Source organism: Dactylosporangium sp. NPDC051087, assembly GCF_055586325.1.
The window spans coordinates 29,661-71,004 of the sequence record NZ_JBVJIJ010000044.1 but is presented as its reverse complement, the minus strand read 5'-3'; the positions used below and the strand labels follow the sequence as shown (position 1 = coordinate 71,004).

The following is a 41,344-nucleotide window of genomic DNA, read 5'->3' as shown; positions in this document are numbered from 1 at the left end:
ACACCAAGCCCGCGCCCGCACCAGCCACTACCGCCGCCGCGGCCACACCATCCATCAACCAGCATCTACATAACGAACCTGGGCTGTCGTACTAGTGAGGCCTTGGAATCGTCGTTCCATGCGGTAGCTCAATGGATTGAGGCAAATGTGTTGCCTGCCCCGGTTGAGGATCGACTCCTTGACCGTGTTCAAGTGGGACTTGGCAGAATCAGCACGCCGTGGCTGATTGTATTCGACAATGCGGCCGATGCTCGTCAAACCAAACGCTGGCTGCCGGGTACTGGTCTCGGGCATGTCCTGGTTACCACAACCGATCCGCTGTCCTGGCACGGTGCGCACATGTCAACAATGGAAGTGCCGGCGATGACAGAAAGTCAGGCCATCATTTTGTTGTCGCGACGGCTTGCCGCCAACGGTGATCGCGCAACTGCCGCCGCCGAAGATCGGATCGCTGCCCTCGCCGAGCGACTGCACCGATGGCCGCTGGCACTTGAACTGGCGTCGGCGTACTTGATGGACACACACGAAGGGCTGTCCGGCGCCGCGAACTATGAGCTTCTCGTCCGGCGGGCACTAGGTGACGAGGACTCGGTACCGCCCGGCTATCCGCGGACGCTAGTGGGAGCGGTCTTGCTCGCTGTTCGCAGGATTGAGCAGCGCGGTGAAACGAACGCAGCAGCGAAGGTTGCCCGCATGGCCTTGCGGTTTGGTGCATTCATGCACTCGCGTCAGATTCCCCTACATATCCTTCTGGCCTGCGTCTTCATCGAGCCCCATCAGGATATGCGCCAGGTGGTCGATTCGTTTGCGCCCTACCGTGGCACGGACCCGCCTGTTGGTGAGATTCTTCGGGAGATGTTGAAAGGTTCTCTGGTAGCCGTCGACATCCCAATTTTTGGCGGAGCCGACGAAAGTGAAACCGCCAGCTCGTTCGATTTCTCCATCAGTATGAACGAAATTGTTCAGGATGTGATTCGAGCGGATGTAGCTCGGGAAGATGCAACCGAGGTTGTCGTCACTCATGCAGGCTACTTCTCGCAGCGCTGGTTGCAACGGCTGATTGATGCTGACCGGCAGGACCTGGCCATGGTGCTCATCGGGCATTGCCGGCAGGTGTCGGTTGCTGCACTGGGTCACGGCGTCCGGAATTACGCGATCGCGCTCCTTTGGGGAAATTTGGCGGTGGCGCTCGGCTTTGCCGAGTGTTGGCTTGAGTCGGAGATCTATCTGCGTGCCGAGGTTGACTATCTCCGGACTACCGTAGATCGCCCTTCGCCGACGATGGCGATCGGCACCTATACCCAGCTCGCGGTCGCTCTAGTTAGACAGGCAGGGCGATCGGGGGATGTTGTCGAGGAAGTTTGCGACCTGCTGGACGAGGTCGTCGCCTGGCACGTGTGTGAGGGAGGGGCAACACTCGATCGTGCGAGTACGTCCACCTTCGGTGCGTTTCAGCTGGCATACGAACTGGCAAGCGAGCTACCGGGTCACCGCCGGATCGGCGAGCTGGCAGATCGCCTGCGGGCGCTGGTCGTGGACGACGATGCCGATGATCCGCAGACGACGATTGCGAAGGATGTTCATCGCCTGGGTGAGTGTCTGGTGGAGACGGACGACCTGGATACGTTCGTTGCTGAGTTGGACGGCCGACTCGGCGATCCGGCGTATGCGTTCCATCGGGTGACCTTGCGACGGCTCATGGTCGAGGCGAAGATTGAACAGCGGCGGTGGGATGAGGCGCTGAGCCTAGTTCGAGACTTCCATCAGCTCGTCGCGCTTCAGTCTTTGAGCTACGTGGATGTGGACGCCCTCGTTACCAACGTTGTCCATCATTGTCTAGGATTCTCTGATGCTTCGTCGCATGCTTTGCCAGTTGTTGAAGAGGTGCTGCGTCTGGCCGCTTCTTATCAGACCCGAGGTAATTCGTTCCGACCAGGTGATAGAGCGAGACTGGAAGTGGTGCAGGCATATCTGGCGATGCATCGAGGCAACTTCAGGACAATGCTCGAGATTCTCGACCGCGTGGACCGACCCGAACTTGAGGCTGTGGAGATCAAGAGGCCCGGTGGTGTAACTGCCGTCCATTGGATTATGACGAGGTGGGCGGAGTCCTCGGCAGGACAGATCCATCGGCTTGTCGAGATGTCCAATGAGTAAGGAGCGGAAGAAGCCGATTCGGCGCCCGATTCCAGTTCGGCGGCCGGTCGCTCCGCATGTTATGACGTACCCCCACATTGACGTGTCGGATCTGAATGGCTTTTTGTCTCCTAAGGTTTCGCCTGTGCTGCGGCCCCTGTACATAACTCTCCGCGCGCACCGCCTGGCCGTGAACGGCAAGAAGTTCTATTCTCCGCTCGCGACATGCTACGAGGTGGGCCGTATTCTGATGCTCCTTGGGTATCACGCCGACCTTAAGCAGGCAGCAGTGACTGTCACGGATCTGAATCGAAATGGTAGACCGATTGTGACGGTTGAAGATCATGTCGTGCTCGACGCAACGTCTTTTGGTCGATATGTCGACCCTGCCTTGTTCCTTCGACGAGAAGTTCGACGAATTGCGGGAGCCCGGCCGTCGACGGTGCCCGTCGCCTTTCCGTCCCCACCGGACGGAAGTCGTGTGCAGTTCGAAATTATTCGCATGCCCCATTCACTGATTTATGCTTTTCCTCTCGCCCGACCCATCGCGAATCCGGCCCAGCATGTAGAAGACCTTCTCGACGCTGAGCGCAACGTTGTGGTCGCGGCATGTAAAGCAGTTTCTGCCATTCTGACGATATGGCGCCATGATTCGAGCGAAATTGTCCTGAGTTCCGCATTGCTGGAGTATGTCAATGGTGAGACTGGAACGTGAGGTAAACGATTGACCTGCCGGAAATCGCCTACGTCGCGGCCCATGGCGGCGGCGTGGTTCCCGCACCGCGCATTCGGTGCGGCCTGCGAGGCGGCGGGAAGGATGCTGCGATGGGAGGTCGGGTAGCGTTTCGGGGATGTTCGGCAAGACGGCGGCGCCGGCGTTCAGGTGTGGGTTCGGCGGAGTGCACAGTGCGACCACCGCGCGGCTGGAGCTCGGTGTCCCGCGGCGCAAGGAGCTCCTCGACGTGTGGCGGCAGCTCGCGGACCGGGAGGTCAGGTTCCGGCTCGGCTGGGGCGAGGACGGGCCGTGGGTCGAGCAGGACGACACCGACCCGGTGGTGATCGCCGACACGGGAGCCGAGTTCGTGGGCCGGGACCCGCAGACCGGGGCGGTCGTCGTCAGCGCCGGGTTCGGGCGGGGCGAGGACGGGTTCATGGAGGTCGCCGGGCTCGTGCATCCGGCGTTCCGGCGGCTCGGGTTCGGGCGGGAAGCCCTCCAGGTGGTCTGCGCGTTCGCCCATCACCACTTCGGCATCGTGGAGCTGCGGGCGACGTGCGAGACCGACAACGAGGCGGGCAAGCGGTGGCTCGCGTCGGCCGGGTTCCTGCCCGTCGACGGGATCGGGTCGAAGACCCTGCCCGACGGCCGGACGATGGCGACGATCCGGTGGCGGCGCCTCGAACCGACCGCCCAGCGCCGCTGCAAGCGCCCGTTCATGCCGATCGCCTGACCCGGCCGGCGCCGCGAAACAAGCCCTGACCCGGCGGGCGCCGCGAAACAAGCCCTGACCCGGCGGGCGCCGCGGAACGGCCCTGGCCCGGCCGGCATCGCGAAGAGGCTGACCCCGGCCGGCGCCGCGAAAAGGGCAGCGACGCCGGCCGGGGTGCTCACGCGGCGGGCGGTTACGGCTTCTTGAGCGTCGCCTGGAGGGCGCCGACGACGCCGGCGAGTTCGGCGAGCAGGCCGCTGACCGTCGAGGTGTCGTTGCCGCCGATGGTGACGGCCCGCAGCTCGGCGGGTTTCGGCAGCTTGGACACGATCTCCGGCAGGGCGTCGATCAGGCGGGCCTGGATGCTCTCCGGCGACTGCGTGTTGTCGATGTCGGCGCGCAGCCGGGTCCGGTCCAGCTCCAGCAGCCCCTGCTCGTGGACGGCCTGCGCCCGGATCGTCTCGACGGCCAGTTCGCCGTCGACGGTGAGGCGGCGCAGTTCCGCTTCGCGGGCGATGCGCAGCCGGCCGATCTCGGCCTCCTCGGCGGCGCGGTCGCGTTCGAGGGCCATCGTGTGCCGGGCCGTCGCGTCCTGCAGGTCGGCGAGCGCGCGGCTGTCCTCCTCCTGCCGCTGCGACCGGCGCAGCCGCTCGCCCGACTCCTGGTCGAACTGCAGCGCCGCGTTGCGGGCCCGCAGGTCGGCGAGCTCCCGGTCGCTTTCGATCTGCTGCGTCTGCCGCAGCCGCGACGCGGCGAGCTCCCGCGTGCCGATGGCCTCGTCGGCGGCGAGTTCCGCGAGGCGCGCGATGCGTCCCTGTTCGCTGCGGTACGGCTTCTGCAGGTTCTCCCACAGCCGCGACGAGCTGACCACGGCCTCCTTGATCTGCACGGTGACGATCCGCAGGCCGAGACCCGCGGAGCCGGAGCTGCCCTCGGCGACGGCGCGGAGCCGGGCGGTGAGCTCCTCGATGATCGGCTGTTTGTCGCTGAGGACGTCGCTGACGCCGAGGGTGGCGACCTTGTCCTTGATGGCCGCCTCGGCCTGCTCTTTGAGCTGCAGGTTGACCAGGCGCATCGGGTCCTCGGCGTCGCCGAAGTCGAGCTTGCGGTACGCGGTGGAGAAGTCCTCGATGATCCACTGCACGTACGCCTGGACGAGGACGCCCTGCAGTTCGCGGCAGATGCAGAAGGCGTTGATCAGGATGGTCTGCATCGCGCCCGGCACGACGAGATACGAGTCGGTGGCCGGGTTGTAGCGGAACGAGACGCCGAGACCGACGTGCAGCGGCTCGCCACGGCCGCGGCGGGTGTGCACGACGAACGCGTTCGGCGGGACGATGACGGTCTTCCACCGGCCGAACCCGGTGACCCTGACCTCGACGGCGTTGGGCGCGGGCTGGCTGGCCTGCTGGCGGCCACCGCCGCGGCTCGGCCCGCCCGCCGACGCGGCGGCCTGCGCGACCGGCACGGGCGCGCTGCGCTTGGAACGCAGGTCGTTCTCGAGGCGCTCCTGCTGTGCGACAACCTGCTCTAGGTAGGTGTTCCCGCTCGACATGCGCCCATCTTCATCGACCCCGTCAAGAGGCCGAGAACAGGTCCGCGATCTGTTTCATCCGCGCGTCGGTGGTCAGGTCCTCCAGGGACAGCGGCAACGGGATCCGCCAGTTCGGGTACTGGGTCGTCGTCCCGGGCAGGTTCGGCTGGCGGGCCTCGCCGAGCACGTCGTACGGCGACGCGAGCACGATCCGGCACGGGGTCCGCACCAGCAGCTGGTGCATCGCGAGGACGATCTCCTCGTCGGTGCTGTCCGGCCCGGTGAGCCCCTCGGCGTCGAGCAGGTCGAGCAGCGCGGTCCGGTCGGCGGTCGCCGCGGCCCATTCGAGTTTCACGTCACGGGTGAGGACACCGGCCTCCGCGCGGGACAGGACGTGCTCCCCGGACAGGAACCCGGCGGCGGTCGGCAGGTCGTGGGTGGAGACGCTGGCGAGGGCGTTCTCGGGCCAGTCGCCGGGCGGCAGGAAGCGGCCGTCGTCGTCGCGGGTGAACCACAGCACGGCGGAGCCGAGGATGTTGCGGTCCTGCAGGGTGGTGGTGACGACGTCCTCGACGGTGCCGAGGTCCTCGCCGACGACGACGGCGCCGGCGAGTTTCGCCTCCTCGACGAGGATGCCGAGCATCGCCTCGTCGTCGTAGTAGACGTAGGTGCCCTGCGCCGGGGTCTGGCCCGGCGGTACCCACCACAGCCGCCACAACCCGGCGACGTGGTCGACGCGGAGCCCGCCGGCATGCTTGAAGATCTCCCGGAGCAGGGTCCGCCAGGCGGTGTACCCCGTGCCGGCGAGCCGGTCGGGGCTCCACGTCGCGAGCCCCCAGTCCTGCCCCTGCTGGTTGAACGCGTCCGGGGGCGCGCCGACCTTCGCGCCGGCGGCGATGACGTCCTGCATCGTCCACGCGTCGGCGCCGCCGGGGTCGATGCCGACGGCGAGGTCGTGGATGATGCCGACGGCCATCCCGGCGGCGGCGTCGTTCGCGGCGGCCAGCTGCGCCTCGCAGCGGCGTTGCAGCCAGGTGTGGAACGCGACCGCGGCCGGGTCGGCGGCGGCGTACGCGGCGGGACCCGGCCGGCGCAGCTCCTCGGGCCACGCCCGCCAGTCGGGGCCGTGGTCGGCGACGAGCGCGCAGTACACGGCGAAGTCGGTGAGCTCGGACCGCTCGGCGACAGGGCCCTCGCCCGGCGGGCAGAGCAGCGTCAGCGCGGCGCGTTTCGCCCGCCACACCCCGTCGTAGTCGATGAGCCCGTCGGCGGCGTCGGCGGGCCGCAACGCGTCGACGGCCTCGCGGACCGAAACGTCGGCGGCCCGGTACTCGGGCAGGTCGGTGATCCGCAGGTACAGCGGGTTCACGAACCGCCGCGACGACGGCGAGTACGGCGACGCCGGCAGCGGGTCGACGGGCGCGACGGCGTGCAAGGGGTTGACGAGGACCGCCCCGGCGCCGGTCGACGCCGCCCACCGGGTGAAGGCCGCCAGGTCGGCGAAGTCTCCGACCCCCCACGAGCCGGCCGAGCGCAGCCCGTACAGCTGGAGCATCCACCCCCAGGTCCGCGGCACCTCGTGCAACGGCCCCGACGGCACCACGGGCGCCGGCGCACCTGCCGCGGAGGGCGGCCCGAGCAGCGACAGCACCGTGTCGACGACGTCGGGCGCGATGTCGACACGGACACCGTCGGAGGTCTCGTAGTAGGTCGCGACACCGCGGGGGAAGGCTGGCACGCGGCTGTCATACCCCGCTGATCTGGTCGCGAAGCACGAGGCCGGGCACGGCGTCGGCGCCGACCAGGCTCAGCGCCTGCCGGACCCCGCGGGTGCAGCGCACGACCGTGTGCCGGTTGGGCCGCGACTCGGCGAACCGGACGATGGCCCGCGCCCCGGCGGCGTCGACGAACCGCAGGTCGCTGGCGTCGAGCAGGACGGTGCTGTCGACCTCGGTGACCAGGCCGAGGATCGACGGCAGCGCCCCGGTGTTGGACGCGTCGAGCTCACCGGACAGCCGCAGGTGGGCACCCCAGCCGCCGATGGTGAACCGCAGCAGCGGCCCGGAGTGCACGGCCCCGATCGCGGTGAGGGCGTCCTTTTCGAAGCGGCGCCGGTCGTACAGGCAGAACACGGCGACCCGCCCGTCACCGAAGAACCGGTTGACCGCCGCCTCGTAGGCGACCAGGTCGCCCGTGTCGAACCCGGCCCGCAACGCCCACGTCATCTGCGCGGCGACGCAGACCGCCTCGTACCCGTCGGCGAACGCCTCGTCGCGCACCGTGGTGAGCCCGTCCAGCATCTGCTCGACCCGCCCCGCCCCGGACGCCTCGAACCCGACCCCGTGAACGGCGACGACGAGCTGCCCGGCGACGGCGTCGGGCGCTGCGGCCACGACCTGCCTGGCGAGGTCGGCGTCGCCGGCATCGAGGAGGACCACCACCCGCTGCCCGGGGCGGACACTGTCCTTCACGAACGCGGTGAGCAGGTCACGGCACTCGTCGTCGCCGGCATAGGTGACACACACGTGCTCACCCAGCCGCCACGACGGCACCGTGCGCCCCTCCGACACCTCCCAAGACTATGGACAAACCACCGCGCGGGCTAGAGCGCCGCTGCCGAACCTGGCAGAGCGCTACCTGGCCGACACGCGGTGTCCCGCCTGCGCCGGGTTCCTCACCGCCGCGGCGGCCGTACACGTGAAGCACATGAAAGGCCGCTAGATGATGGCCGCGGATTCCGGGGGGAGGGTCAGGGACGAGGCTTGGAGGACGGCGGCGTCGTCGGTGGTGAAGAGGAGGCAGTCGGCGGACAGGGGGACGGTGCGGGGGTCCGCGGTGAGGTTGGCGATGACCACGTGCGGGCCGCGGCGGATCAGCAGGAGCCCGTCGTCGTGGGTCACCTCGACGAGGTTCAGGCGCGGGTCCGACAGGGCGGGGTGGCGTTTGCGGAGGGCGATCAGCGACCGGTACACCGCGAGCATCGCCTGGTCCTGCGCGGACCAGTCCAGGTGTGAGCGTTCGAACGTGGCGGGGTCCTGCGGGTCGGGGACGTCGCCCGGTGGCCAGCCGTGCTCGGCGAACTCCTCGCGGCGGCCTTCCCGGACGGCGGTGGCCAGGGACGCCTCGGGGTGGCTGGTGAAGAACTGCCAGGGGGTGCGGGCCGCGAACTCCTCGCCCATGAACAGCATCGGTGTGAACGGGGACGTGAGCAGCAGGGTCGCGCCGACCTTCAGCAGGCCCGGGGACAGCGAGGCGGTCAGCCGGTCGCCGGTGGCGCGGTTGCCGATCTGGTCGTGGTTCTGCAGGCAGACCACGAAGCGGTGGCCGGGGATCTTCGCGACGTCGACCGGGCGGCCGTGCCGGCGGCGGCGGAACGACGACCAGGTGCCGGCGTGGAAGAACGCCTCGGTCCAGACCTTGGTGAAGCAGGCGGGGGAGCCGAAGTCGCCGTAGTAGCCCTGCCGTTCGCCGGTGAGCATGGCGTGCAGCGCGTGGTGGACGTCGTCGTCCCATTGGGCGTGCAGGCCGTATCCGCCGCCTTCGCGGGCGGTGACCAGGCGGGCGTCGTTGAGGTCGGACTCCGCGATCAGCGACAGCGGCCGGCCGACCGCGGTGGACAGCGCGTCGACGGCGACGGCGAGTTCCTCGAGGAGGTGGGTGGCGCCGCGGTCGACGAGGGCGTGGACGGCGTCGAGGCGCAGGCCGTCGGCATGGTAGTCGCGCAGCCACTGCAGGGCGCTGTCGATGATGAACGAGCGGACCTCGCCGGAGTCGGCCTCGTCGAGGTTCAGCGACCGGCCCCACGTGTTCGCGCCCGCCGACAGGTACGGGCCGAACGACGGCGTGTACGCGCCGGATGGGCCGAAGTGGTTGTAGACCGCGTCGATGATCACGCCCAAACCAAAACCGTGGGCGGCGTCGATGAAGCGTTTGAGGCCGTCGGGGCCGCCGTAGGACTCCTGGACGGCGTGCCAGCCGACGCCGTCGTAGCCCCAGTTCCATTCGCCGTTGAAGGTGTTCACGGGCAGCAGCTCGACCAGGTCGACGCCGAGGTCCCGCAGGTAGGGGAGTTTCTCGATGGCGGTGTCGAAGGTGCCGCCGGGGGTGAACGTGCCGACGTGCAGCTCGTAGACGACGCTTCCGGGCAGCTGGCGGCCCGTCCAGTTCCGGTCGTTCCAGGTGTACGTGTCGTGCTCGTACACCTGGCTGAGTCCGTGCACACCGGCTGGTTGCCGGCGGGACCGCGGGTCGGGCAGGGGGTCGCCGTCGTCGATGACGAACCCGTAGTCGGTGCCGTGGCCGGCGTCGGGGAGGGTCAGGGTCCACCAGCCGCCGTCGCCGGCGGTCATGGGCCGGGCGGCGCCGGACGACAGGGCGAGGCCGACGGTGCGGGCCTGCGGGGCCCAGACGCGGAACTCGTGCACGGGCTATCCCCTCACCAGGAGCGCGACCGGGTACGCCGACAGGATGTCGCCGACCCGGGTGGAGCCGACCTCGCGGCCGGTCAGGACGTCGGTCCAGGTGCCGCCGGGCAGTTTCAGGTCCTCGCCGTTCCAGCCGCCGGACGCGGCGAGCCGCAGCGGCAGCCGGGTCGCGACGGTCAGGGCGCCGCCCCGGTCGAACGCGACGGTGTGGCCGGCGGCGTCGCCGGTGACGGTCACCGGCTGGTACCGCTGGAACAGTTCCGGCCGGTCCCGCCGCAGGCGCAGCGCCCGGCTGACGACGAGGAGCTTCGCGACGCCGGAGTCGTCGACGGGTGGTGGTGCCGCGGCGGCGTCGAGCGCGGCGAGCAGGTCGCGGCGTTCGGCGAAGTCGACGGGGCGCCGGTTGTCGGGGTCGACGAGGGAGTCCTCCCACAGTTCGGTGCCCTGGTAGACGTCGGGGACGCCGGGCATGGTGAGCTGCACGAGCTTCTGGCCGAGGGCGTTGGACCAGCCGAACGGCCGGATCCTCGCCACGGCCGTCTCCACGTCGGCGCGCAGCTGGGCGTCGTCGTGCAGGAGCCGGACGGCGGCGGCGAACGTCGCCTCGAACGTCTCGTCGGGGGTGTCCCACGACGTGGAGCGGTTCGCTTCGCGGGCCGCCTTCGTCAGGTACGCCTGCAGCCGTTCGGCGGTGACCGGCCACGCGCCGACGACGGTCTGCCAGAACAGGGACTCGAACGACGGGTCGGGGATGCCGACCCGGCCGAGCAGCGGTGTCAGCAGGTCCGGGTCCTCGGACAGGACGGCGAGCCGGGCGCGGACGTCCTCGCCGCGTTTCGTGTCGTGCGTCGACAGGGTCGTCATCCCCGCCGGCCAGTCCTGGAGGCGGCGGGCGGCGGCGGCGTGGAACTCCTCCGGCGGCACCCCGAACCTGGACGGGTCCCCGCCGACCTCGTTCAGCGCGAGGAACCGGTTCCAGCGGTACATGGCGGTGTCCTCGACACCTTTCGCCATGACGGCGCCGGTCAGCTGCTGGAAGCGGGCGCACAGCTCGTCGGCCGGGTCGGTCAGCCGGGGGGTCAGCGCGTCGAGGGCTTCGGCGAGGTCGGGGCGGCGGCGTTTCGTCTCCTCGGCGGCCGCGTCGAAGTCGGGCCGCCCGTACGGCAGGTACGTGCGGTACACGTGGAAGTTCGCGGCCAGCTCGGCGAGCAGCTCCTTCGAACCCGGTGCGAGGGCGTCGAGGCGGCGCAGCTCGGCGGGGAACAGCCGGCGGGTCACGTCGAGCTTCTGGTCGTGCGCTTCCTCGGCCCAGTCCGGGCCGTCGAACGGCGGGGCGCCGGCCGGGTCGATGAAGAGGCCGCAGACGTCGCCGAGGGCGTCGTAGCCGGTGGTGCCGTCGACCGGCCAGTGCGGCGGCAGCGGCTCGCCGCGCTCCAGGATCTTCTCCACGACCAGCCACGCGTCCGGGGCCCGCTCGCGCAGCGCGGTGAGGTAGCCGCCGGGGTCGCGCAGCCCGTCGGGGTGGTCGACGCGGATGCCGTCGACGTCGCCGTCGGCGACCCAGCGCAGCACTTCCGCGTGGGTCGCGTCGAAGACGGCCGGGTCCTCCACCCGTACACCCGCCAACTCCGTCACGGCGAAGAACCTGCGGTAATTGAGCAGCTCGTTGCCGAGCCGCCAGTCGACGAGCCGGTAGTGCTGCCGGTCGTGCACCTCCTGCGGGGTGCCGTCGGCGGTGCCGGGGGCGATGGGGAAGCGGTGCTCGTAGTAGCGCAGCTCGCCGCTGTCGATCGACAGTTCGGCGACGGCGGCGGCGGACCCGAGGACGGGCACGACGATCGGGCCGGAGGACCAGTCGATGTCGAACCAGTCCGCGTACCGCGACGACCGGCCGTGCGTGAGCACGTCCCACCACATGGGGTTCGCCGCGGGCTGGAACAGGCCCATGTGGTTGGGGACGATGTCGACGATCAGGCCGAGGCCCTGCTGCCGCAGCGTGTCCGCGAGGCGTCGCAGGGCCGGCCGGCCGCCGAGCTCGGGGTTGGTCCGGGTCGGGTCGACGACGTCGTAGCCGTGCGGGGATCCCGGTGTCGCGGCGAGCAGCGGCGCCGAGTACAGGTGGCTGGCACCCAGGTCGTGCAGGTAGCCGGCGAGCCCGGCGGCCGCGTCGAGGTCGAAGTCCGGTCGCACCTGGACGCGGTACGTCCCGGTGGGGAAGTTCGCCACCACCGCGGTCACACCGTCCGGTCGAGCACGACGAGGGACCGGTCCGGCACGACGATGGTGCCGCCGGCCGTGTACGACACGCCGCCGCGCGCCGACCCGGGTGCGGTCGCGATCACCAGCTCCCACTCCTTGCCGTAGTCGGACTGCGGGATGACGAAGTCGACGGGCTCGTAGTGGGCGTTGAAGCACAGCAGGAACGAGTCGTCGACGTGCCGCTCGCCGTGCGAGCCGCGTTCGGTGATCGACTCGCCGTTGACGAACAGCATGAGGGCCTTGCCGAAGTGGTTGTCCCAGTCCTCCTCGGTCATCTGCCGGCCGTTGGTGGCGAACCACGCCACGTCGGGGATCGGCGTGCCCTCCTGCCGGGTGACGGGCCGGCCGGTGAAGAACCGGCGGCGGCGGAACACCCGGTGCCGTTCGCGGAACGCGGCGAGACCGCGGGTGAAGGCGAGGAGCTGCTCGTCGACGGTGTCCCAGTCGACCCAGCTGATGTCGTTGTCCTGGCAGTACGCGTTGTTGTTGCCGCCCTGGGTGCGGCCGAGCTCGTCGCCGGCGCAGAGCATCGGCACGCCCTGGCTGAGCATGAGGGTGGTGAGGAAGTTGCGGCGCTGCTTCGCCCGCAGCGCCGTGATCTCCGGGTCGTCCGACGGGCCCTCGACGCCGCAGTTCCACGACCGGTTGTGGCTCTCGCCGTCGCGGTTGTCCTCGGTGTTCGCCTCGTTGTGCTTGTCGTTGTACGACACGAGGTCGTTGAGCGTGAACCCGTCGTGGCAGGTGACGAAGTTGATGCTGGCGAACGGGCGGCGGCCGTCGTCCTGGTACAGGTCGGCCGAGCCGCAGATGCGGGACGCGAACTCGCTCAGCGTCGCGGGCTCGCCGCGCCAGAAGTCGCGGACGGTGTCGCGGAACTTGCCGTTCCATTCCGTCCACAGCGGCGGGAAGTTGCCGACCTGGTAGCCGCCGGGGCCGACGTCCCACGGCTCGGCGATCAGCTTCACCTGGTTGACGACCGGGTCCTGCTGCACGACCTCGAAGAACGTGGACAGGCGGTCGACCTCGTAGAACTCGCGCGCGAGGGTGGAGGCGAGGTCGAAGCGGAAGCCGTCGACGCGCATCTCCGTCACCCAGTACCGCAGCGAGTCCATGATCAGCTGCAGGGTGTGCGGGTTGCGGACGTTGAGGCTGTTGCCGGTGCCCGTGTAGTCGGTGTAGTAGCGGTTGTCGTCGTCCTCGAGCTTGTAGTAGTGCCCGTTGTCGATGCCCTTGAAGCCGAGCGTCGGGCCCAGGTGGTTGCCCTCGGCGGTGTGGTTGTAGACGACGTCGAGGATGACCTCGATCCCGGCGGCGTGCAGGGCCTTGACCATGCCGCGGAACTCCTGGACCTGCTGGCCGCGGTGCCGGCGGGCGTAGCCGTGGTACGGGGCGAAGAAGCCGATCGTGTTGTAGCCCCAGTAGTTGGACAGGCCGAGCTCGACCAGGCGCTGGTCGTGCACGAAGTGGTGGACCGGGAGCAGCTCCAGGGCGGTGATGCCGAGCCGGCGCAGGTGCTCGATGATCGCCGGGTGGGCGATGCCGGCGTACGTGCCGCGCAGTTCCTCCGGCACGTCCGGGTGCCGCATCGTGAGGCCCTTCACGTGCGCCTCGTAGACCACGGTGTGGTGGTACGGCACGCGCGGCGCGGCGTCGTTGCCCCAGTCGAAGTACGGGTTGACGACGACGGCCTTCGGCATGAACGGCGCCGAGTCCGCGGTCGACATCTGCTCGGGGTCGTTGAAGTCGTACCCGTAGACGGCGGGGTCCCAGGCGATGTCACCGTCGATCGCTTTCGCGTACGGGTCCAGCAGCAGCTTGTGCGGGTTGCACCGCAGGCCCCGCGACGGGTCGTACTCGCCGTGGACGCGGAAGCCGTACCGCTGTCCCGGGTCGACGCCCGGCAGGTACGCGTGCCACACGAACGCGTCGACCTCGACGAGTTTGATGCGCTCCTCGACGTCGTTGTCGTCGAAGAGGCACAGTTCGACCCCCGTGGCCACCTCGGAGAAGATCGCGAAGTTCGTGCCCTGCCCGTCGTACGTAGCACCCAACGGGTACCGGTTGCCCGGCCAAACCTGCATCTCAGCTCCTGCTCCATCGCTGCGTCCGCCACTCGGCACCGGTGTTCAACCGGGACCGCGTTGCCACAGTGTTACGTGCGTCGAAAGTTCACGCGCGGGTACGCGCGAAGCTGGCTGCCATATGCCCAGTGCCCTCAATAATGAATCGTGCCGGGCCACGGGTCGGCTTTCCGACAACGGTCGGGGATGAATCACACCTCGATTTCGTCGTGGCGCACGTTTCAACCAAGGGGGTTCGGATCATAGTGGGCACATGCCCCCGGGATCGGCCATGACCTTCGGCCCCCATGTCTGCAATTCGCCCGCCGGGTTCGAACACGAGTGGCTCGTCACCGACGGTACCGGTGGTCACGCGACCGGGACCCTTTCGGGGCTCCGCACCCGCCGCTACCACGGTCTGCTCGTCACGCCGGAGCGGCAGCTGGCGCTCGCCGCGCTCGACCCGGTCGTCACGCTCCCCGGCGGCGCCGTCGTGCGGCTCGCCGTGCACGAGTGGGCGTCCGGCGCGGTCGACCCGGCCGGCCACCAGCATCTGGAGCTGTTCGAGCTCGCCGACGGCGTGCCGCGGTGGCGGTGGCGGATCGGTGAGGTCGTCGTCGAACGCGAGGTCGCGATGACCCGCGGCCGCAACAGCGTCGCCGTCGTGCACCGGCTCGTCGCCGCGCCCGACGGCGCGACGGTCGAGCTGGCCCTGACCGCGTTGTGCACGTGGCGGGCCGCCGACGCCGAACGTGACCGGACCGGCGAACCGCCGTCGGTCGTGGCGCCGGACGGTGGCGGGTTCACCGTCGAGGACGCCTACCGGGTGGACGGGCCCGGGTTCCGGCCGGTCGGCGAGTGGTACCTCGACGCGTACACCCGCGAGGAGGACGCCCGGGGGCTGAACCCGGTCGAGGACCTGTGGGCCGCCGGGACGTTCCAGGCGGTGCTGGCGGTCGGTGAGACGCTGTCGGTGTCCGCGTGGTCGGGTGATCTCGCGTCCCCGCCGCCCGCGGCGCCCGTGGTCGTGGCCGACGCGCGGCGGCGGGCCAGGAAGCTGCTGCGGGCCGCGGGCCCCCGCGACGCCGTCGACAAGGCACTCGTCCTCGCCGCCGACCAGTTCATCGTCACCCGGCCCGACGGGACACCCGCGGTCATCGCCGGGTATCCGTGGTTCGGCGGCTACCTGCGCGACACGATGACCGCGTACGAGGGACTGTTCCTCGAGACGGGCCGCGCCGAGGAGGGCGCCCGGCTCCTGCGCGCCCACGCCGACCTGCCCGACCGCATGCGTGGCACGGCGCCGCTGAACGACGCCGACGGGCCGTTGTGGTTCGTGCACGCCGCCGAACGGCACGTGCGCCGCACCGGCGACGACGCGTTCGCCGCGGAGCTGCTGCCCGTGCTGGAGGGGGTGATCGCCGCGTACACGAAAGGCACCGGCGACGGGGTCCGGGTCGACCCGGCCGACGGCCTCCTCGCCATCGACGCCGACACCGCCGGCCTGACCTGGATGAACGCCCGCCTCCCGCGCGGGCCGATCACCCCGCGGGACGGCAAACCCGTCGAGCTCAACGCGCTGTGGGCCAACGCGCTCGGCGCCGTCGGCGCGCTGCGGGAACGCTGCGGCCGGGACGCGTCCGTCGTCCACGCCCGCCGCGACGCGGTGAAGGCGCAGGTCGTCAAACGCTTCCGGGCGCCCGACGGGTGGCTGTTCGACGTCGTCGACGCGCACCCCGCCGCGTATCCGAAGGGCGGCGGCAGCCTCCACGACGACGCGGTGCTGCGCCCCAACCAGCTGCTCGCGTTCAGCCTGCCGTACGCGCCGGCCGCCGACGAGCCGCACCTGCGTTCCCGGGTCCTGCAGGCGGTCGGGTCGACCCTCGTCACCCCGCTCGGCCTGCGCAGCCTCGCCACCGGCGAGTACGGCTACCACGGCACGCACCGCGGCGGGGTGGTCGCCCGGGACAGCGCGTACCACCAGGGGACCGCGTGGGTGTGGTGGCTCGGCCCGTACGTCGACGCGAGGGTCGCCGCCGGTCTGCCGGTGGACGCGGCGCTCGCCGCCGTCGAGGCGCACGTGGGGGAGTGCGGTCTCGGCTCGGTCAGCGAGATCGCGGAGGGTGACGCTCCGCACCGCCCGACCGGTGCCCCGTTCTCCGCCCGGTCGGTCGCCGCCGTCCTCCACGCGAGGGCCGTGGTCAGGGAAAACCGCAAGTTGCAAACCGCAACTGCGGAAAAATCGGGAAAGATGAAATTGGCCCGCGAAGCTGCTCCGCGCAAGCGCCGGAACGCGCTACGGTGACAGTCGGCGACGAGAGGTATCCGCTATGCGCGTATTGATGATCGCCTGGGAATTCCACCGACCGACGACCGATGCGACGCCCCGCGGGCGCGTCGCTGCCCTGTCCGCGGCGCTGGTCGCCGCCGGCCACCAGGTGACCGTGGTGACCCGCCACGCTGCGGACGCCCCGTCCGAGGCGCTCGTCGACGGGGTCCGGGTGGTCCGCGCCGAGGCGCCGTCACCCGCCGACACGTCCGGCGGCGGGCTCGGCCAGACCATGGCCGTCAACCACCTGCTCGCGGAAGCGGCCGTGCGGACGGTCCCGCCCGGCGGGTATGACGTGATCCACGCCCACGACTGGCTCGTCACCCACGCCGCCGTCACCCTCAAGGAGGCCCTCGGCCTGCCGTTCGTCGCCTCCATGCAGGCCACCGAGGCGGGCCGGCACCAGGGGTATCTGACCGGCGAGACCAGCCGCTCCGTGCACTCCGTCGAGTGGTGGCTCGGGTCCGAGGCGGTCCGGGTGATCGTGCCGACGCACTACCTGCGCTGGGAGGTCCAGCACCTCTTCGACGTCCCCGCCACGCGGGTCGACGTCGTGCCCAACGGCATCGACCCCGACATGTGGACAGCGACGGCCCGCGAGGTCCTCGCCGCCCGGCTCCGCTTCGCCGGTGAGGGCCCGCTGCTCGTGTACGCGGGCCGCCTCATCGCCGAGAAGGGCGTCCAGGACCTCCTGGAGGCGCTGCCCGCGATCCGCGACCGGCACCCCGGCACCCGCGCCGTCGTCGCCGGCGACGGCGAATACCGGGCCGCGCTCATCGAGGAGGCCCGCAAGCGCAAGCTGCACCGCGCCGTCAGCTTCCCCGGCCACCTCGACCAGCGCACCCTCGCCGCGGTCCTCGCCGCCGCCGACGCGTTCGTCATGCCCAGCCGGTATGAGGCGACCGGCACCGTCGCCCTGGAGGCCGCGGCGTCGGGGGCGGCGCTGGTCGTCGCGTCGACCGGCGGGCTCGCGTCCATCGTCGAGCACGGCGTCACCGGCGTCCGGTTCCCCGTCGGCGAGCCCGACGGCCTCGCCGACGCCGTGACCGCCCTGCTGCAGGACCCGATGTTCGCCCAGGGCCTGGCGGGCAAGGCCCGGCAGATGGTCCGGGAGCGGCACTCGTGGGCGGCGACCGCGGCCCGCACCGCCGCCGTCTACGCCGACGCGGTCGCCTCGGCGCCCGCCTTCGAGGCGCGGCGGCAGGCGGCCCTGATCGGCAGCGGCCTGCCCGTCGTCTTCGTCCCGCCGGGCAACCTCCTCGCCGACCCGCCGGCCGTCCCCGTGGGCGAGCCGCCGGAGCTGCTCGTCCGCGCCGCCGCGGAGGAGGCCGCGTGGCAGGCGGGCGCGTCCGCCGCGCGGGAGGCGATCCGGACCGAGGGCGCCCTGTGGCTCGACGCCGCCGAACGTGAGGCCGCCGACCGCGCGGAGGCCGCCCGGGCCGCCTCCGCCCCCTTCGACGTCGTCCTCGCCGCCGTGGAACGCCGCTGACGATGCCCGTGACCCGCCGCCCCGGCGACGACCGGGCGGCGGGTCAGGCGCGCGTCACGTGTGGATGGCCAGCCAGTCCTGCAGCGGCGCGCAGGAGCGGAAGAACGTCACCAGGTGCGTCTTCGCCTTCGCCGTGCCCAGCCACGGGCGCAGCGGGAACTGGTGCCACGCGATCAGGCCCTTGTGCCGCAGCAGGACGGCGCGCGGGTGGTCCTTCGGGTAGCCGCGCGGCACCGACTTCAGCTGCTCGTGCGACGTGACCGACGTGCCCTCCGCCTCCAGCGCGGCGACGATCCCGGTCAGCGGCACGCCGCTGGAGTCGTCGGCGACCGCCTGCCGGAACTTCGCCAGCCGCGGCGGGTCCATCATGTACGCACCGGCGCCCGCCGCCAGGCCCGCGGCAGGTCAGCTGGACGTAACCGCCGCGCTCGAACGACGCCGCGCAGGACGTCTTGTACGGGGACTTGTCGGCGCTGAACCGGACGTCCCGATACGGCCGGAAGATCTTCGCCGGGCCGAACTCGGGCGCGAGCTCCGCCAGCAGCTCGGCCATCGGCGCGCGGACCTGCTCGTCATAGAGGGCCTTGTGGGCCGTCCAGAACGTCTTGGAGTTGTCGGCCTCGAGGCCGTCGTAGAAGTCGAGGGCCTCGGCGGCCCAGCCACGGAACGCCACGAGCCGCAGTCTACGTCGACATCACCAGGTGCGAGTTCGCCCGCAGGTGCGACACGAGCGCCGGTGCGGCGGTGGCGGGGGAGCCGGCGGTGAACGGCGGCCGGGGGTCGTACTCGACCGCGAGCTGGATCGCCTCGGCGACCCGCGGGCCGGCGATCTCGGCGGCGAGGGTGAGCGCCAGGTCGATGCCCGCGGAGACGCCGGCGCCGGTGACGTACTTGCCGTCCCGCACCACCCGCTGGGCGGCGGGTGTCACGCCGTACGCCGGGAGCCGGTCGAGCGCGAGCCAGTGCGTCGTCGCGGTCGGCCCGCCAGCAGGCCGGCGGCGGCGAGGATCAGCGAACCGGAGCACACCGACGTCGTCCACGTGGTGGCCGGGTCGGCGGCGCGGAGCCAGTCGAGCAGGGCGGTGTCGGTGACCTGCGCCCGGACGTCGGGGCCGCCGGGGACCAGGACCAGGTCCGGGTCGGGGCAGTCGGCGAGGGCCCGGTCGGCGACGAGGGACAGCGCGCCGGTGTCGGTGCGGACGGGCCCGGCGTTCACCCCGGCGAACGTCACCCTGGCCCCGGGCAGCCGGGACAGGACCTCGTAGGGGCCGATCGCGTCGAGCGCGGTCATCCGCTCGTACAGGACGAAGATCATCTGCATCGGAAGCGCTCCTTGTAGTCGTTGGGTGAGACGCCGATGGCGCGGACGAACGCGCGGCGCATCGCCTCGGCGGTGCCGTAGCCGCAGGCGCGTGCCGCGTCCTCGACGAACGCGCCCTCCTCCAGGCGGCGGCGGGCGGTCTCCAGGCGGACCCGGTCGACGTACCGGCCGGGCGGGGTGCCGACCTCCGCGGTGAACGCCCGGCTGAACTGCCGCGGCGACAGGTTCGCCAGGCGGGCGAGGGCGCCGACGGTCAGGTCGGCGGCGGGGTGCTCGGCGATGTGCCGCTGCACCTCCCGCAGCGGGTCACGTTCGGCGAGCTGCGCCTCCAGGTGGGCGCTGAACTGCCGCTGCCCGCCGGGGCGGCGGACGAACATGACGAGGTGCCGGGCGATCCGCAGGGTGAGCTCGCGGCCGTGGTCCTCCTCGACGATCGCCAGGGCCAGGTCGATGCCGGCGGTGACCCCGGCGGACGTCCACACGGCCCGGTCGTGGACGAAGATCGGCTCGGTCTCGACGGTGACGGCGGGGAAGCGGCGGGCGAGGGTGGCCGTGTACTGCCAGTGGGTCGTGGCGCGGCGCCCGTCGAGCAGACCCGCCTCGGCGAGGAGGAACGCGCCGGTGCACACCGACGCGACCCGTCCGGCGTCGCGGGCGGCGGCGCGCAGCCACGCGACGAGCCGCGGGTCACCGGACCGGGTGCCCCGCCCGCCGGGGACGAGCAGCACGTCCGCCGGACCGGCGAGGGTCAGGTCCTCGTCGGGGAGCAGCCGCAGGCCGCTGGACGCGCGGACCGGCACGCCGCCGACGCTGCCGCTGCGGATGGTGTACGAACCGGGCCTGGCCTCCTCGGCGCCGGCGAAGACCTCGACCGGGCCGGTGACGTCGAGGCTCTGCACCCCGTCGAAGAGTGCCACCAGGACCCGTCGTGCCGTCATGCCTCGATCGTCGCCGTGGCGGGCCGGCGTCCGCAACGACGCCGACCCCACCTTTCATGCCACGCGTTTCTCGAGCTTTTCCCGGCGCGGAGTGCCGGGTGCCGTCGCGGTCTGGCACGGAAACGCCGGTCGACCGTGGGGGTGGTCGACCGGCGTGAGTGACGCGGAGCTTGCGGTTGCCCTCAGCCGGCGCGGCGGCGGGCGCGGCGCATGGCCAGCTCGTCGCCGCCCGTCTGGGCGAAGTCGTCGGCGGAGGCGGGGACCTCCTCGGCGGGGGTGGCCGCCTCGGCGGGCAGGTGCGACAGCGTGCCCTCGATCTCCTTGAACGCGCCGGAGATCGCGATGCCGAACACGCCCTGGCCGCCCTGGAGCAGGTCGACGACCTCTTCGGGGGAGCGGCACTCGTAGACGGTGGTGCCGTCGGAGATGAGGGTGATGCCGGCCAGGTCGGCGACGCCGCGGGAGCGCAGCGTCTCGATCGCCTTGCGGATGTTCTGCAGCGACACCCCGGCGTCCAGCAGGCGCTTGACGACCTTGAGCACGACGATGTCGCGGAACGAGTAGAGCCGCTGGCTGCCTGAGCCCGCCGCGTCCCGAACGCTCGGCACGACCAGCCCGGTGCGGGCCCAGTAGTCGAGCTGCCGGTAGCTGATCCCGGCGGCGTGGCAGGCGGTCGGACCGCGGTAGCCGACGTCGTCGGACTTGGCGAAAGCACTCACCGAAACCGTGTCAGCAGCATGACCGGATATCCCGGGATCGGGCGGCTGTTGCATTGCGACCCACCTCCAGCGTCAACACCGGCAACCCTATAGCGCACGTTGAGGGTCTGCGGGGAGGTAACGCCGCGACACGCCGCGTGCCGGGTCGCCGAATTTTCCGCGCGTCGCCACTGGGATGCTTTGTCCCGTTTTGTCGCCGGTACGGAAGGTGCCTCCGCTGCCGAACCTACTACCCGGCGAAGTCCTCCGGGCGGACCTGCTCGAGGAACTCGCGGAACTTCTCCACCTCGTCCTCCTGCTCGTCCGGGATGACGATCGCGGCCTCGGTGAGCACCTGGTCCGCACAACGGATCGGCGCGCCGACCCGCAACGCGAGCGCGATCGAGTCACTCGGCCGGGCGGAGACCCGCACGTTGTCGCCGATGACCAGCTCGGCATAGAAGATGTTGTCCCGCATCTCGACGATCTCGACCGCCTTCAGCGGGGCCTTGAGCGCCGCCAGCATGTCGCGCATCAGGTCGTGGGTCAGCGGCCGTGCAGGCTTGACCCCCTGCTGCTCATAGGCGATCGCGGTCGCCTCCACCGCACCGATCCAGATCGGCAGGTAGCGGTCGCCGTCGACCTCCTTGAGCAACACGATGGGCTGATTGGTAGGCAGCTCCACGCGAACACCGACCACATTCAGCTCTCGCACTGCCCGCCTCCGTGTCGACTTGCCACTCCCTGCACGGTACACGGACAGGGGGGCGGTAGTGCCACTCGCGCCACCGGCCAAGTGCGCTCAGTGGCGAAGATCGCTCCCGTCGAGGGTGTCAGGGAGGGTCACTTACCGAGGATTTCGCGGAGCCCGGCCCGGACCAGCGCGGCGTGGACCCGCTGCGTCAGCGCGGCGAGCTCGTGGACGGTGTCCGCGGCCCGGGCCCGCGCCGCCGGCCCGCTCTGCCGGGTCATCGGCGTCACCAGCTGGCTGAACAGGCCGATCTCGCGGTCCGCGGCGCCCCGGTAGGCCCGCAGGTGGCGCGGCTCGATGCCGAACTCGCCCAGCCGCGCCGCGGCCGTCGCGACCTCGAGGGCGTCGGCGTCGAACCCGCCGCCCGGACGGGCCTTGACCAGGCCGTGCTCCTCCAGGGCGCGCAGCGTGGCGTCGGCGAGGCCGGCCTTGTCGAGCAGCTCCTCGCGGTTGAGCCGCACCTCGGGCGCGGCCTCGACGGGCATCGACTGCGACACGTCGGTCAGCGGATCGCCCATCGTGGCGAGATGCTCGCGGATCACCCGCAAGGGGAGATACTGGTCACGCTGGGCGGTCAGGACGTACCGCAGCCGCGAGATGTCGGTCCAGGTGTACTTGCGGTAGCCCGCGGGCGTCCGCCGTGGCTCGACGAGGCCCTCGGTCTCCAGGAAGCGCAACTTGGAGATCGTGACGTCGGGGAAGTCGGCGCGCAGCTGCGCGAGCACCTCGCCGATGCTCATCAGGCGCTCACCCCGGGCAGCGCTGTGGGGACCGCCCTGAGGACCGCCACGGTCGTGACCGTCGCGGTCCTGCGGTGTCTCCCAGGCGGCTGCCGACGCCGTCATCGCCTCAGCTCTCGTCGGGGCGCGGTCCTGCGACGAACACGAGGCGGAACTTGCCGATCTGGACCTCGTCGCCGTTGCTCAGGGTCGCGGCCTCGACCCGCTCACGGTTCACATACGTGCCGTTGAGGCTGCCCACGTCGCGGACGGTGAACGTGCCACCCTCACGGTGGAACTCGGCGTGGCGGCGGGACACCGTCACGTCGTCGAGGAAGATGTCACTGTCGGGGTGCCGGCCACTGGTCGTCACGTCGTGGTCGAGCAGGAAGCGCGCACCGGCGTTGGGCCCGCGGCGCACCGCCAGCAGGGCCGTGCCCGGCGGGAGCGACCCCGACACGCGGGTGGGGACCACGTCGTCGTCCGGCCCGGCGATGGCATCCTCAATGGCGCCAAGGTTGAGCGTGGACGTGACGTCGAGCGGGGGGAACTCGTCGTCTGGGCGCGTCATGGAACCACCTCACGGTCGACTGCTGCGGTGTCCTCCGATGCGACAGGCCAATGCATACGGTTGACTGAGCGAGCCTAGTCACGCCCGAAATCACGGGTCAACCAGACGCGCGGCAGCGCGTGGCCGTATTTCCTGTCGCATGTCGTCGGACGATTTCTTGGGGAAGGACCCGGTCACCATTGTCGGGTCCCGTGCTGCTCAGCTGTTTTCGGTCAGTTCCCGATATGCCGCGGCGTCGAGCAGGGCGTCGACCGCCGCCGGGTCGTCGGCCTTGAGCTCGACGAGCCAGCCGTCGCCGTAAGGGTCGGAGTTGACCGACTCGGGCGCCGTGTCCAGCGCCGAGTTGACCGCGACGATCTCACCCGACACCGGCGCGTAGATCTCCGACACGCTCTTGGTGGACTCGACCTCGCCGAACGAGTCACCGGCCTGCACCTTCGCGCCGACCTCGGGCAGCTGCACGAACACGATGTCGCCCAACGCCGCCTGAGCGAAGTCGGTGATGCCGACCTTGAAGGCGCCGGCGTCCGCCGGTGCGAGCCACTCGTGCTCCGCCGTGTAGCGCAGTTCCTCGGGAATCACGTCGGTCCTTCGCTCGTCGCTTCGTGTTTCAGGCGGGCTTCGCGTACTTCAACTCACCGGCAGTGTGCAACGCGGTGACCCGCACCGGGTCCGCTTCGCGCACCAAGACCGTACCGCCGTGCTGTCGCACGCTGTCCACCACCCCTCCGGGGATGTTCAGCGCCGTGCGCATGGTGTCGGGCCCTCCGATGACCATGATCGTATACGGTGCGGCGAGACTCAGCCCCGCGACCACCAGCCGGTCGTTGTCCCCGTCCACGAAGTACGTGGCCGCCACGATCCGCACCGTGCCCCCGTCACGCCCGCTGATCTGCATCGCCTCGGCCCCGGCCCCGCGCAGCTCCTCGACCGCGTCGAGGATCACCTCCGCCTTGACCTTCTCCGTCCCCGGGGTGATCTCGATCGACAACCCGGGCCCCTCGGCGGGCAGCGTCCCCGCCAGGATCCCCAGCTCGTCGGCCCGCTTCCGCGCCTCCGCGAGCGCCGCGTCGCGCCCCTGCGCCCCGGAGTCGAGCTGCCGCCGGCTGTCCTCGAGGTCACTGATCTCCCGCCGCAACCGGTCCTGCTGCGCGTCCAGGTCGGAGAGGATCCGCACGAGGTCCTCCGGCCGGGCGGCGGCGAGCTCGGCGTCGGAGCTGCCCGCCTTGAACTGCACCGAGATCCCGAACCCGAGCAACGCCAGCAACAACGCGATGACGAGCCCGGTCCCACCCCGCCGCTTCCCCTGCCCGGCAGCCGAACCTCCGCGGTCCGCTCCGCCCCGGTCGTCGCGCGACCTGGATTCGCCGTCCATGTGCCGGGCTGCCGAACCTCCGCGGTCCGCTCCGCCCTCATCGTCGCCGGGTCCGGATCCGCCCTCTGTTCCGGACATTTCCGAAATGTCGGTCGAATGGAGAGCTGGGATGCCGCCGCCGGGGGCTCCTGCTGCGGACTCGCCGGGCGACCCCTTGGGTTTCGTGATGTCGGGGTCGATCGCGTCATGTCCTTGCGCTGCGGTCCGGTGCGGTGCGTCCCCATCCGAGGTGTGGGGGTCGACCACGTCGTGTCCCTGTGACGCGGTCCGGTGCGGTGCGTCCCCGTCCGGGGTGTCGGGGGCGATCGCGTCGTGTCCTTGTGCCGCGGTCCGGTGTGGTGCGTCCGCCTCCGGGGCGGCAGGGGTGGTCGCCTCATGTCCTTGCGTCACGGCTCGACGCGGTGTGTCTTCCTCCGGGGAGGCGGGGGTGATTGCCTCGTGTTCCTGTGCCGCGGCTCGCTGCGGAGCGCCATCTTCACCGGACATTTCGGGAATGTCGGGTGCGCCGTGCGCCTCGCCCGAAATTTCCCCCTTCCCCGACATTTCCGAAATGTCGCCCGGAAGAGGGAGGGGACGGGGGGACGGGCGGCGGCGTGGGGTGGGGGCCGGAGTCTCGTCCGGCGGTGGGGTGGTCACGCGCGGAAGAGGTGGCGGCGGATGGCGGCGGCGTTGCTGAAGATGCGGACGCCCAGGACGACCACGACGCCGGTGGAGAGCTGGCCGCCGACGCCGAGCTGGTCGCCGAGGTAGACGATGAGGGCGGCGACCAGCACGTTCGAGACGAAGGAGATGGTGAACTGCTTGTCGTCGAAGATGCCGTCGAGTTTGGCGCGGACGCCGCCGAACACCGCGTCCAGGGCGGCGACGACGGCGATCGGCAGGTACGGCTGCAGCCCCAGCGGAACGGTCGGCTCGAGGAAGATGCCCGCCGCGACTCCGATGGCGAGCGCGATCACCGCGATCACCGGCGACCTCCAGTAGGTGATGGCGACACCGACGGTGACGGTGCCGGCGGGTGGGCGTATCGCAGCGGCGGTTCGGGCGCGGCGGCGAGGACGAGGCCCTTGCGCGCCTTGACGCTGAACTGCATGCGGTAGTTCTCCACGTACCGGCGGAAGCGCTTCGCCGTCGCGGAGGAGGAGAAGCGGTCGGCGAGGTCGGAGGAGCCGATGGCGGCGACGTCGTACGGGCCGGTCACGGGCTTGAAGTCGACCAGGATCACCCCGCCGGCGGCGCGGATCGTGCTCGTCGCGGTGAGCCGCTGGCCGTTGACGGCGATCGCCTCGGCGCCCGCCTGCCACAGGCCGTTGGCGACGTCCTGCAGGTCGCGGTCCAGCACGATGCCGAGATTCTCCTCGGCGGTGCGACCGGTGACGGGGTCGATCTGCGGGGGAGCGTCGACGACCCGGACGACGGCGCCGTCGCCGGTGACCTTGGCGGTGCCGGCACCGGCGGCGAGGCCGCGCAGCGTCGCGGCGCCGGACGCGTCGGCGAGCGCGTCGTCGCGGGCCTGGTCGACCTGGGCGCGCAGCGTGTCGACCTGGCGCTGGAGGTCCTCGGCCGTGCGCTGCCGGGAGCGGACGTCCGCCACCAGGTCGTCGCGCGCCCGGCTCGCCGACGGCGCCTCGGCCACCACCTGGTGGTACGCCACCGCCAGCAGGAAACCGACGGCGGCGAGCGTGACCGCCCGGGCGGCGCGGCCCCACCGCGGCGGCGGTGCGCCCGAGGCGGCCCGGCGGGCGGCGGCCTGCGCGTAGCCGGGATCGAGGGGCGTGCGGAACAGGTCGCCGAGCAGGTCGTCGCGGCGAGCGGACGTCACGACGCGAGCCGGCCGGCCCGCACGTGGATGGCGGCCTGGATGAAGTAGAAGACGGCGGCGACCCAGTACAGGACGATCCCCCACCACAACAACGCCCAGCCGCTCGGCAGCGCCCACGGCCGGGCGGCCTCGCTGAAGTGCGCGAGCAGCATCATCGGGAAGCCCATGAGCAGCACCGCGGTGGCGGTCTTGCCGACGTAGTGCACGGGCGGCGGGCCGTGGCCGAGGAGCCGCAGGACGACCAGGCACAGGATCATGACCGCTTCGCGGGCCAGCAGCGTGATCGTGAACCACCAGGGCACGACGTCCTTGAACGTCAGCGCGAACAGGGTGGCCAGGATGTACAGCCGGTCCGCCAGGGGGTCCAGCAGCTCGCCGAGGCGGCTGACCTGCTTGAGGCGGCGGGCCGCGAAGCCGTCGACCCAGTCGCTGAGGCCGCCGATCACGAGCACGGCGACCGCCCAGCCGGTGGCGTCGGTGGCGAGGAACAGATACAGGAACAGCGGCACGCCCATCAGGCGGGCGAAACTGATCAGGTTCGGCACCGTGAGCACCGGGCCGAGGCCCTGAGGTTGCCGGTCCACCGTCCGCCCGCTTTCCCCGATCAGCTGTTCGACGACCGGAATGCTAGCAGCCCCCGAACGTGTGCTCGCGCAGGCGCGTCGTGAGGTGCGACGATCGTGCGATGGTCCAGGCTTCCGGGGTACGCATCGGCTGGGACGACCTGCCGACTTCGGTGCACGACGCGGTCGAGGCGATCCTCGGCGGGCCGGTGGTGGAGGCCGTGTCGCAGGCCGGCGGGTTCTCGCCCGGCACCGCGGACAGGGTCCTGCTCGCCGACGGGCAGCGGGCGTTCGTGAAGGCGGTCAGCGCCGGGCACAACGAGCACAGCGTCGCCCTGCACCGCGCCGAGGCCCGGGTCACCGCGGCGCTGCCGGCGGACGTGCCCGCGCCCCGGCTCCTGGGCTTCCACGACGACGGCACCTGGGTCGCGCTCGTCTTCGCCGATGTGGAGGGCCGTCAGCCGCACGTACCGTGGCAGCAGCCGGAGATCGAGGCGGTCCTCGCGGCATTGCGGCTGCTCGCCGTGCCCGCGACCGGGCTGCCGGCGCTGCCGTCGCTGCTCGCGGACAACTTCGGCGGGTGGCGCCGGCTGGCCGCGGACCCGCCGCTGTCGCTGGATCCCTGGGTGGCGTCCAACCTGGACCTGCTGGTCGAGCTCGCGGAGCGGGGTGTCGCGGCCCTGGCGGGGGACCGGCTCGTGCACGTCGACGTCCGCGCCGACAACCTCCTCATCCGCCCCGACGGATCGGTCATGGTCGTCGACTGGCCGAGCGCCGCCGTGGGCGTGCCATGGTTCGACACGCTGTCGTTGCTGCTCAATGTCCGCCTGTACGGTGGGGAGATCGCCGACGACGCGCTGGACTTCTTCGAGCCCGACCCGGCGGACGTGACGGCGGTCGTGGCGGGGCTGACGGCGTTCTTCACGGACAGGGCGAGGGAGCCGGAGCCGCCGGGCCTGCCGACGCTGCGGCGCTTCCAGCAGGACCAGGCCGACGTGATGCTGCCGTGGCTGCGTGCCCGCCTCGACGCCGGCCTTACCTGATCTCCTCCGCTGCTGCGGGGTGTTGCTCGTTACTCGGGGTGTTGCCCGTTTGTTCGGGGTGTTGCTCGCTTTACTCGGGGCGTTGTTCGCGGCGGCGTAGTTCTTCCTCGCGGCGGCGGAGGTCGGCCTCCCACTTGCTGAACATCTCCTGGTCGTCGCGGCGGGTCCGGGCGATCTCGCGCAGGAACGCGGGGTCGTCGTCAGGTGCCACGGCGCGCGGGCGGTCCCGTTCGGGGAAACCGCTGCCGGGGCGCCACGTGCCGCCCGCGGGCACCGCCTGTGGCCGGCCGGCGACGTACCAGGCGATCCAGCCGATCGGGGAGAACAGCAGGATGATGAACACCCAGGCAACCTTCGGCAGGTTGCGCACCCGGTCCTCGTCGGAGGACAGGCAGTCGATCAGGGCGACGACCAGCATCACCAGATCGATGAGGAACAGCAGTCCGTAGAGGCGAATCACGCCGGACATCATGGCAGTCCGGGCCGCCGTTGTCTGTCCCCGTCGACGGGACTTTCCGTTTGTCGTTTTCTGATCAGTCCCCCGCCGGCCCGCGTCTTCAGATGCCGGACTCGGCGGCGATGGTCGTGTCAGTACCATGGCCGGTGTGCACGACCGTATCCTTGGGGAGGGTCAGCAGGCGGGTGCGGATCGACTCGAGGATCGTCGGCTTGTCCGAAAACGATCGGCCGGTGGCGCCGGGGCCGCCCTGGAAGAGGGTGTCGCCGGTGAACACCACACCCAGGTCCGGCGCCGACAGGGACACGGCGCCCGGGCTGTGGCCTGGAGTGTGCAGGACCGTCAGGTCGGTGCCGGCGACCGTGATGACCTGACCGTCGGACAACGTCGCGGACGGCCCCACGTCGGGGTGGCGCATGTGCCACAGCGGCAGGTCCTCCGGGTGCAGCAGGATCGGCGCGCCGGTGCGCAGCGCCACCTCCGGCGCGGCGTCGATGTGGTCGTCGTGACCGTGGGTGCAGATGATCGCGAGCAGGTGCCGGGAGCCGACGGCGTGCAGGATCGCGGCGGCGTCGTGGGCGGCGTCGATGACGACCGCCTCCTCGTCGTCGCCGACGATCCACACGTTGTTGTCGACGTCGAACGTCTCGCCGTCCAGCGAGAACGTGCCCGATGTGACCAGTCGTTCGATGCGCGCCATGCCCCTATGTTTACAGGCCCGGGAACTTGCCGTTGCGGAAGAGGTCCACGAAGATCTGGTGATCCGCGCGGGCGCGGGCCCCGTAGTCGTGCGCGAAGTCGACGAGCGAGGCGACGAACCCGTCCTCGTCGCGGTCGATCGCGGCGACGATCGCCTCCTCGGTGGAGAAGTTCACCAGGTCGTGGCTGGACTCGTCGTCGGCCACCGAGTGCATGCGGGCGGTCGCCCGGCCCAGGTACTCGACCACGCTGGTCAGGTCCGCCAGCTCGTTGACGTCGCTCCAGTCGAGGTCCGCGGCGTACGGCGACACCTCCGCGACGACCTGCCCGACACCGCGCAGCTGCGTGTGACCGGCCCACGAGTCGGCGTGCGCCTGCAGGGCCCGCTGCGACTCGCTCGTCCGGTGCCCCTGGTGCTTGAAGTACGCCTTGACCTTCGGATCGGTGATCCACCGGGACACCGCCGGGGTCTGCCCCTGCTTCATGTAGATGATGACGTCGTTCTCCAGCGCCTGCGTGTGCCCCTCGAGAAGGACGTTGTAGGAGGGCAGCCCGGCCGACCCGATGCCGACACCCTTACGCATCACGACGTCCTTGATGGTGTACCGCGGCGACCGTGACCCGTCCCACGACGGCAGCGTCGGCAGGTACTGCTCGAACGCCGCCTCGACCTCCTGCCGGGTCGGCTCGTCGACCGCGTACACGCCGTCGCCCATCGCGAACCGCCGGTCGTAGTCCTCGATCACCGTCTGCTCGTCGAGCAGGGCGACGCGCGTGTTGAGCCTGGCCCGGTGCAGCACGTCGCGCAGCACACCCTCCGTGGTGTCCAGCGTCAGCGACCCGATGGCCTCCTCGCCGCCCGCGGCGATCGCCCGCAACTCCTGCACGTACGTGCGGCCGTAGTTGCTGACGAGGTCACCGATCACCGTGTCGGACAGGGCCTTCGCGTAGCCGATCAGCGCGATGCTCGCCGCGAACCGTTTCAGGTCCCAGATGAACGGCCCGACGTACGCCTCGTCGAAGTCGTTGACGTTGAACACGAGGATGCCCTCGGAGTTCAGGTACGTGCCGAAGTTCTCCGCGTGCAGGTCACCGTGGATCCACACGGCGGAGGTCCGCTCGTCGAGGAACGGATCCGGCACGCCGTTGAGGTCGGCGTAGTAGACGCAGGCGCTGCCCCGGTAGAACGCGAACGGCGTCGCCGCCATCTTGCGGAACTTCCGGCGGAACGCGGCGGGGTCCTGGGCCATCAGCTCGCCGAACTCGGTGACGAGCACGTCGACCAGCTGATCGGCCCGCTGCTGGGAGTCTTCCATTGATCAACCGTATGCACACGGCCGCTCCGCCGGGCCCACAATGCCGCAATCACGACAGGCTGTTGGGCCCTGTTCATTCGTACGTTCAGCGGTCAGCACACCCCGTCTCCTTCCTCTACGCTCCCGACCTTGTGACCGTCGTGCCGATGCCGTGCGTCCGCTGCGGCCTGCCCGGCTACGCCCCCGCCCCCGCCGCCGGCTCTGGATCCGGCTTGTTGTGCGCCACGCACGGCGGCGTCCCGGATGCCGCCGAGGTCGAGGCCCTCGTCGCCTTCGGCCGCCCGGCCAGGTGGTGGCAGTACCTGACCGCGGCCTTCCTGGCGACCGGCGCCGCGCACGCGATCCTGCAGGCCGTCAACATCTGGTCCCTCCACCGCGCCGACGCACTCCAGCTCCCCACCGGTATCGGCTCGGTCGCGCGCGACGGCCTCTGGGCGTACCTCCTGCTGTTCCTCCTCTGGTTCCTGATGATCAGCGCCACCGCCACCCGCCTGGGCTTCGACAGACGCACCACCCTGCGTCACTGGACCTTGCTCGTCTGGCGCGTCGCCCTCGTGCCGACCCTCGTCTTCGCCGTCCTGTCGGGCCGCCCGTCATCAGCCGACTGGGAAACGGTCCAGGCGGTCAACCAGAACGCGATCGCCTTCTCCGCCTTCCACGTCCTGACAACGGCCCTCCTGATGACCTACACAACTGTGGTCTGGCACCGCCTCCGCCCGACACCCCTGCCGGCCCTCCCGTGACTCCTGTCGCCCGCTGGCTCCTGTGCGTCACCGCCTCGTACGTCGCCCCCCTCGTCTCCCTGTACGCCCTGGCCACCGCCTCGACATGGACCGCGTCCCCGTCCGTGGTGTCCCCGTCCCCGGCGTCCCCGTCGTTGGCGTTCCCGTCCCCGGCGTTCCCGTCCCCGCCGGCGTCCCCGTCGTTGGTGTCCTCGTCCCCGGCGTTCCCGTCCCCGCCGGCGTCCCCGTCGTTGGTGTCCTCGTCCCCGGCGTTCCCGTCCCCGGCGTCTCCGTCGTTGGTGTCCTCGTCCCCGATGTCTTCGTCTGCGGTGTCGTCGCCCCCGGCGGCGCTGTTCCCGGTGACGCTCGACGGGTTTCCGGACCGGATCGACGCGCCGTGGCCGTGGACGCCGACGCTCCAGTCGGCACCGGTCGACGCGGTCCCGGTCGCGGTCGGCGGCAGCACCTCAGGCCTGCGCAACCTCCTCACCGACACCGAGGGCAGCGTCTCGTTCGTCGACGCGAACGGCGGCCAGCACATCCTCGACGTGCCCTACGCATCGGCCATCCCAGGCGAGTCGCTGCACCTGTCACCCGACGGCACGATGGTCGCCTACCCGCACGACGCCCTCGACCCGACCACCACCCCCTCGAACGCCATCGCCGTCCGCACGCTCCGCAACGGACATGTCCGTCTCCTTCCTCTGCCCACGCCCCCCGACGGTTCCGTGACGCCCCTCGCCTGGTCACCCGACCAGTCCCAACTCGCGGTCTTCATCTCCGCCCCGTCTGCCGGCGTCCCACCGGCCAGCCCTGGCTCGTCTGTTGGCGTCTCTCCGCTCGGCACGGGCTCGTCCGCTGGTGTTCGTCCGCCTGGCCCTGGCTCGTCTGCCGACGCCCCGCCCGGCACTGACCCGTCTGCCGGCGCCCGTTCGCCCGGCACTGACCCGTCTGCCGGCGTCCGTTCGCCCGGCACCGGCTCGTCCGTTGGTGTTCGTTCGCCTGCCGCCGGCTCGTCTGTTGGTGTCCGTTCGCTCGGCACCGGCTCGTACACGACGCTGCTGCCGTATCCGACCGGCCTGGTCTCCTCGCCGCGGACCCCGGTCGTGGCCGCGTTCTCGCCCGACGGCACGCTCGCCGTCCAGCTCGGCCCGCGGGTCTGCACCGGACCGGGCCGGCCACCGGCGACGGCCGAGGCCTGGAGCGCACACTGCTTCACGCTCCCCGCCGGCCAGCGCCTCGCCGGCAAGGGCGCCTTCACACCCGGCGGCGGGTCCCTCGCCGTCGTCTCCGACGCGGGTCGCGACTCCCGCATCACCTTCGTCTCAGCCACTGACGGTGCCCCCGCCGAGGGCGCGATCCACCTGTACGCCGTCACCACCGCCCGACTCATCGGCTGGTGGGCCGACCGCGCACTGGTCGTCGCCTTCCGCCCGGAGCCCGTCACCGACATCGGCCCGGACGGCGACGAGCAGTCCTACGCCCCCACCGACTACGGACTCGTCTGTCGCCTGTCGATCCTCGCCGTCACCCCGTCGTCGTCCTCGTCGCAGCCTCCCCGCTCCCAGGACCTGATGATCCTTCCCGACCAGATCCTGTCCATCGACATCGCCGACCGTGCCCTCGCCGCCGGTCGCACCACCCCCGGCCACCCGGCCCCTGCGTGGCCCGCCCGCCCAGGCGTGCTCACCGCGCTGGTCGGGCTCCCCGCCGCGCCCCTCGCGTTCGTCGTCTTCCTCGCGGGCGCGATCAGGCGGACGCGGGTTGCCGCATCCACCACTCCGTGAACTCCCTGCACTGCCCGACCGTGTCGAGCCGGATCAGCCACAGGTTGCTGTACACCCGGCCGGGATATGCCGTCACGCCCTGCACGATGCTCAACTCGGGCCCGACCGTCACCGGATGCCACGTGAACGTGGTCTCGCCGGGCGCGTCCCGGCGCGCCAGCCACTGCTTTACGATCGTCTCCCGTCCCCGCCACGGCTCCTCGAACGGTGCTGTGTAGTACGCCGCGTCCTCCGCGAAGAGGTCGCCGATGTCTGCGGGATCGTTGCTGTTCCACGCCCGCACGTAGCCCGAAACCCAGTCGGTCACAGCCTCCAGATCCGTCATGCCACCTTCCTACTCCTTCCCCGGCTTCGATGCGCCGCCCACGATCGGGAATCGACGTTGTGTAGCGAGTCCGTGGCTTTGTGTCGACGCCGGCGACTCGCGCTGGACGCCGCCGCGTGCACCCATGACGATGGATGCAGGCCGCTTTCGGGCGGGACATGCCACCGGGACGCGGGGGTCGGGGCGTGCGACAACAACACCTTCACCATCTTCTTGAGCCGCCGGCGCGGGCCGCCGGCACGGCGGTCATCGAGCCGATCGACTGGGACGCCAGGCTCGCCGAAATGCTGGCCGAGCGGCGGCGGGCGCGTGAGGAGCGGACGCGTGTCCGCGCCGAGTTCGCCGAAGCCCGCCGCCACGGCCTCGCCGCCCGGCACAAGGCCAAGCTCGCCCGGCTCCGCACCGCCAGGACACTCGCCGACCTCGACCGCGAGGCGGCTGCCCGCGCAGCCTCGGCTCAGACGGCCGCGCCCGCTACCGCCCGCGACGGCTCGCGCATCGTCACTCCGGTCACCGCTTCGGTCGTTGCTCCGGTCGTCGGTGCGGTCTCTGCTCCGGTCGTCGGTGTGGCCGCTGCTTCGGTTGTCGGTCCGGTCGTCGTCTGTGCAGTTGGCGGACCGGCGGAGGTTGCGGTCCAACCCGTGCCGCACGTGTCTGTGGAAGCGGAGCCTGCCGCGCCCGCGTCGGACAAACCCGCTGGGCAGGCCGCCGGTGCCGCGGTCCACGTTGCTGAGAAGGCGGGGCCTGCGGTGGAAGGCGCCGAGGTGGCAGAACCGTTGCCTGAGACGGAGTCTGAGACGGAGCCTGAGACGGATGCGCGAGTGGATGCTTCGAGTCCGTCGCGGCGGTCCGGTCTGCGGCGCGGTGGCAACGGGTGTGGTGGCTTCGGTCGGCGCCGGTTCAGGTGCGGCGATCCAGGGTGGCAATCGGGCGCTGGGGTGCGGTGGGTTCGCGGTTGTGTGATCCGTGGGCCGTAGGACGACGGATCGCGACCGGGCTCGGCGTCGGCGATCGTCGGGCAGGTGAGGGTCGGCGTCGCGGTCGGGGTTCGGTTCGGGTGCGTGCGGTGTGACGGCGGGCGGAGGGTGGGCGCGTACGCTCTGGTCGTGGCCAGGTTCCTCGACGTGCATCCGGACAATCCACAGCCGCGGCTGTTGCAGCAGATTGTCACCGTGTTGCGGGATGACGGGTTGATCGCGTATCCGACGGACTCCTGCTATGCGCTGGGGTGTCAGCTGGGCAGCAGGCCTGGGCTGGAGCGGATCCGGGACATCAGGAAGCTGGATGACCGGCACCACTTCACGCTGATGTGCCGGGACTTCGCGCAGCTCGGGCAGTTCGTGCAGATCAGCAACTCGGTGTTCCGGCTGGTGAAGGGGGTGACGCCAGGGAGTTACACGTTCATCCTGCCGGCGAGCCCTGAGGTGCCGCGGCGGTTGTTGCACCCGAAGAAGCGGACCGTCGGGGTGCGGATTCCTGAGCACACGGTGACGCAGGCGCTGCTGGCGGAGCTGGGTGAGCCGCTGGTGTCCAGCACGCTGCTGATGCCTGGGCAGGATGAGCCGATGACGCAGGGGTGGGAGATCAAGGAGCTGCTCGACCACCAGGTCGAGGCGGTCATCGACGGCGAGTGCGGCGTCGAGCCGACCACCGTCGTGGACCTGTCCGGTGACGAGCCCGAGATCCTGCGGGTCGGCGCCGGCGACCCGTCCCGCTTCGAGTAACGCCGTCCAGCAGGGGCACGACTGGCCCTTTCGCCCGCTTCGAAGGGGAACGGCAGGCAGAGCCCGGAGTGCTGCCGCGGTCTGGATGACGTCCCCGTGCAGCGCGGTCAACGGTGTGCTGCCCGCTGACGGCGTGTGGTGGACGGAGTGCTGGCTGCTTCGTGGGCTGCGGCAAGGGGCCGGGCGCACGCATCCGGCGTTGATGCCACGCCGAGCTTGCCGGGCCAGGGGTGCCGGGCCAGGGGTGCCGGGCCAGGGGTGCCGGGCCAGGGGTGCCGGGCCAGGGGTGCCGGGCCCGCGTGTGCCGGGCCCGCGTGTGCCGAGTCGGTGCGGCGGGCCGGTGCGGCGGGCCGGGGTGCCCGGCTGGGGTGCCCGGCTGGGCGATGGCTGTGGCCCGGCGGGCGGAATGCGGCGGGTGGCCGCCGTGATGAGTTGTCAGCAGGGAATGTCAGACCAGGGGTGCCAGGCCAAGGGGTGCCAGGCCCAGGTTGTCAGGCCCAGGGTGTCGGGCCCAGGGGTGCTGAGCTTGGGGGTGCCGGACCTGCGGGCGCTGAGTCGGGGGAAGTGGCGGGCGGGGGTGCTGGGCCGAAGTGTTGGGGCGGGGTGCCGGAACCGCAGTGCGGGGCTGAGGGTGCGGGGCTGGTGGTGCGGGGATCGGTGGTGCGGGGATCGGTGGTGCGGGGATCGGTGGTGCGGGGATCGGTGGTGCGGGGATCGGTGGTGCGGGGATCGGTGGTGCGGGGGATTGGTGGTGCGGGCTGGCGGTGCGAGGGGCGGGATGGTGGGCTTGAGGAACGGGCTCCGCGGTGGGGCTCGCGGTCGGTTGCGGGGTGGGGGACGGGACGAGAAGAGGGCCGGGGGCGGGAAGGGAAGTGGGTGGGGAGCTGTGCTGCATCACGTTGAGGTGTGGGTGCCGGACCTAGGGCGGGCGGTGTGGAGTTGGGGGTGGTTGCTGGGGGAGCTCGGGTGGGTGCCGTACCGGGAATGGGCGGTGGGGCGGAGTTGGCGGTTCGGGGAGACGTACATCGTCGTGGAGGAGTCGCCGGCCATGACCGCGGCGCGGCATGAGCGGTGCCGGCCAGGGCTGAACCATCTGGCGTTCCACGTGGACGGGCGGGAGCGGGTCGACGCGATCGTCGAGGCGGCGCCGCGGTACGGGTGGGAGCTGATGTTTCCCGAGCGGCATCCGTATGCGGGTGGGAGCGAGCACTATGCGGCGTATCTCGAGGATGGCGACGGGTTCGAGGTGGAGCTCGTAAACAGCCGGTGAACTGTCGTGGACCCGACAGTTGCTGGTGGCGGGAACGTCCTGCGCGGGGCCGGGAATAGCGCTAGCGGGTAAGTGCTGAAAATTGCCCGACCATTTTTGGTTTATCGCCCGATCGGCCAGGTCCGACGGCATACTTGAACCGTTCACATGGACCGCGGAAGTGGCCGGACCCCGCGAGCGATCCGAATCCCCTTGAATTGCATCGCCGTCGCCGATGAGTCGTGCGGCGGTTCAACCGTGTCAATCGGCGCCGAATGCGTGATTGGAAGCAAACAAATGACTCTGCTGGAATCCATCGGATCGAATGCGCAAGCCAATGACGAACAGGAGCAGCGGCGGCTGAGCCTCAGCACCGGTGCGGCGCGGAACCTGGCGACGACGACCAAGTCGGTGCCGCAGATGCAGGAGATCACCTCGCGGTGGCTGCTGAAGATGCTGCCGTGGGTGCAGGCGGGCGGCGGCGCGTACCGGGTGAACCGCCGGCTCAGCTACGCCGTCGGCGACGGGCGGGTCACGTTCATCTCCACCGGCTCGCAGGTCCAGGTCATCCCGCAGGAACTGGCGGAACTGCCGGCGCTGCGCGGGTTCGAGGACGTCAACGCGCTGCGTTCCCTCGCGGACCGGTTCGTGCAGCAGGAGTTCGCGCCCGGCGACGTCATCGTCACCAAGGGGCAGCCGGCCGACCGGGTGTTCCTCATCGCGCACGGCAAGATCAACAAGATCGGCGCCGGTGAGTACGGCGACGAAACCGTCCTCGGGGTCCTGGCCGACGGTGACCACTTCGGCTCCGAGGTGCTGACCGGTGGCGCCGGGACCTGGGACTTCACCGCCAAGGCATTGACCAGCTGCACTGTCCTGGCGTTGTCGTGGCAGGCGATGCAGCAGCTCAACGGGCAGGCCGACTCGCTGCGCGAGCACATCCGCCGGATGCAGAACCAGCCGCAGAAGCCGCAGAACAAGCACGGCGAGGCCGCCATCGACATGGCGTCGGGGCACGACGGCGAGCCCGTCCTGCCCGGGACCTACGTCGACTACGAGGCGTCGCCGCGGGAGTACGAGCTGAGCGTCGCGCAGACCGTCCTGCGGGTGCACACCCGGGTCGCCGACCTCTACAACAAGCCGATGGACCAGGTCGAGCAGCAGCTGCGGCTCACCATCGAGGCCCTGCGCGAGCGGCAGGAGCACGAGCTGGTCAACAACCGCGACTTCGGCCTGCTCCACAACGCCTCCTACGACCAGCGCATCTACACCCGGACCGGCCCGCCGACCCCGGACGACATGGACGAGCTGCTGTCGCTGGTGTGGAAGGAGCCGACGTTCTTCCTCGCCCACCCGCGCGCGATCGCCGCGTTCGGCCGCGAGTGCAGCCGGCGCGGCGTGTACCCGGGCAACATCGACTTCGGCGGGCACCAGGTCCCGGCGTGGCGCGGCGTCCCGATCTTCCCGAGCAATAAGATCGAGGTGAGCGACACCCGCACCACGTCCATCATGCTGATGCGCGTCGGTGAGCAGCAGCAGGGTGTCATCGGCCTGCACCAGACGGGTATTCCCGACGAATACGAGCCCGGCCTTTCGGTGCGTTTCATGGGCGTCAGCGAGCAGGCGATCATTTCGTATCTGGTGAGCGCCTACTATTCCGCCGCCGTTCTGGTGCCGGACGCGCTCGGCATTCTCGAAAATGTCGAGATCGGGCGGGAGAACTGAGACCGTGACCACTGGGACCGAACAGGACAAACAAAAGAGCCTCAGCACCAGAGCCGCCCGTACCATTGCGACAACCACGAAATCCGTCCCGCAGATGCAGGGCGTCACGCCCCGCTGGCTGCTGCGGATGCTGCCGTGGGTCGAGGCGGAGGGCGGCACCTACCGGGTCAACCGGCGGCTCACCTACACCGTCGGCGACGGTCGGATCACCTTCACCAACACCGGCTCGCAGGTGCAGGTCATCCCGCAGGAGCTGCGGGAGCTGCCCGCGCTGCGGGAGTTCCCGGACGACTCGGTCCTGCACCAGATGGCTGAGCGGTTCGAGCAGCTGGAGCTCGGCCCCGACGAGACCGTGGTCACCGCCGGGCAGCCCGCCGACCGGGTGTTTCTGCTGGTCAAGGGCAAGGTCCGGCAGCTGGGCATCGGCGAGTACGGCGACGAGACCCTCCTCGGCGTGCTCACCGACGGCGACTTCTTCGGCGACGGCGTCTTCGAGGGCACGCTGAACAGCTGGGGCTTCACGATCCGCACCAGCACCCCGACGACGCTGCTCGCCCTGCGCCGCCAGGAGATCGACCGCTTCCGCGAGCAGTCCGCCCTGGGCGCGCATATCGCGAAAAAAGCGGAAAAAGACGGCAAAAGTCAGAACAAGCATGGCGAGGCCGCGATCGACCTCGCGTCGGGGCACCAGGGTGAGCCGGTCCTGCCCGGCACCTTCGTCGACTACGAAACCAAGCCCCGCGAGTACGAGCTCAGCGTCGCCCAGACGATCCTCAGGATCCACACGAGGGTCGCGGACCTCTACAACCAGCCGATGAACCAGTTCGAGCAGCAGCTGCGGCTGACCGTCGAGGCGCTGCGCGAGCGGCAGGAACACGAGCTGATCAACAACCGCGACTTCGGCTTGCTGCACAACGCCGACCTGCGGCAGCGGATCGCCACCCGCACCGGCCCGCCGACCCCGGACGACCTCGACGAGCTGCTGTCCAGGCGGCGCAAGTCGCGGCTGCTGCTCGCCCACCCGAAGGCGATCGCGGCGTTCGGCCGGCAGTGCAACAGCCGCGGCCTGTACGCGCCGACGATCGAGCTCGAAGGCCGGCAGGTCCAGTCGTGGCGCGGCGTGCCGCTGCTGCCCTGCGACAAGATCCCGATCAGCGACCGGGGGACGAGCTCGATCCTGGTCCTGCGGACGGGCGCCGACGACCAGGGTGTCATCGGGCTGCGCCGCACCGGCATCCCGGACGAGGTCGAGCCGGGGCTCAACGTGCGCTTCATGGGCATCGACGAGCACGCCGTCACGTCGTACCTCGTCAGCACGTACTACTCCGCCGCCGTGCTCGTCCCGGACGCGCTCGGCATCCTCGAACACGTCGAGATCGGAGGCTGACCGGATGGTCGCCGCCCAGGTCGTCACCCAGCCCGTCAGCACGCCGAGATCGGCGCGGGAGGTCCTCGCCGACTCCCGGGACCGCGTCGTGCCCGCGCTGCGCGCCGCCGTCGACACACTGCCGGCGTCGATGCGGCACATCGCCGGATATCACTTCGGCTGGTGGGACGAGCACGGCCGCCCCGTCGACGCGGACCCCGGCAAGGCCCTGCGGCCCGCGCTGGTCATGCTCAGCGCGGCCGCCGTCGGTGGCGACGAGCGGGTGACCGGCGACGACCGGTCCGGCTCCGGCGACGGTACGGCCGGCGGACCGCCCACGGCCGTGGTGCGGGGTGCCGTCGCCGTCGAGCTGGTGCACAACTTCTCGCTGCTGCACGACGACGTCATGGACGGCGACGCCACCCGGCGGCACCGGCCGACGGCGTGGAACGTGTTCGGCACCAGCGCGGCGATCCTGGCCGGGGACGCGCTGCTGGCCCTGGCGATGGACACCCTCGTCGCGTGCGGGCACCCCGCCGCGACCAGGGCGACCGGGATGCTCGGCGCCGCGGTACAGCGGCTCCTCGAAGGGCAGAGCGCGGACCTCGACTTCGAGCGCCGCAGCGACGTCGACGTGGAGGCGTGCCTGGCGATGGCCGCCGCGAAGACGGGGGCGCTGCTGGGCTCGGCGTGCGCGATCGGCGCCCTGCTCGGCGGCGGCCGGCCGGCCCAGGTGCTGCGGCTGGCGCAGTTCGGCGAGGACCTGGGCCTGGCGTTCCAGTTCGCCGACGACCTGCTCGGCATCTGGGGCGACCCGGCGACGACGGGCAAGCCGGTCCACTCGGACCTGCGCAGCCGCAAGAAGTCGCTGCCGGTCGTCGCCGCCCTGACCTCGGGCACCCCGGCCGGCCTGGAGCTCGCCGCGTTCTACAACGGCCCGGCCGGCGACACGGCCGCGGCGCTGCCGGAGGCTCTGGTGGGCCGGGCCGCGGGACTGGTCGAGGCGGCGGGCGCGCGGGTGTGGAGCCAGGGCCAGGCGGATCAGCTGCTCGGCCGGGCCCTCGACGCGCTCGCCGCCGCCGACGCCGCCCCGCGGGCGGAGGCGGAGCTCGACGCCGTCGCCCGGTTCGCGACGCGACGGGACCGGTAGCGGTGACGGCAACGGCACGCACGGTCCTGCTCGCGGCGCCGAGGTCCTTCTGCGCGGGCGTGGAACGCGCGATCGAGGTCGTGGAGCGGGTGCTCGACGACGAAGGCGGCGCCGACCGGCCCGTGTACGTGCGCAAGCAGATCGTGCACAACCGGCACGTGGTCGCGGACCTGGAGGCGCGCGGCGCGGTCTTCGTCGACGAGCTTTCCGAGGTGCCCGACGGCGCGACCGTCGTGTTCTCCGCGCACGGCGTCGCGCCCCAGGTCCGGGCCGACGCCGCCGAGCGGTCGCTGCGGGTCGTCGACGCCACCTGCCCGCTCGTCACGAAGGTGCACGCCGAGGCGCGCCGCTTCGCCGGCCGGGGCGACACGATCGTGCTCGTCGGGCACGCCGGGCACGAGGAGGTCGAGGGCACGCTCGGCGAGGCGCCGGACCGGACCGTCCTCGTCGAGACGGCCGAGGACGTCGCGCGGCTGCGCGTCGAGGATCCGCGGCGGGTGTCGTACCTGACGCAGACGACCCTGGCGGTCGACGAGGTCGGGGAGGTCGTCGACGCGCTGCGGGAACGCTTCCCCGCCCTGCGGGGACCGGGATCCGACGACATCTGCTACGCGACGACCAACCGGCAGGAGGCGGTGGCCGCGGTCGCCCAAGATGCCGACCTGGTCCTGGTCGTCGGGTCCGCGAACTCGTCGAACTCGGTCCGGCTCGTCGAGCTGTCCCGCCGCCTCGGCACGCCGGCGCACCTCATCGACGACGCGTCGGAGATCGACCCGGCGTGGCTGGCCGGCGCGCGGGTCGTCGGCCTGTCCGCGGGCGCCTCGGCCCCGCCGCGGCTGGTCGAGGAGGTCGTCGACGCGCTGCGCGCCCTCGGCCCGGTGACGGTCGAGGAGCGCCGCGTCGCCGCCGAGCACCAGCAGTTCTCCCTCCCGTCGGCGATCCGCACATGACGCGGCGGGAGACGCGACGGGAGACGTGCCCCGGGGCGCCGCGGGAAGGTCAGCGGCGGCGGCGGAACAGCCGGGTCATCGCCACCGCCGCGACCATGAACCCACCGATCACGGGGATGAACCGCTTCCCGACCGGAGCGGTCCGCGACACCGGTGCGGCGACGGGCTCGGCGGGCCGCACGTGCGACCGCCGCCCCGACGGCGAGACGGACGGCGAGAAGGAAGGCGCCACCGACGGCGTCACCGAGGACGTCGACGGCGCCGGCGTCGCCCTGCGCACCAGCGGCCGGGGCGACGGCGGCACCAAAGACGGCACCGACGGCACCAAAGACGGCACCGACGGCACCAAAGACGGCACCGACGGCACCAAAGACGGCACCGACGGCACCAAAGACGGCACCGACGGCACCAAAGACGG

Annotated in this window: 39 protein-coding genes and 1 pseudogene; 16 read left to right on the top strand and 24 right to left on the bottom strand. The window is 71.1% G+C overall.

All coding sequences use genetic code 11. The features are described from left to right. Positions 1–192 precede the first annotated feature (192 nt). The 3 genes from ACZ6TV_RS49915 to ACZ6TV_RS49905 all read left to right on the top strand — a co-directional run bounded on the left by ACZ6TV_RS49915 (position 193) and on the right by ACZ6TV_RS49905 (position 3,584). Positions 193–2,157, top strand: coding sequence for a hypothetical protein (locus tag ACZ6TV_RS49915; protein ID WP_465307797.1), 1,965 nt, complete (start codon positions 193–195; stop codon positions 2,155–2,157). A gap of 169 nt (positions 2,158–2,326) precedes the next feature. Beyond that, complete coding sequence (locus tag ACZ6TV_RS49910; RefSeq protein WP_465307795.1) at positions 2,327–2,851, top strand: hypothetical protein; 525 nt, start codon at positions 2,327–2,329, stop codon at positions 2,849–2,851. A gap of 136 nt (positions 2,852–2,987) precedes the next feature. Beyond that, a complete protein-coding gene (locus tag ACZ6TV_RS49905) occupies positions 2,988–3,584 on the top strand; it encodes a GNAT family N-acetyltransferase (RefSeq protein WP_465307793.1) in 597 nt (198 codons plus the stop codon). A 172-nt stretch (positions 3,585–3,756) separates the two neighbouring features. Here ACZ6TV_RS49905 and ACZ6TV_RS49900 read toward each other — a convergent pair whose 3' ends face one another. The 6 genes from ACZ6TV_RS49900 to glgX all read right to left on the bottom strand — a co-directional run bounded on the left by ACZ6TV_RS49900 (position 3,757) and on the right by glgX (position 13,861). Beyond that, positions 3,757–5,118: an SPFH domain-containing protein gene (locus ACZ6TV_RS49900; protein WP_465307791.1), complete on the bottom strand. Its 1,362-nt coding sequence runs from the start codon at positions 5,116–5,118 to the stop codon at positions 3,757–3,759. A 22-nt stretch (positions 5,119–5,140) separates the two neighbouring features. Beyond that, positions 5,141–6,835: a 4-alpha-glucanotransferase gene (locus ACZ6TV_RS49895; RefSeq protein ID WP_465307789.1), complete on the bottom strand. Its 1,695-nt coding sequence runs from the start codon at positions 6,833–6,835 to the stop codon at positions 5,141–5,143. 7 nt (positions 6,836–6,842) lie between these two features. Beyond that, positions 6,843–7,667, bottom strand: a complete 825-nt coding sequence (locus ACZ6TV_RS49890) for an MEDS domain-containing protein (protein ID WP_465307787.1) — start codon at positions 7,665–7,667, stop codon at positions 6,843–6,845. A 147-nt stretch (positions 7,668–7,814) separates the two neighbouring features. Beyond that, the gene (treZ, locus tag ACZ6TV_RS49885; RefSeq protein ID WP_465307785.1) at positions 7,815–9,521 is read right to left on the bottom strand and encodes a malto-oligosyltrehalose trehalohydrolase; all 1,707 of its coding nucleotides are present in this window, start codon (positions 9,519–9,521) and stop codon (positions 7,815–7,817) included. A 3-nt stretch (positions 9,522–9,524) separates the two neighbouring features. Further along, on the bottom strand, positions 9,525–11,747 hold the full coding sequence (gene treY / locus ACZ6TV_RS49880; RefSeq protein WP_465307799.1) for a malto-oligosyltrehalose synthase: 2,223 nt from the start codon (positions 11,745–11,747) through the stop codon (positions 9,525–9,527). Positions 11,748–11,755: 8 nt separating this feature from the next. Further along, positions 11,756–13,861, bottom strand: a complete 2,106-nt coding sequence (gene glgX / locus ACZ6TV_RS49875; protein WP_465307783.1) for a glycogen debranching protein GlgX — start codon at positions 13,859–13,861, stop codon at positions 11,756–11,758. 253 nt (positions 13,862–14,114) lie between these two features. On the opposite strand from glgX, the gene ACZ6TV_RS49870 reads away from it, so the two are divergent. Together ACZ6TV_RS49870 and ACZ6TV_RS49865 are read left to right on the top strand one after the other, a co-directional pair. Next, positions 14,115–16,145, top strand: coding sequence for an amylo-alpha-1,6-glucosidase (locus ACZ6TV_RS49870; RefSeq protein WP_465307781.1), 2,031 nt, complete (start codon positions 14,115–14,117; stop codon positions 16,143–16,145). A 37-nt stretch (positions 16,146–16,182) separates the two neighbouring features. Then, positions 16,183–17,658, top strand: coding sequence for a glycosyltransferase family 4 protein (locus ACZ6TV_RS49865; protein ID WP_465307779.1), 1,476 nt, complete (start codon positions 16,183–16,185; stop codon positions 17,656–17,658). Positions 17,659–17,712: 54 nt separating this feature from the next. On the opposite strand, the gene ACZ6TV_RS49860 is transcribed toward ACZ6TV_RS49865, so the two are convergent. The 14 genes and pseudogenes from ACZ6TV_RS49860 to ACZ6TV_RS49795 all read right to left on the bottom strand — a co-directional run bounded on the left by ACZ6TV_RS49860 (position 17,713) and on the right by ACZ6TV_RS49795 (position 26,434). Next, a complete protein-coding gene (locus tag ACZ6TV_RS49860; RefSeq protein WP_465307777.1) occupies positions 17,713–18,027 on the bottom strand; it encodes a DUF2461 family protein in 315 nt (104 codons plus the stop codon). Between the two features lie 109 nt (positions 18,028–18,136). Next, positions 18,137–18,331, bottom strand: a pseudogene (locus ACZ6TV_RS49855) (DUF2461 family protein); the annotation flags it as partial. 10 nt (positions 18,332–18,341) lie between these two features. Next, entirely contained in the window at positions 18,342–18,587 is a 246-nt protein-coding gene (locus ACZ6TV_RS49850; protein WP_465307775.1) for a hypothetical protein, read from the bottom strand. Next, entirely contained in the window at positions 18,584–18,979 is a 396-nt protein-coding gene (locus ACZ6TV_RS49845) for a DJ-1/PfpI family protein (RefSeq protein WP_465307773.1), read from the bottom strand. The genes ACZ6TV_RS49850 and ACZ6TV_RS49845 overlap by 4 nt, the downstream gene beginning before the upstream one ends. Next, on the bottom strand, positions 18,970–19,917 hold the full coding sequence (locus ACZ6TV_RS49840) for a GlxA family transcriptional regulator (RefSeq protein ID WP_465307771.1): 948 nt from the start codon (positions 19,915–19,917) through the stop codon (positions 18,970–18,972). Before ACZ6TV_RS49840 ends, ACZ6TV_RS49845 begins: the two co-directional genes overlap by 10 nt. Positions 19,918–20,099: 182 nt before the next feature. Further along, positions 20,100–20,690, bottom strand: a complete 591-nt coding sequence (locus ACZ6TV_RS49835) for a MerR family transcriptional regulator (protein ID WP_465307769.1) — start codon at positions 20,688–20,690, stop codon at positions 20,100–20,102. 175 nt (positions 20,691–20,865) lie between these two features. Then, on the bottom strand, positions 20,866–21,330 hold the full coding sequence (locus ACZ6TV_RS49830) for a bifunctional nuclease family protein (protein WP_033358824.1): 465 nt from the start codon (positions 21,328–21,330) through the stop codon (positions 20,866–20,868). Between the two features lie 128 nt (positions 21,331–21,458). Then, positions 21,459–22,106, bottom strand: a complete 648-nt coding sequence (gene ftsR, locus ACZ6TV_RS49825; protein ID WP_465307767.1) for a transcriptional regulator FtsR — start codon at positions 22,104–22,106, stop codon at positions 21,459–21,461. 109 nt (positions 22,107–22,215) lie between these two features. After that, a complete protein-coding gene (gene odhI / locus ACZ6TV_RS49820; RefSeq protein ID WP_033358822.1) occupies positions 22,216–22,656 on the bottom strand; it encodes an oxoglutarate dehydrogenase inhibitor Odhl in 441 nt (146 codons plus the stop codon). A gap of 198 nt (positions 22,657–22,854) precedes the next feature. Beyond that, a complete protein-coding gene (gene gcvH, locus ACZ6TV_RS49815; RefSeq protein ID WP_465307765.1) occupies positions 22,855–23,238 on the bottom strand; it encodes a glycine cleavage system protein GcvH in 384 nt (127 codons plus the stop codon). A 28-nt stretch (positions 23,239–23,266) separates the two neighbouring features. After that, complete coding sequence (locus ACZ6TV_RS49810) at positions 23,267–23,923, bottom strand: DUF881 domain-containing protein (protein WP_465307763.1); 657 nt, start codon at positions 23,921–23,923, stop codon at positions 23,267–23,269. Positions 23,924–24,663: 740 nt separating this feature from the next. Beyond that, a complete protein-coding gene (locus ACZ6TV_RS49805) occupies positions 24,664–24,996 on the bottom strand; it encodes a small basic family protein (RefSeq protein ID WP_465307761.1) in 333 nt (110 codons plus the stop codon). Next, a complete protein-coding gene (locus ACZ6TV_RS49800) occupies positions 24,993–25,850 on the bottom strand; it encodes a DUF881 domain-containing protein (RefSeq protein WP_465307759.1) in 858 nt (285 codons plus the stop codon). The genes ACZ6TV_RS49805 and ACZ6TV_RS49800 overlap by 4 nt, the downstream gene beginning before the upstream one ends. After that, positions 25,847–26,434 (bottom strand): CDP-alcohol phosphatidyltransferase family protein, encoded by a 588-nt coding sequence (locus ACZ6TV_RS49795; RefSeq protein WP_465307757.1) that lies wholly within the window; start codon positions 26,432–26,434, stop codon positions 25,847–25,849. Before ACZ6TV_RS49795 ends, ACZ6TV_RS49800 begins: the two co-directional genes overlap by 4 nt. A gap of 101 nt (positions 26,435–26,535) precedes the next feature. Here ACZ6TV_RS49795 and ACZ6TV_RS49790 point away from each other — a divergent pair, with 101 nt between their 5' ends. Next, positions 26,536–27,456, top strand: coding sequence for a phosphotransferase family protein (locus ACZ6TV_RS49790; RefSeq protein WP_465307755.1), 921 nt, complete (start codon positions 26,536–26,538; stop codon positions 27,454–27,456). 70 nt (positions 27,457–27,526) lie between these two features. On the opposite strand, the gene ACZ6TV_RS49785 is transcribed toward ACZ6TV_RS49790, so the two are convergent. The 3 genes from ACZ6TV_RS49785 to ACZ6TV_RS49775 form a co-directional block, all read right to left on the bottom strand. Next, positions 27,527–27,925 carry a PLD nuclease N-terminal domain-containing protein gene (locus tag ACZ6TV_RS49785; RefSeq protein ID WP_465307753.1) on the bottom strand — a complete coding sequence of 133 codons (399 nt, stop codon included), beginning with the start codon at positions 27,923–27,925 and terminating at the stop codon, positions 27,527–27,529. Between the two features lie 88 nt (positions 27,926–28,013). Continuing rightward, positions 28,014–28,613 (bottom strand): MBL fold metallo-hydrolase, encoded by a 600-nt coding sequence (locus ACZ6TV_RS49780; protein WP_465307751.1) that lies wholly within the window; start codon positions 28,611–28,613, stop codon positions 28,014–28,016. Between the two features lie 10 nt (positions 28,614–28,623). Continuing rightward, complete coding sequence (locus tag ACZ6TV_RS49775) at positions 28,624–29,928, bottom strand: DUF2252 domain-containing protein (RefSeq protein ID WP_465307749.1); 1,305 nt, start codon at positions 29,926–29,928, stop codon at positions 28,624–28,626. A 131-nt stretch (positions 29,929–30,059) separates the two neighbouring features. Between ACZ6TV_RS49775 and ACZ6TV_RS49770 the strand changes: the two genes are divergently transcribed. Further along, positions 30,060–30,671, top strand: coding sequence for a hypothetical protein (locus ACZ6TV_RS49770; RefSeq protein WP_465307747.1), 612 nt, complete (start codon positions 30,060–30,062; stop codon positions 30,669–30,671). Beyond that, entirely contained in the window at positions 30,668–32,437 is a 1,770-nt protein-coding gene (locus ACZ6TV_RS49765) for a hypothetical protein (protein WP_465307745.1), read from the top strand. The genes ACZ6TV_RS49770 and ACZ6TV_RS49765 overlap by 4 nt, the downstream gene beginning before the upstream one ends. Here ACZ6TV_RS49765 and ACZ6TV_RS49760 read toward each other — a convergent pair. After that, the gene (locus tag ACZ6TV_RS49760; protein WP_465307743.1) at positions 32,400–32,762 is read right to left on the bottom strand and encodes a YybH family protein; all 363 of its coding nucleotides are present in this window, start codon (positions 32,760–32,762) and stop codon (positions 32,400–32,402) included. The genes ACZ6TV_RS49765 and ACZ6TV_RS49760 overlap by 38 nt on opposite strands. Positions 32,763–32,947: 185 nt before the next feature. Here ACZ6TV_RS49760 and ACZ6TV_RS49755 point away from each other — a divergent pair, with 185 nt between their 5' ends. The 8 genes from ACZ6TV_RS49755 to ACZ6TV_RS49720 all read left to right on the top strand — a co-directional run. Continuing rightward, entirely contained in the window at positions 32,948–33,739 is a 792-nt protein-coding gene (locus ACZ6TV_RS49755; protein WP_465307741.1) for a hypothetical protein, read from the top strand. A gap of 129 nt (positions 33,740–33,868) precedes the next feature. Continuing rightward, positions 33,869–34,486 carry an L-threonylcarbamoyladenylate synthase gene (locus ACZ6TV_RS49750; RefSeq protein WP_465307739.1) on the top strand — a complete coding sequence of 206 codons (618 nt, stop codon included), beginning with the start codon at positions 33,869–33,871 and terminating at the stop codon, positions 34,484–34,486. An 886-nt stretch (positions 34,487–35,372) separates the two neighbouring features. Next, on the top strand, positions 35,373–35,756 hold the full coding sequence (locus ACZ6TV_RS49745; protein WP_465307737.1) for a VOC family protein: 384 nt from the start codon (positions 35,373–35,375) through the stop codon (positions 35,754–35,756). A gap of 276 nt (positions 35,757–36,032) precedes the next feature. Continuing rightward, on the top strand, positions 36,033–37,460 hold the full coding sequence (locus tag ACZ6TV_RS49740; protein WP_465307735.1) for a family 2B encapsulin nanocompartment shell protein: 1,428 nt from the start codon (positions 36,033–36,035) through the stop codon (positions 37,458–37,460). Then, entirely contained in the window at positions 37,435–38,847 is a 1,413-nt protein-coding gene (locus ACZ6TV_RS49735) for a family 2B encapsulin nanocompartment shell protein (RefSeq protein ID WP_465307733.1), read from the top strand. Before ACZ6TV_RS49740 ends, ACZ6TV_RS49735 begins: the two co-directional genes overlap by 26 nt. A gap of 4 nt (positions 38,848–38,851) precedes the next feature. Beyond that, complete coding sequence (locus tag ACZ6TV_RS49730; RefSeq protein WP_465307731.1) at positions 38,852–39,976, top strand: family 2 encapsulin nanocompartment cargo protein polyprenyl transferase; 1,125 nt, start codon at positions 38,852–38,854, stop codon at positions 39,974–39,976. A 2-nt stretch (positions 39,977–39,978) separates the two neighbouring features. Further along, complete coding sequence (locus ACZ6TV_RS49725; RefSeq protein ID WP_465307729.1) at positions 39,979–40,926, top strand: 4-hydroxy-3-methylbut-2-enyl diphosphate reductase; 948 nt, start codon at positions 39,979–39,981, stop codon at positions 40,924–40,926. 95 nt (positions 40,927–41,021) lie between these two features. Beyond that, a partial coding sequence (locus ACZ6TV_RS49720) for a hypothetical protein (RefSeq protein WP_465307727.1) occupies positions 41,022–41,344 on the top strand: 323 nt, incomplete at its 3' end.

Excerpts from the sequence above, each read along its gene's own strand:
- ACZ6TV_RS49730 (WP_465307731.1), top strand. The coding sequence starts at position 38,852 with ATGGTCGCCGCCCAGGTCGTCACCCAGCCCGTCAGCACGCCGAGATCG.
- ACZ6TV_RS49775 (WP_465307749.1), bottom strand. The coding sequence starts at position 29,928 with ATGGAAGACTCCCAGCAGCGGGCCGATCAGCTGGTCGACGTGCTCGTC.
- ACZ6TV_RS49785 (WP_465307753.1), bottom strand. The coding sequence starts at position 27,925 with ATGTCCGGCGTGATTCGCCTCTACGGACTGCTGTTCCTCATCGATCTG.
- ACZ6TV_RS49905 (WP_465307793.1), top strand. The coding sequence starts at position 2,988 with ATGTTCGGCAAGACGGCGGCGCCGGCGTTCAGGTGTGGGTTCGGCGGA.
- ACZ6TV_RS49840 (WP_465307771.1), bottom strand. The coding sequence starts at position 19,917 with ATGACGGCACGACGGGTCCTGGTGGCACTCTTCGACGGGGTGCAGAGC.
- ACZ6TV_RS49760 (WP_465307743.1), bottom strand. The coding sequence starts at position 32,762 with ATGACGGATCTGGAGGCTGTGACCGACTGGGTTTCGGGCTACGTGCGG.
- odhI (WP_033358822.1), bottom strand. The coding sequence starts at position 22,656 with ATGACGCGCCCAGACGACGAGTTCCCCCCGCTCGACGTCACGTCCACG.
- ACZ6TV_RS49870 (WP_465307781.1), top strand. The coding sequence starts at position 14,115 with ATGCCCCCGGGATCGGCCATGACCTTCGGCCCCCATGTCTGCAATTCG.
- ACZ6TV_RS49780 (WP_465307751.1), bottom strand. The coding sequence starts at position 28,613 with ATGGCGCGCATCGAACGACTGGTCACATCGGGCACGTTCTCGCTGGAC.
- ACZ6TV_RS49835 (WP_465307769.1), bottom strand. The coding sequence starts at position 20,690 with ATGCAACAGCCGCCCGATCCCGGGATATCCGGTCATGCTGCTGACACG.
- ACZ6TV_RS49865 (WP_465307779.1), top strand. The coding sequence starts at position 16,183 with ATGATCGCCTGGGAATTCCACCGACCGACGACCGATGCGACGCCCCGC.
- glgX (WP_465307783.1), bottom strand. The coding sequence starts at position 13,861 with ATGCAGGTTTGGCCGGGCAACCGGTACCCGTTGGGTGCTACGTACGAC.
- ACZ6TV_RS49740 (WP_465307735.1), top strand. The coding sequence starts at position 36,033 with ATGACTCTGCTGGAATCCATCGGATCGAATGCGCAAGCCAATGACGAA.
- ACZ6TV_RS49900 (WP_465307791.1), bottom strand. The coding sequence starts at position 5,118 with ATGTCGAGCGGGAACACCTACCTAGAGCAGGTTGTCGCACAGCAGGAG.
- ACZ6TV_RS49860 (WP_465307777.1), bottom strand. The coding sequence starts at position 18,027 with ATGATGGACCCGCCGCGGCTGGCGAAGTTCCGGCAGGCGGTCGCCGAC.
- ACZ6TV_RS49790 (WP_465307755.1), top strand. The coding sequence starts at position 26,536 with ATGGTCCAGGCTTCCGGGGTACGCATCGGCTGGGACGACCTGCCGACT.
- ACZ6TV_RS49845 (WP_465307773.1), bottom strand. The coding sequence starts at position 18,979 with ATGCAGATGATCTTCGTCCTGTACGAGCGGATGACCGCGCTCGACGCG.
- ACZ6TV_RS49735 (WP_465307733.1), top strand. The coding sequence starts at position 37,435 with ATGTCGAGATCGGGCGGGAGAACTGAGACCGTGACCACTGGGACCGAA.
- ftsR (WP_465307767.1), bottom strand. The coding sequence starts at position 22,106 with ATGAGCATCGGCGAGGTGCTCGCGCAGCTGCGCGCCGACTTCCCCGAC.